Annotated in this window: 30 protein-coding genes and 1 pseudogene; 19 read left to right on the forward strand and 12 right to left on the reverse strand. The window is 57.9% G+C overall.

The window, feature by feature from the left end; all coding sequences use genetic code 11:
- Positions 1–364 (reverse strand): annotated as a pseudogene (locus IVA87_RS26465) (transposase); the annotation flags it as partial.
- A gap of 204 nt (positions 365–568) precedes the next feature.
- On the opposite strand from IVA87_RS26465, the gene IVA87_RS26470 reads away from it, so the two are divergent.
- The gene (locus IVA87_RS26470; RefSeq protein WP_247335743.1) at positions 569–1,687 is read left to right on the forward strand and encodes an acyltransferase; all 1,119 of its coding nucleotides are present in this window, start codon (positions 569–571) and stop codon (positions 1,685–1,687) included.
- 121 nt (positions 1,688–1,808) lie between these two features.
- Here IVA87_RS26470 and IVA87_RS26475 read toward each other — a convergent pair whose 3' ends face one another.
- Both IVA87_RS26475 and rfbC read right to left on the reverse strand, forming a co-directional pair.
- Positions 1,809–3,152 (reverse strand): NAD(P)-dependent oxidoreductase, encoded by a 1,344-nt coding sequence (locus IVA87_RS26475; protein WP_247335745.1) that lies wholly within the window; start codon positions 3,150–3,152, stop codon positions 1,809–1,811.
- Between the two features lie 57 nt (positions 3,153–3,209).
- Complete coding sequence (gene rfbC / locus IVA87_RS26480; RefSeq protein ID WP_247335746.1) at positions 3,210–3,830, reverse strand: dTDP-4-dehydrorhamnose 3,5-epimerase; 621 nt, start codon at positions 3,828–3,830, stop codon at positions 3,210–3,212.
- 195 nt (positions 3,831–4,025) lie between these two features.
- Between rfbC and IVA87_RS26485 the strand changes: the two genes are divergently transcribed.
- The 5 genes from IVA87_RS26485 to IVA87_RS26505 all read left to right on the forward strand — a co-directional run bounded on the left by IVA87_RS26485 (position 4,026) and on the right by IVA87_RS26505 (position 9,369).
- A complete protein-coding gene (locus tag IVA87_RS26485) occupies positions 4,026–4,823 on the forward strand; it encodes a glucose-1-phosphate cytidylyltransferase (protein ID WP_247335747.1) in 798 nt (265 codons plus the stop codon).
- Positions 4,820–5,473 carry a PIG-L deacetylase family protein gene (locus IVA87_RS26490; protein ID WP_247335748.1) on the forward strand — a complete coding sequence of 218 codons (654 nt, stop codon included), beginning with the start codon at positions 4,820–4,822 and terminating at the stop codon, positions 5,471–5,473. The genes IVA87_RS26485 and IVA87_RS26490 overlap by 4 nt, the downstream gene beginning before the upstream one ends.
- A 64-nt stretch (positions 5,474–5,537) precedes the next feature.
- Positions 5,538–7,016: a lipopolysaccharide biosynthesis protein gene (locus tag IVA87_RS26495; protein ID WP_247335749.1), complete on the forward strand. Its 1,479-nt coding sequence runs from the start codon at positions 5,538–5,540 to the stop codon at positions 7,014–7,016.
- 42 nt (positions 7,017–7,058) lie between these two features.
- The gene (locus IVA87_RS26500) at positions 7,059–8,216 is read left to right on the forward strand and encodes a hypothetical protein (RefSeq protein ID WP_247335751.1); all 1,158 of its coding nucleotides are present in this window, start codon (positions 7,059–7,061) and stop codon (positions 8,214–8,216) included.
- Positions 8,217–8,244: 28 nt separating this feature from the next.
- The gene (locus tag IVA87_RS26505; protein WP_247335754.1) at positions 8,245–9,369 is read left to right on the forward strand and encodes a glycosyltransferase family A protein; all 1,125 of its coding nucleotides are present in this window, start codon (positions 8,245–8,247) and stop codon (positions 9,367–9,369) included.
- Positions 9,370–9,385: 16 nt separating this feature from the next.
- On the opposite strand, the gene IVA87_RS26510 is transcribed toward IVA87_RS26505, so the two are convergent.
- Entirely contained in the window at positions 9,386–10,465 is a 1,080-nt protein-coding gene (locus IVA87_RS26510) for a hypothetical protein (RefSeq protein WP_247335756.1), read from the reverse strand.
- A gap of 32 nt (positions 10,466–10,497) precedes the next feature.
- The gene (locus IVA87_RS26515) at positions 10,498–11,718 is read right to left on the reverse strand and encodes a hypothetical protein (protein ID WP_247335758.1); all 1,221 of its coding nucleotides are present in this window, start codon (positions 11,716–11,718) and stop codon (positions 10,498–10,500) included.
- Between the two features lie 284 nt (positions 11,719–12,002).
- Between IVA87_RS26515 and IVA87_RS26520 the strand changes: the two genes are divergently transcribed.
- From IVA87_RS26520 to IVA87_RS26555, 8 genes are all read left to right on the forward strand, one after another.
- The gene (locus tag IVA87_RS26520; RefSeq protein WP_247335760.1) at positions 12,003–12,797 is read left to right on the forward strand and encodes a hypothetical protein; all 795 of its coding nucleotides are present in this window, start codon (positions 12,003–12,005) and stop codon (positions 12,795–12,797) included.
- Positions 12,794–13,849: a hypothetical protein gene (locus tag IVA87_RS26525; protein WP_247335763.1), complete on the forward strand. Its 1,056-nt coding sequence runs from the start codon at positions 12,794–12,796 to the stop codon at positions 13,847–13,849. Before IVA87_RS26520 ends, IVA87_RS26525 begins: the two co-directional genes overlap by 4 nt.
- 111 nt (positions 13,850–13,960) lie before the next feature.
- Entirely contained in the window at positions 13,961–14,929 is a 969-nt protein-coding gene (locus IVA87_RS26530; RefSeq protein WP_247335768.1) for a class I SAM-dependent methyltransferase, read from the forward strand.
- Between the two features lie 105 nt (positions 14,930–15,034).
- Positions 15,035–15,790: a class I SAM-dependent methyltransferase gene (locus IVA87_RS26535; protein ID WP_247335770.1), complete on the forward strand. Its 756-nt coding sequence runs from the start codon at positions 15,035–15,037 to the stop codon at positions 15,788–15,790.
- Between the two features lie 114 nt (positions 15,791–15,904).
- Positions 15,905–16,840, forward strand: coding sequence for a class I SAM-dependent methyltransferase (locus IVA87_RS26540; RefSeq protein WP_247335772.1), 936 nt, complete (start codon positions 15,905–15,907; stop codon positions 16,838–16,840).
- A 64-nt stretch (positions 16,841–16,904) separates the two neighbouring features.
- Positions 16,905–17,720, forward strand: coding sequence for an FkbM family methyltransferase (locus tag IVA87_RS26545; protein WP_247335773.1), 816 nt, complete (start codon positions 16,905–16,907; stop codon positions 17,718–17,720).
- On the forward strand, positions 17,684–18,892 hold the full coding sequence (locus tag IVA87_RS26550; protein ID WP_247335774.1) for a glycosyltransferase family 4 protein: 1,209 nt from the start codon (positions 17,684–17,686) through the stop codon (positions 18,890–18,892). Before IVA87_RS26545 ends, IVA87_RS26550 begins: the two co-directional genes overlap by 37 nt.
- Complete coding sequence (locus IVA87_RS26555) at positions 18,882–19,919, forward strand: glycosyltransferase family 2 protein (RefSeq protein ID WP_247335775.1); 1,038 nt, start codon at positions 18,882–18,884, stop codon at positions 19,917–19,919. Before IVA87_RS26550 ends, IVA87_RS26555 begins: the two co-directional genes overlap by 11 nt.
- 290 nt (positions 19,920–20,209) lie before the next feature.
- Here the strand turns inward: IVA87_RS26555 and IVA87_RS26560 are convergent, their stop codons facing one another.
- Positions 20,210–21,070, reverse strand: a complete 861-nt coding sequence (locus IVA87_RS26560; RefSeq protein ID WP_247335776.1) for a phosphatase PAP2 family protein — start codon at positions 21,068–21,070, stop codon at positions 20,210–20,212.
- An 832-nt stretch (positions 21,071–21,902) separates the two neighbouring features.
- On the opposite strand from IVA87_RS26560, the gene IVA87_RS26565 reads away from it, so the two are divergent.
- From IVA87_RS26565 to IVA87_RS26580, 4 genes are all read left to right on the forward strand, one after another.
- Positions 21,903–22,139: a transposase gene (locus IVA87_RS26565; RefSeq protein ID WP_247335778.1), complete on the forward strand. Its 237-nt coding sequence runs from the start codon at positions 21,903–21,905 to the stop codon at positions 22,137–22,139.
- Positions 22,140–22,772: 633 nt separating this feature from the next.
- The gene (locus IVA87_RS26570) at positions 22,773–25,562 is read left to right on the forward strand and encodes an Ig-like domain-containing protein (protein WP_247335779.1); all 2,790 of its coding nucleotides are present in this window, start codon (positions 22,773–22,775) and stop codon (positions 25,560–25,562) included.
- Positions 25,563–26,703: 1,141 nt separating this feature from the next.
- The gene (locus IVA87_RS26575; RefSeq protein ID WP_247335794.1) at positions 26,704–28,407 is read left to right on the forward strand and encodes a type I secretion system permease/ATPase; all 1,704 of its coding nucleotides are present in this window, start codon (positions 26,704–26,706) and stop codon (positions 28,405–28,407) included.
- Positions 28,404–29,717: an HlyD family type I secretion periplasmic adaptor subunit gene (locus tag IVA87_RS26580; protein ID WP_247335781.1), complete on the forward strand. Its 1,314-nt coding sequence runs from the start codon at positions 28,404–28,406 to the stop codon at positions 29,715–29,717. The genes IVA87_RS26575 and IVA87_RS26580 overlap by 4 nt, the downstream gene beginning before the upstream one ends.
- A 670-nt stretch (positions 29,718–30,387) precedes the next feature.
- Here IVA87_RS26580 and IVA87_RS26585 read toward each other — a convergent pair.
- From IVA87_RS26585 to IVA87_RS26615, 6 genes are all read right to left on the reverse strand, one after another.
- Positions 30,388–30,618, reverse strand: coding sequence for a hypothetical protein (locus IVA87_RS26585; protein WP_247335783.1), 231 nt, complete (start codon positions 30,616–30,618; stop codon positions 30,388–30,390).
- Between the two features lie 643 nt (positions 30,619–31,261).
- The gene (locus tag IVA87_RS26590) at positions 31,262–32,116 is read right to left on the reverse strand and encodes a hypothetical protein (protein ID WP_247335785.1); all 855 of its coding nucleotides are present in this window, start codon (positions 32,114–32,116) and stop codon (positions 31,262–31,264) included.
- Between the two features lie 259 nt (positions 32,117–32,375).
- Positions 32,376–38,072: a LamG-like jellyroll fold domain-containing protein gene (locus IVA87_RS26600; RefSeq protein ID WP_276017353.1), complete on the reverse strand. Its 5,697-nt coding sequence runs from the start codon at positions 38,070–38,072 to the stop codon at positions 32,376–32,378.
- A 163-nt stretch (positions 38,073–38,235) separates the two neighbouring features.
- Positions 38,236–40,254: a preprotein translocase subunit SecA gene (locus IVA87_RS26605; RefSeq protein ID WP_247335787.1), complete on the reverse strand. Its 2,019-nt coding sequence runs from the start codon at positions 40,252–40,254 to the stop codon at positions 38,236–38,238.
- Positions 40,255–40,264: 10 nt separating this feature from the next.
- The gene (locus IVA87_RS26610; RefSeq protein WP_247335789.1) at positions 40,265–42,418 is read right to left on the reverse strand and encodes a peptidase M50; all 2,154 of its coding nucleotides are present in this window, start codon (positions 42,416–42,418) and stop codon (positions 40,265–40,267) included.
- A gap of 10 nt (positions 42,419–42,428) precedes the next feature.
- A complete protein-coding gene (locus IVA87_RS26615; protein ID WP_247335790.1) occupies positions 42,429–44,345 on the reverse strand; it encodes an HlyD family efflux transporter periplasmic adaptor subunit in 1,917 nt (638 codons plus the stop codon).
- A gap of 173 nt (positions 44,346–44,518) precedes the next feature.
- On the opposite strand from IVA87_RS26615, the gene IVA87_RS26620 reads away from it, so the two are divergent.
- Positions 44,519–45,448, forward strand: coding sequence for an efflux RND transporter periplasmic adaptor subunit (locus IVA87_RS26620; protein ID WP_247335792.1), 930 nt, complete (start codon positions 44,519–44,521; stop codon positions 45,446–45,448).
- Positions 45,449–45,986: the final 538 nt, after the last annotated feature.

Below are 45,986 nucleotides of genomic sequence, written 5' to 3' on the forward strand. Positions count from 1 at the left end.
TAGGGCCGCGTCGTCCGCCCGGGTCGTCCGATATCTGATGGTCATGCGGCAACAGCCGATGGCTTTACACGCCCGCCGTTCGCTCATCCCGTGGGCGTCACCACTTCTTTCCCAGGAGGTCCTTTAACGCCGCATTGTCCAGCATGGCGTCGGCCAAAAGCCGCTTCAGCCGCGTGTTCTCATCCTCCAGCGTCCTCAGCCGCTTGGCCTCCGAGACCTCCATCCCGCCAAACTTGGCTTTCCATTTGTAGATGCTGGCATCGCTGACGCCGTGCTTCCGGCACAGATCGACAACCGACACGCCAGCCTCGTGCTCCTTCAAAATCCCGATGATCTGCTCTTCCGTAAAGCGGCTGCGCTTCATGCTCTGGTCCTCATATGGGCCAGAGCGAACTTCAATCTGGATTAAGTCCAGGGGGCAAGGTCAAGCGACCTGACATTTGGGAAGGTGTCGCGATGTCAGTCACGTTATTTAGATCATAGCCTGGGAAAACATACATCCGACAAACGAGAATAACATCTTCCGAACCGCTGCTAGAGACAGCCGCGATAGAGAAGGCGAGCACCGTTGAAGAGATTTCAGGCAATCGAGGGATTGCGAGGCTGGTTGGCGTGGACCGTGGTCTTGGCGCACCTCGCATACTGTTCGGGCTTCAATGCGGGAACGTTGGCGGCACAGTTCAGATCACTAGGCCTACCCGCTGTCCTCGTTTTCCTTATAGTCAGCGGCTTCGTGATCACGCACGTCGTTGTTGAAAAATCGGAGGCATATCCTGTCTATCTCGTCCAGCGTTTCGCACGATTGTTTCCGTTGTTCGCCGCCACCTGCATTGTTGGCTTCTTTACGAACGATCTGCTTGCCATTTCGTTAGCCTCTCCTGGCTTTAACGATTCCGAATTCGCAAAGGTTGTGAATGGTGTCGCCGCAAGCAATCATAAGTACTTCTGGTCACACCTTCTCGCGCATGTCACGATGCTGCACGGTGCCGTTTCCAATGCAGCGTTGCCGTACTCGGAGTACGCATTCAACATGCCAGCCTGGAGCATTTCGCTGGAATTCCAATTCTATCTTGTTGCACCGCTGATCATCTGCATCATCCGAAATGAAATATTCATCCCGGTACTCGCGATTACAGTTGCAGTTTGTGAATTTTGGTTCAAGAGCTTCGTCGGCACTGTTCAGCCCGGAGCGCTGCCGCTCGCAGCGAGCTACTTCGTGGTGGGAATTGTGAGCCGATTGACCTACCCGTATGTGGAAGGTCATAATTGGCTGGTCCCGGCAGTGGCTTTGGCAATCGTCCTTTTTCCGTTGCGCAGTGAACTGCGACCGTTCCTGATCTGGTTTATTGTATTTTTTGGTCTTCCGCAGAAGTGCCATGAGCGGCCGGGACTTGCTGCCAATATATACTCCTGGGCGCTCACGAATCCCGCGGCGCAGTATTTTGGTTCGCGCTCCTACTCGATATTTCTGTGTCACTACCCTGTCATTTCAGCGATCGTTTGGTTCGTCTTCAGCTACTCTGGGGTTGCTCCTGGGATATTGCTGCTTTCGTGCCTGAGCATACCCGCGACGATAATGGTTTCAGAATTCACATATCGATACATTGAACTGCCGGGGATCAAGATGGGAAAACGCGCCGCGGCTTGGATGCAGCCGACGATCGCGTCAGGTGTGGCTTCCCAATGAATGTTCATGCGAAGATTCGCTCGCTCAGGATCAACGAGTAAGGCGGGCGCGCGGAGCCCTTGCGACGCGTACGCAAGCCTGCGTGACATGGCTCGGCAAACCTGGTCATCATCCAGCCCTTTCACGCCGTGAGAGCGAATGAAGCATCCGGGGCAATCCGTTTCTCAAGCCAAGTGTGTCCATTGAAGTGTTTGTATTGTTCTGCACGCAACTTGTCGCCCAGGCGACCGGGCGGCAGATCAACATCCGCATAGGTCAGGACTGCATCCCTTTTGACTGCGTGCCGCAACTTGCAACCCTCGACAAGACCTTCGGGAAGGTATTGCATTTGGCTCATTTCCTCGGAGTTCACGGCTTCGCCATAGGTCATGTACATCCCATAGCCGTCGAGGACCTCGCCCGCCGCCAAATCACGCTTGGCGACGGCACAGACCTCGACAATAGGCCCCGCGATGGGAGGGGCGACCAAATCTTTGAAAAGAAACGCACGGGCAATCGAGTTCGGTACTTCGAAATGAACGAGGTGATATGGTGTGAAGAATGCGTACAAGGGCCCGTCACCCATTTTGTACAAGCTCAAATACTTCTGCTGCTTTGGATCGGTGTGCTCGGCTAGCACGTAGACCTTGGTCAGAGGTGTGCCGACGAGATAATCGATGATTCCGCCGAGGGCGCGGACCTCGTCTATGTCATAGAGTGTGCCGATCTTCATGACGTCGCCGCGATATTCCAGCCCGCGCGACATGCCACGTGATCTGACCCTGAAGCCAGTAGCATTGGCCACGATCGTTTGCTCGAAGCTGATCTTGGACCCGTCGGCGAAGCTGGTGACCATGGCTGGGTTCTGGCCCCATTGCTCGGCAAATCCCTTCTGTGTGGTGGGGTTGCGATACGGGTCCTGAAGTCCCTTGATGTTGCCGACAACGCGTGGGATCAAGCCGAGCCCCTTTACCCATCGAACCAGGTTCATCTGCACCCCCGGTTCGTCGCCATCGCACGCAGACAAGGAGCCGCCGTACCTCTTTGCATAGACCTGCAAGATCGGTCCGATAGTCGCGTCAATCTCCGCGTTCATGAGCACGACGGTTTTCTGGTGTTTGAAGGCTTCCAGCGCGACGTGGGCGCCGAATTCAACCGATCCGGTTACGTCGACGATCACGTCGACCAGGTCCGATCTGGCGAGGAGGAACGCGTCCTCGGTGACCGCCGGAACGCCAGCGGCAATGGCTCTGTCCAGCTGCCCTTGGCTGTCCGCGTAAACCACGTCGGCTAGGCCGGAATAGTTGAATACGTCACGGCCACGCTGTGGCTTTCGGCTGTATATGGCAACCACCCGCATTCCAGGAACACTGTTGTTTATCTGATTGGTAATCCCCTGAACCATGAAGCCTGCGCCGAGGAGGCCGACGCGGATTGGCTTTCCCGCCGCATGACGGGCATTTAGGGCGTGGTCGATGAGTATCATCGTAGATTCTTTCAACTGGAGGGATCGGTAAGCGCCGCGAGCAACGTGCTTTCGGCGTCAACCCGCGACGCCGGCGAGTTCCATCCGCTCTTTCAGTTCGGATTCGACCTCGTTAAGCAACCGAAAGTTCTGATCCTTCTCCGAGATCACGGAAACCGGAAGCGGCCACGTCAGTCCGAGCCGAGGATCGTTATACATCAGCCCGCTCTCCGCCTCGGGGGTATAGAACTGTCCCACCTGGTAACTGGTATCGGTGTTGTCGACGAGAGTCTGATAACCGTGAGCAAAACGTTCCGGCACATAGAGCGACCGATGGCTGCTCTCGTTCAGTTCGACGGCGACATGTTGCAGGTAGGTCGGGCTTTCAGGGCGCAGGTCGACTATAATGTCGAGGATGGCGCCACGTGTGCAACGAACCAGTTTCGTTTCCGATGCCGGCGGAAACTGAAAGTGCATACCGCGCAAGGTTCCCCGCCGGGTATTTGACGCGATATTGGCCTGCGCGATGACCGGATTGAGGCCGAGGGTCCTAAACTCCCTCTGGCAAAAGGCTCGCCCAAAAAAGCCGCGGGAATCTTCGCGGCGTTCAATATCGATAATGTAGGCTCCTTTAAGTTCGGTTTCGGTTATAATCACCCCAATTCCTCCGTAACTGCCCGCGCCGGCATTCAAATGCATCGAAATGCCAACGATGATAATGCTTAAGAACGGAATCTCAAAATAGTTTTCAAAAAATATTGATTAATTCGGTCTGTTATATAAAATGCGACATTCAATAGTGGATTTTATTTTATTTAAATCGAGGCCTGTAGGACCCGCTCTTAGCGATCTGTGGCGACCGAAACGGCCGGCAAAAACTGGGAAGCGCTAGCCATGAAAGTTGTGCTGTTCTGTGGGGGGCTCGGGACCCGTATCCGAGAATATTCTGAAAGCATTCCGAAGCCCATGGTGCCCGTCGGCCAACACCCGATGCTGTGGCATGTTATGCAATACTACAGCCAATATGGTCACCGCGATTTCATATTGTGCCTGGGTTATAAAGCCAATGTGATCAAGGAGTACTTCCTGAACTCGGATCGCTGGGCCCACAGCGATTGCGTTGTTTCCAACTTCGGCAGGAAGGTTGAGGTCATCGGCGAGCAGCCACCGGATTGGCAGGTTTCGTTAGTTGACACCGGCATTTGGCGAAATATCGGTCAGCGCTTGATGGCGGTGCGCTCCCTCGTAGAGAACGAGGAGGTCTTTCTCGCAAACTACAGCGATGGCCTGACCGACGCGCCGTTGCCCGAAATAGTCGAGCGGTTCAAGAAGAGTGGAATGGTTGGATGCTTTGTTGCCGTGCATCCCCCGTTCAATTTCCACCTTGCTGAATTCAACGGCGGAGACACCGTCAAGCGTTTCCGCTCCAGTCAGCAGGCCGAGATCTGGATCAATGGGGGCTACTTCATCTTCCGGAGAGAGATCTTCGACTACATACGCGAGGGCGAGGAGCTTGTGCTCGAACCATTCAATCGCCTGATCGAGGCCGGAAAACTCATGGCCTACAAGTACGAAGGTTTCTGGCGCGCGATGGATACGCTGCGAGACCGGCAGGTTCTCGAGGAGATGATTGAGCGGGGCGAAATGCCCTGGAAGGTTGTTCCGGAAGTGCGCACGCAGGCTGCTTCATGAAGGGGTTTCAGCTTGCCGCGCCCGGAGAGCGTCTCTCGATCCTTTGTCTCGGTGCGCACTCGGATGACATCGAAATAGGGGCCGGTGCGACGATTCTGAATTTGACGGCGCGTGGCGTTCGGCTTGACGTGCATTGGTGTGTACTTAGCGCGCCAGGTGAACGTGAGAGTGAGGCGAGGGCGTCTGCGGCTGAATTCGTGTCCGACGCAGCCCGTTCTCAAATTGAAGCAATGTCCTTTCGAGACGGCTTCTTTCCAGAGCAGGGTGACGAGATCAAGAAGTGGTTCGAGGCGTTGAAACGACGCGTTGAGCCGGATCTGATCCTTACGCACCGCGGAGACGACGCCCATCAGGATCATCGTCAGGTGTCGCGTTTAACGTGGAATACATTCAGAGATCATTCCATTCTCGAGTATGAGATTCCCAAATGGGATGGAGACATCGGTCGACCGAATGTGTATGCGCCCGTTTCAGCGGGAGCGTTGCAACGAAAAATCGACCTGCTGATGTCGCACTTTGGCAGCCAGCGTTCCAAACAATGGTTCGATCCGGAGGTGTTCCGGGGCTTAGCGCGGCTGCGGGGCATGGAATGCCGCGCGCCGGATAGGTACGCTGAAGCATTTGTAGCGAACAAACTCGCACTGTCGTGACAGGGCGTTGGTGAAGCGTGCCCAAAAGCGAGCCGTTGCCGAACTCTCTTCTACAGGAATTGGAATGGACAATCTCAAGGGGATGATAATTCGCGGCAGCGTGGTCCGGCTTGGCGGCCAGGCGGCGAATTTCGCTCTTCGACTTAGTGTCATGGCCGCCCTCGCGCGCTTGCTTGATCCGCAGGATTTCGGATTGGTCGCGATGACAACCGTCGTCACCGGGATTCTTCAACTCTTCACAACGGCAGGTTTGTCCTCGGCCACAGTCCAGCAAGACACAGTGACCAACGAGCAGATGTCGACGTTATTCTGGGTCAATCTAGGGATCGGAATAGTGCTTGCGCTCCTCTGCGCGGCGACTGCGCCTGCTCTCGTGGAATTTTACCATGAGCCTCGTCTGTTCTGGCTGACTATCGTGGCAGGCTTGGGATTTCTTCTGAGCGCCGTAGCGGTGCAACATTCGGCACTACTTCAGCGTCAACTGCGGTACACAACGTTGACAGTTATTGAAGTGCTCTCACAGGTGGTGAGCTTTGCTGCCGGAGTCGCTATGGCCGTTGGCGGCTTGGGATATTGGGCCATCCTAGGAATGACATTGATTTCGACCGTGGTCTATACCGTGTGCGTATGGGTGGCCGCGGCGTGGATTCCCGGCCCACCGCGCCGGACTGTCGGAGTCCGCGGGATGTTGAGCTTTGGCGGGATAGTTACCCTGAATTCTCTTGTGGTGTACGTTGCTTACAACTTCGAGAAGTTGCTCCTTGGCCGATACTGGGGAGCCGATGCTCTTGGGATCTATGAACGGGGATATCGGCTGGTCAACCTGCCGACGGCAGAGCTTAACGCAGCAATTGGAGGCGTTGCGTTTTCGGGATTGTCGCGGATTCAGAAAGATTTACCTCGACTGAGGAACTACTTCCTGAAGGGCTATACGATCGTCCTGTCGATGACGCTACCCATCACGGTCTTCTGCGCGGTCTTCGTGGATGACATCGTCGAGATCGTACTTGGGCCGAAGTGGAGAGATACCGTAATCATCTTCCGCCTGTTGACGCCGACGATTTTAGTATTCGGCATTATCAATCCCCTTGCTTGGTTGTTGTATTCGGCAGGCCTACAAGTACGAAGTCTGAAGATAGCCTTAGTGATCGCCCCGCTGGTCATTGCGGCCTACCTCATAGGATTGCCCTACGGTCCGACGGGGGTCGCATTCGCCTATTCCGCCGCGATGGTATTGTGGCTCATCCCGCACATTTTCTGGTGTTTGCACGGAACGTTGATTTCTCCGCGAGATCTACTTTTCGCAGCAGGCCGGCCGTTGATCGCAGGTGTGGCGGCGGCAGCAGTAGCTCTTGTAGTCCAACTCTGTCTCGGTGATTCAGAGTTGCATTTCTTGAGGCTCCTTCTTGGAGGCTGTATTATCGCGGCAATCTATCTCTGGATGCTGCTGTTTCTTATGGGGCAGAAGACAGTCTACTTCGACCTGTTCAAGGAACTGCAGGGCGCACTGTCCATGAGAACTCATGAAAAACAAGCGGGCTAGGTTCGGAGATTGGACGACCGGCCACCGGATTTGGAGGGCAAGATGACTAAGCTGCGAGCGGGCGACTGGGTAGAAGTGCGGACCAAGGAGGAGATCCTTAGCACGCTCGACAGCAGTGGCCGCTTCGAGGGGCTGCCGTTCATGCCGCAAATGTTCAAGTATTGTGGTAAGCGGTTTAAGGTCTACAAGCGCTCCCACAAGACTTGTGACACCGTCACAAACACGGGTGGCAGATGGCTGCCGAATGGTATCCATCTTGAACTGCGATGTGACGGCGAGGCGTATGGTGGCTGCCAAGCTGCATGCCTCATTTTCTGGAAGGAGGCTTGGCTCAGGCCCATCAACGAACGCGCAAACGCTGTGGTGAGTTCACCAGATCAGCGGAGCGAATGCGTCGGACAATCCGCTGAAAGCCAATGTACAGAGGAAAACGTCCTTCGGGGGACGCGTATCGGCAATAGCGCCGCGGATGCAGAAATCCGCTACTCTTGTCAGGCAACGGAATTGCCCCGCTTTACGACGTTGGCTCGATGGTGGGACGTCAGGCAATACGTGGAGGATTACACCTCGAGGAACGCCAGCTTAGGGCGGATCGCAAGCGGATTCGTATACCTGGCCTATTGGCATCTTGCACTGGCCAAGAGGGCGCGACTGGGTCACGTTTCCCGCTTGGCTTACGATTTTTTCCAGGAGCTGCGGGGCGGTATTCCGTTTCCGAGGTGGAAGGGAAAAATACCTCATCGGCATGACACGCCGACTGTCGCCTTAAACCTCCAGCCTGGTGAATTGGTGAGAGTGAAGTCCTACAAGGACATTCTTGCGACCGTCGACGCCGAAAACATAAATAGAGGCATGGCTTTCGATGCAGAGCTGGTTCCATATTGCGGCGGTGTCTATAGGGTCAAGACACGGATAACGAGATTCATCGATGAGAAGACCGGAAAGATGAGGTCTCTCAAGACGCCGGCGGTGATCTTGGAGGACGTTTGGTGCAGATCTCGATACAGCAATTGTAAAATGTTCTGCCCGAGGAGCATCTATTCGTGGTGGCGTGAAGTGTGGCTTGAAAGGGTTACCGACACAACGCACGAGAAGGGACTCGCGGCTGATGGTCGTTTAAAGGAGAGATCGCCATTGGAGCTAGTTGATGGGCCCCATGCGCCCTCGGATGCCGGAAAAATAAGGGCGATGGAACATTGATCCGTCGTCTCCAATCGCGACCGGTGGAATGACACAGGTTTTCGAGTTCGCCATGCGAGCCTCAAGCGAGATCGAGAATTCAGACCGTCCTGTCAGTCTGCCGCAGCCGGGAGTTGAAGACTTCATGGCGGCATCGGATCCCGCCTCACGACGGACCGACCCACTGGTGACCATTGCCATTCCTACGTTCAATCGAGCTACGTGGTTGCAGGACTGCGTTCGCCTGGCGCTGAGCCAATCGTATCCACGTTTCGAAGTGCTCGTGTCGGACAATGCGTCGACCGATGAAACTGCCCTGGTTCTGAGACAATTCAAGGACGAAAGGCTACGCTGCGTCCGCCAGCCGAAGAACATCGGCGCGATCCCAAACTGGAATGCTTGCCTGGCACAGGCGAGGGGGGACTATATCGTATTTGTTCCAGACGACGACAGAGTAGCGCCCTGGCTGTTGGAGCGATGCATTTCGCTGATCCGAAGAGAGCCCGAAGTGCCGATCGTGATGGCATTGGGTGAGGCCCGGATCGTCGCGTCGGGGCGCACCTTGCCACCACAGGCTAGTCGAAGTCTGAGAACTGGAATCTGGGACGGCGTGGATGTCCTCGATGAATATCTGCAACGGCGCATCATGGTGCAGGGGTGCACCACAATAATTCGTACCGAGAGACTTCGAGCCTGGGGAGGATTCCCGGCAGGATGGCCGTTCGCGAGTGATCTCGCAAGACATCTCCCCCTATTGTTGGAAGGCAAGGCAGGCTTTATCAATGAAAGCTGTGGCGCCTATTCCCTTCACGACGCGACGCAGACTTCTCGTCTTGCGCTCGAGAGCCACCTAGACGATCTCAAGAAGCTGGTAGATCTTATAACGGTCACCGCCGAGCACAGAATCGGGAATGAACGAAGGCGCCATCGGTTGCAACAGCGAGCCAGACATTTCCTGGCCCGCGAGACCATCGGGATCATTACCTCGTATCGCAAACGGGGCGCTCGGTTTCGAGAACTACTTCCAGTGTTGAGGCAATGGGGGAGCCACCTAGTAGCCTTGCGGGCACAAGATACGTTCGCCGCTACGGGGCTGATCTGCTGGCTGCTTCTTCCTGCACCGATTATTGGCGGGCTCCGCCGCCTCAAAAGGAAGCTCACCCTGAAAGCGTAGCCAGCGATGCGGGAAGTCACGGACGTGACGGTTTCGGCTTCGGGCTGGTGGAGTCCTGGACGACCCGCCCGGTTACCATGTTTACGTTGTTTGTGAAAACGGTCTTTGAGTAGCGGTCGTTCGGCCCGGCTGCCGGATAGTTAAAGCCGAAGGCTTTTGTCACATCAAAATAGTTGTCGTGCGTGTAGAATATGCCGGACAGATTGGCGGCGTCGGTCCCCGGACCGGATACGGACATCCAGTAGGTAACGCTGCCGATCAGGGTATTGCAGCCAAACTCGCCTGAATTTGTATTATCGGCAATGAACCCTTGAGTACTGCCGCCATTCTGGACCGCGGTGTTGTAAAGGATCCGGGTGGCTTCCACGGTCGGACCGTAAACCTGCAGATAGTCGCCGTGGGTCCCTGGGCCGCGCATTCCGGCCTGTTCTAGCACATTGTAGCGAATGATGATATTGCCGCCGTCTCGGCCATGGCGGCCAATTAGGTCGGAGTTAGAATTCTTCAGCCACGAGTATTCGATCGTGAGGCCGGGCCCTTCCATTTCGATCAGGAATTCTGCACGTCCGCCCCCGCTCAGACCGTCAATGATGCAATTGATGATGCGCAGATTGGAGGAGGACGGTGTACCGCTGATGACACTATTCTGCGGACCGCCTGGATTCAAACCATTGAATTTCGAGTTGATCAGGCTGGTGTTCGCTGCCGTAGTCACGACCGACCAGCCGCCGAAATCATAACCGTCGAGCGTAACGTTGTCGCCTGCCACCATGATGCTCTTCTGAGCCATGTCGAGCGATACGCCGGCCATCGAGATCGTTACCGGATCCTTGATGGGAGTATTCGTCGAATAGCCAACGCAATAGTCCACACCCGCTACGCTCCACGGCGGACGGAACCTGTACTTGGTCAGGAGAGATGGATACTGAATTGTACAAGTGGGCGCGTGTGAGGAGCCGTCATCGAGGGCGGATTTGTCGATCGCGGCGCGCTCCGGCGGGCGGGTATCTCCGGACGGAACGTTCTGCGCCTGGCTAGCGACTATCGACCAAGGCAGCGTGAACGCGAGAAGAGATTTAATGTAGCGGGCTGTCATGTTGGAAGCAGGAGCCTTGCCGGCGCGGTTCGTTACCTGGACGCATAGAATCCCCGAGTTGCATGCCCGACGGTGAGGTCACGATCGCTAGCCATCCTTCGATCGAGTACGGGGCTCTCGGCTGCTGCGACGGACTCCTCCTTCAGCGATGCGCGGATGCCGATCCATATTCCCCAGAGGATCCAACTGTTGTTCCAATAATGCACTGTCAATCCCACGAACATGAACATTGCGAGGCCCAATGTGAACGCCGTACGCATATTGCTCATGTAAGCATCGTAGTCGTGCCGAATGCTGGCGGTCCGCCTGGACGGAAAGAATGCTGCAATATTCGCTAGCAGAATAAATATGACCAATGGAATACCAAACCGGAGCGCCAAGGTCAGCCAAACGCTGTCGACTGAGGCGTTGCCAAAGAAATCATCGGGGGAGGCGTACGAGCCAAATCCGTACCCCACATAAGGAGAGAGATCGATATAGTAGCCGGCGCTTTCCCAAGTCGCGACGCGGAAATATCCGGTAGCTGGGTCGAGCGTCAGATTTGCGACGATCCAAGAGACTGGCTTGTTGGCGACCAGAAATACGACTCCAAGGAACATGAAAAGGCTTGCCACCAAGGCGTGCCACCTCCAGCGGTGCCCCAGCAGCATCTGATCGTAACAATAGACGGATAGTACAATCCCGAATGCCATCAGCGGTGCCGAAGACATTGATAGGACACATCCAAAAAGGCAAAGCCCGCAATACAAAGTTCGAGCAAGGAAGCTGCGTTCCGAGTACAGAAAAATGGCGCCGGCAACGGCGCAGAACGAGCCGAATAGGATCGCGTGAGGAAACGTTGAGGTCGCTCGCAGCAAGCCGTAACGATATTCATAGCCCGTGCTCTGCAAGCCCATAAGGGCCGCGACGACATTGTGCCGGGTGAGATGCTCCAGTACCGCAACAGCAACGATGGCTGCGGTAACAGGCTTCAGGACTCGGACAAAAGTCTCCAATCCCCGGCGCCCAAAAAAGTAAGCGCGGGCTACGATGTAGCCACCGGAAAATTCGAGGACGAGAGCGGCCGCGGAAGACGACCCTTGATCCGTTTGCAGTACCGCCGCAAACATCCAAGCTGACGCAGCGCATACGAAGAAATCCGATGCGCATAGCCGTCGCCCTCTTTGAAACAACTCGGCCAGGGCAGGAACCAGCAGCAAGGTGATTACAATCCGCGCTGGAATGAACTTGGCACCCCCCACGTACATCGTCATGTACGAGGGCATGGCGCACCCGAGCAATAGCAGCCATGCCACCCATCCATTCGAACCTGTCGCGGTTCTCCGTCCAAGCGCACCGGCCTGGAGTGGCGGTCCACTCTCCACCAGGCCGGATCCATTGAGGCCGTAAGACGACATGAGCCCTTCTCGATCCGAAAACATTATCCTAGCATCGAAATAAAGATATATTATTTAATGTCGGTTGCCAAATAAATGTTGATAATAAATATCTGGGTTAGTATATTTAATTCAGCTGGCCACGCGGCCAAAGGTGGGAAATGACCTGCTCGATAGAGGTCTATTGCGTCGCCAACGAGCAAGCGACACTTGCTCGAAATCTGAAACGATCTCCAGAACTTGCGGACAGCCGTATTAAGGTTTCCGTTCTCTGGGGGGCCACGGCTGCGTCAGCGGCATATCACCAGGCAATCGCGGGGGCCAAGTCGGATATCGTCGTATTCGCCCATCAGGACGTCTATTTTCCCGAGGGCTGGTTTACGGCACTGCGGGCAGCTTGCGAGAGGTTGAATTCGATTGACCCGTCGTGGGCTGTCGCCGGTATCTGCGGCATGACGCCCGACGGAGAATTCGTTGGGCATTTGTGGGATTCCGGCCTGGGCACCGTCTGCGGCGGGCGATTTGATCGACCCCGCCCTGCTGCGAGTCTCGATGAGGTCGTTTTGATCGTGCGCCGAGCAGCGGGCACGCTGTTCGATCCGAGCCTGCCCTCCTTTCACCTGTACGGAACGGACATCGTGCTGGAGGCAAAGAGGGCCGGCATGAAGTCCTACGTGATCGACCTGCCGATTATCCACAATAGCAAGGCAACTCTTCGTCTCGACCACTCCTACCTGACTGCCTACCGCTTCATGATTCGGAAGTGGAGGGCGCAACTTCCTTGGCCGACGGTGATCGTTCAGTTGAGCCGGAATCCCCTACCGCTGCTGCTTCGTCGTCTTCGGCTGAGGTACAGGGCCATACTGAGCGCGCCCACGCTAAACCCCAAGTTCGAGTGTCCTGAAGCGAAAGCGAGGGAGCTTGGATTTGCACAAGCAAGTGAGGATGCCATTTGACCGATTGCCTGACCGGTGCCGTGCAGAAGCGGGACAATGCTGCTGGCAAGCAGCCTTCGATGACGATTGTGGTCTGCATCGAGTCAGGGATGCTGGAGCCACTTACGCTGCGCATGGTGGAGAGCCTTCGGCGCTTTGGCGGCCGGTTTGCAAACCTGGAAGTTATTGCCGTCACGCCTCGGTTTACTCCGGCTCTCACGCGAGAGACGCATCGCCGAATGGAGGAGCTTGGGATTAAGCATCTGCGCGTCTTTCCCGATAATCCGTATGTCTGGCACCATTATATGAACAAGGCGGAGGCGATTGCCGCCGTTGAGAGCAGGGTCACGACAGAGGCGATTGCGTGGATCGACAGTGATATCCTGTTCTTGCGCGAGCCCAACGGCCTTGAACTTCCCCCTGGGGTAGATTTCCTTGCGAGCGCTCCGGATGCCGGGGTGATCGGGTCAAGGGGGGTAACCGATCCAAATGATCCGTTCTGGGAACGCTCCGCTGCACTCATCGGAAGAGTTGCTGACGATCTTCCATGGCTCCAGACGGGCGATGGACACCGGATTAGGTTCTACTGGAATGCGGGCCTCTATGTATATCGGCGCAGCACGCGGTTCGGCAGAGAATTTCTCGCCGACTTCAAGACGTTTCTTGATCAGCAAGTGGCTAGAACACACTCGCAAGTGCACTTCATGGATCAAGTCGTGCTGGGTTTGACGGTGATTCGGCTTGGGCTGGCTTGGCAGCCACTCCCGGATTCAAGCAACTTCCCCCTGTGTAGCTATCTGCCGAGAAACTATGACGGGGCAAAGATAACGGGAGTAAGTGTACTTCACTTTCACGATTCCATGGAGCCGAAGCTCTGGAACAAGCTTCTCGAGACGCTCGTACCCGGACATCCACAAATCCGTGAATGGCTCGAGCCTCAGGGTCCGGTCGCCGTGCCATCTTCGATTCCATCCGCGCTTGCGCGTGAAGGTCTCCGAATGGTTCGAGGCGCACGTAGACGCGTCTACTATGCTCGGTCCGGCTTTATCAAAGCTTGGAGTCCGGCACGATGATGTCGGCCGAATGCACCGATTTGGAGATTGAGAATTGGCAGTGGGCCGCGATAACGACGTGACCTCGCAAGAGGGGCCACGTCATGGTCCGGCGTCCAGAGGGAGAGAGTTGTGGGCATCGATCTGACGGGCCTCCGTGCGCTCAGCTTCGCAAACCGAGTCTATGGATTCGATTTTCGGAATACGGTCACTCTCGGAAGACATGAGATTCATTTCTGGAAGCAGGAATTTCATGCGGTTCAGAAGAGTTCAAACCTCGCGTACGATCAGTCAATTGCAGTTGGGCTCTACTGCGAGCCCCTCCTTCGCAAGCTTGGTGCCAAAAACATCGTCTCGATCGACGCCTCAGCTTTTGAAGGTGCATCGGTTATACATGATTTCAATCTTCCGATACCGAGCGATATGCACGAAAAGTTCGATACGTTCCTCGACTTCGGGTCGATCGAACACATCTTTGATGTCGCGCAGGCGGTCGACAACATAGTGAGCTTGGTCAGGCCGGGCGGACACGTCCTCATAGCGACGAATGCAAACGGCTTTCCTGCGCACGGCCTTTACCAGTACTCGCCCGAATTCTTCTACAGTCTTTTCAGTAAACGAAATGGCTTCGAAGATACCGCTGTCTTCCTGATCAAGCCATCCCGCCCGATGAAGTGGCATCTCATTAAGCCGCCAGTGGCGCTCAACCGCAGGAATCAGATCCCCTTTGAAGAGCAGACGGTGATGATGGTATTCTCGAGAAAGGTCCGCAGCGTTTCCGACTTGCGCGTGCAACAGTCAGACTACGATGCGACGTGGACGAGCTTCGCTACCGGAAGCTGGGCCGCCTGGGATAGACGGAATATTCCGAGGTGGAAGAGCATGCTTCATGAGTTCATAAGTCCATTCCTTTTTCGAAGCCTCTCGTATCACTTCAAATCGTCTCAGGCCCGGCGCAAATACCGGGCCGATCATGTTGTCATTGATCCGGATTCCGTGGACCTAGCCGACTTTGCGAGAATGATAGCGGATGCGGCATTGCCGAAACCGCCCTCAAGGAGCGAGATGAATCAGGCTGAACGGGCAACGCAACTGCATTGATTGGCCGGGCAGGCAGACGCGTTACGCACTGGGCCACCAGCCGGAGTTCTCCGGGCGAAGGTTGGGCCGCTTTGGATGAACACGGCAACTGGAAGGGTTTGGAAGATGCGGAGTCTCGAACATGCGGTTGAAGGCCCCCGTGCTCCTCTGCTGAGCGATCTGAAGAAGCAACGCGCCTTGGCGCCAGAAGCAAACATGAACTGCTACTTTCATCATGTACGTCACGAGATACGGCCGCTGCTGCCGAAGACCGCAACCAACATCCTCGAGATTGGGGCTGCCTCCGGGCAGACGTTGCGCTGGATCAGGACGATCTACCCCGCCGCAGTGACGACAGGCGTCGAGATAAATAACGCGGTCGCAGAGGAACTGGCCCGCAATGCGGATGTGGCGATCTTGGGCGGCATTGATGAATGCCTACCTCGCCTCAAGAAATATGATCTCATACTGTTGCTCGACATCCTCGAGCATCTTGTCGACTCGAGAACTGTTCTGCAGAAGGTTCGAGGACTGCTCGAGCCTGGTGGTCATGTCGTGGTGTCCGTACCAAATGTCGCGCATCTCAGTGTTGCGATTCCGCTTCTGTTCAAGCGCCAGTTTGACTATCAGGATGCGGGCATTCTGGACCGCACACATCTCAGGTTCTTTGTCGAGGATACGGCGATCGGGCTCATGAACGCCGCGGGCCTGAACGTCTCCAAGGGTCTGATTTCCGGAATGCAGGGCTATAAGTCAAAGACGCTCAATCGTCTTTCGTTGGGCCTCTTGCGACACCATTTGGCGAAGCAGTACATCATGCTTGGAGAACCGACTGAGGGCGAAGTTCGTCAACGGCCGGTTAAGTGGACGACTGCCAAGTGAGACGAACCGATGAACTTGCTCGCTGCCAAACACTGCTGGAGAACTCAGCATGTGGCCTGATGGGCCGCGCCAGGTGAGTGTTTTGTACATAACCATCAATACGGAGACTGCATCATGTCTGAGGCTAGCGGCTCCTTTTACGTCAGGCGCTCTCCTACCATCGAATTCGTCAAGAGCCTCTTGAAGCGCAGTAAGCTGGTCGTTGGCCTTACGACGTCTGCGAGGCAGGCGCACGAGAGATTACTGGGAGGCTTCATCACTAACCACGAACTCGTGAACCAGTTGGCGTTATTTGCTCCGAACTCTAGCGGCTCTCCGAAGGCCAAGGCCGATCTCACGATGCTTTCGGCCCAGACAGCATTTCCCTTGATTTGCGAATTGCTGGCACAGCAGGGCAGCCGCCCCGTACAAGCGAGGCGCCTGGAATCGTTTTGCTCCGCAGACGTTCCGAACAGCCAAGCAATTGAACTGGCCGGACTGTTCAATGCATATGGCAGTGATAAAGCGTCCAGTCACAACTACTATCTCGTCTATTGCGAAATTCTCGGCGCCTTGCGTCGGAATCATCTGAGGATTCTCGAGATCGGCCTCGGCTCCAATAACCCTGACGTCGTCTCGTCAATGGGGAAGTTTGGCCGGCCTGGTGCGTCGCTGCGTGCCTTTCGCGACTTCCTTCCGAATTCCGAGATCTTCGGCGCGGACGTCGACCGCAGGGTCCTTTTCGAGGAAGATCGTATAAGAACGTATTTCGTTGATCAGACGAGCTTGAGATCGCTCGACGAGCTTGCGGCTGTCCTGCCAGAGGCGCTGGATCTAATTATCGATGATGGCCTCCATTCACCCAGCGCGAACATTGCCACGCTGATCTTTGCGTTAAAGAAGCTCAAGTGCAACGGCTGGTTTGTCGTCGAGGATGTAGCTGAAAAGAGCGTACCGGTCTGGCAACTTGTCTCGGCAATTCTTCCCCAACAGTACACGTGCAGGATCCTGCAGGGCAGGTCCGGCTTTATGGTCATCGTGAAGAAAACATCGGGCGCGCGTCAACTCTGATTCGGAGCACAGAGGCATTGCTCCGGTTCTTGTTTCCATTCTCGAAGCATAGTGATCTAGCAATATGAACTTGAAGGCGGTGGCTCGCTATTTTTATGCCAACGTCCCCGGCGTTGCGGCGATGAGGTTTGCTGTCAAGGACGTTGTCGCGCCGTTTTTTTTCAAGCGGGAGTTTCTTGGGGTCAAACTGCTCAAGATCGGAAGCGGCTTGATTGTGGACGTGGGCGCGAACCGAGGCCAAAGCACGGCGGCGTTCAAGAAGCTCGCACCGAATTCCCACATCGTGGCCTTTGAGCCCGAGCCGAGGTCGGCGAAGCGGCTCGCGTTTCGTCATCGTCGAGATGACGCTGTGACCGTTTTCGATTGCGCGCTTGGCTGCAGTCCCGGAGCAATTGATTTCTTTCTTCCAAGATACGGTCGATGGGAGTGCGACGGAATGGCTGCGACTTCCTACGAGGCGGCGACCGAGTGGTTGAAGAATCCAGGCAGGATGTACCGTTTTGACGCAAAGAAGCTAACGGTCCGGGAGCACCGGGTCACGTGCAAAGCTCTCGATTCTCTCGGCCTGGCTCCGGCTCTCATCAAGCTTCATGCCCAGGGGGCGGAACTGGATATCCTAAAGGGCGCGCAAGGAACGTTACAACAGCAGAGACCTGCATTGATGTGTGCGTTTGCCTCGCCGGCGGTGACTAAATTCCTGTCTGATCTCGGCTATCGCCCTTATGTCTACGATAGGGGATGCTTTAGGTCGGGAACCGCACCGCTATCCGTAACCTTCACTTGGTACCTGACAGAGGCACACGTGAAAGCATCCAATCGAGCTAGGCGCGGGATGTCTGCATTTTGGAAAACTATGCGCCGGGGATGGTACCCGATCTAGACGGTCAGACTACAGAGGTTGCATTGAGTTTCTCGATGGGCGTTTTGATGCCATTGCCGCTTACAGGCAAAGGAGTGGGGTACACCTGCGGCTCCCTCGCAGAGGCGATGGTCGATCAGAATTTTGGCGTGACGATCGTCACTCCGCGCAGCCGATGTCCTCTGCCCCTGGTGGAGGTGATCGAGGCCTTGCCCGTGTGGAAGCGGTACTTCCCATATGGCTGGGTGAAGAACAGCGCGAGCCGAAGCATAGAGGCTGCGTTCCTCTCATATCTGGATCGCTGTCGATCGCGCAGGTTGGCTGCCTATCTCTGGCCCAGCGCAAGCATGGAGTTGCTCCAGGAATTGAAACGACGTGACGTCACGGTGTTTCGAGAGCAGTTCAATTGCCATACCAAGACCGCCAAGACAATTCTCGACCGAGCGTACGGCAGGATTGGTCTGGCGCCGATGCATGGGATTACCGACGCGGCAGTTGATCGCGAGACCAAAGATCTTGAGGCCGTGGATTACATATTCTGCCCGAATGAACCGGTCGAAAGTTCGTTGCTCGAGAACGGTGTGTCGAAAACCAAATGTTTAGAAGCAGCATACGGCTGGGACCCAGTTCGCCTTTCGGGAAAGAATCGGCTTCTTCCCTCGAACCATGGTTTGACTGCGGTCTTCGTCGGGATCATTGGCATACGAAAAGGAGCCCATTTGATCCTCGATTATTGGGCGAAAAGCGGGGTGACGGGGAGGCTGGTGCTGGCTGGACGAATGGAGCCGGTCATCAAGGAAAGATACAGCGACTTGCTCGCACGGGACGACGTGACGGTGCTTGACTATGTCGAGGATATCGGGTCGCTTTATCGATCGGCGGACATCTTCGTTTTCCCATCCTTGGAGGAGGGCGGACCTCAAGTCACCTACGAGGCGTGCGCTTGCGGTCTACCGGTCATAACGACCAGCATGGGCGCGGGACGCATTGTCCGAAATGAACGTGAGGGCCTTGTGCTGGGTCCGTATGATGCAGTTGGTTGGATTGCGGCTATTCGTCGGCTGGCTGAGGATACTGAACTTCGACAACGGATGTCGAGTGCTGCGCTTGAACATGCGCAGCGTTTTACGTGGACCGCGGTCGCTAGTAGGCGCCGCGAGCAAATGATAAGGCGCCTAGGCTATGGCAACTGATCGCGCCAAACTTGCGGTGCTCATCGTCTCCTATCGCAATCCCGATGATGTTGATCGCTGTCTGAAGTCGTTGGTGCATTCTGATTGGAAGGATTTCGAGGTCTTCGTCTGTGAGAACGGTGGGAAGGAAGCGTTCCAGCGGTTGATGGCGGTAGTTGCCGGTCCGGAGCGAACGCTCCGGCAGCTGCACGGCGGCTCGGATCTTCTAGATCAAGCGAGAGGAAGACTAGCCGTCGTCGAAAAATGTCAATTTCCGAGCAGGACAAATATCGTTCGGCTTGGACTTGCGGTGGATAATCTGGGCTATGGCGGTGGTGTTAACGCTTGGCTCGAGCAATTCCTTGAAAGCCCGGGCTGGGATGCGGTGCTCGTCCTCAATCCCGACACCGAAGTGGACAGTCATTGCTTGTCTGAACTAATGGCGAAGGCTGCCGCAGGATTTGGTATGGTTGGTGCGACCTTGGTGTTCGATCACGTGCCGGATAAGATTATCAACTACGGTCTTCATTGGTCTTCCACGACGGGTCGTGTCGTAGCAGTTGGTCGGAACGCTCCGGCGGGGAGTGCTCCGTCGCACGAGCAGATGTCTGAGATTGACGCGATCAGCGGTGCTTGCGTTCTGGTCACGCGCGACTTCGTTGAAGAGGTCGGTCTGATGACTGAAGACTACTTCCTCTACATGGAGGATCTGGACTGGGGGCGTCGCCGTGGCAAGCATCGGATCGGCTTTGCAGAAAGAGCGATCGTACGGCACATCGGGGGCACGGCTATCGGCTCTGCCGTAGATCCGAGGAAACGCTCCTACTTGTCGGTGTATCTGTCTGCTCGCAATAGCATTGTCTACGCTCGCCGGGAGGCAGGATGGCGATGGGGCCTCCATTTTGCTTTCGGCTTGTTGTACGCGACCAGATACGTCGTCATGGGGTCTCCAACCGCCGCGAAGATCACGGTCAGGGGACTGATAGACGGAGTGCTGGGCAAGACTGGAAAGCCGGACGCTTCCCTGCGATTGCACGTGTTTGGCTAGGCGCTCTTGTGTACCACTGTTTTCTGAAGCGTCGGTGTACCACTGTTTTCTGAAGCGTCGGCCATCGTACCTCTGGGAATCCCGACCGAACAGGGATCGCGCGCGGCATCAGCTGTGAGGGGTCGTTCATGCTTAACGTCTCGCAGATCGCTTCCAGCCGGGCTATGCAAGATGAGAGAAAGGCCAGCGCCGCTGGTTTCCTTGAGGCCGCAGTCGTATTGGCCCGAGGGTACCGATCAGCAGACTCGATATGACTGCGAACAAACTGTCGAATCTCCACACTAGTGCGGCTAGCCCAACAGCCGCACAAGATCTTTTCCGAGTTTCTGTAAACTAACGAACAACATGGACGCGTCACTCAGGAAGATGAACAGAAGTGCATGGACAATATACATGTGATCCCGAAGTCGGATCAGCATGCGCTCGAATAGCGCTCGCGGATATGGAGTTGCGTAGAAGAGTAAGACGCATGCCGGTCCTAACACCAGGGAGCCGGCTACGTCACTCGGATAGTGCCATCCGAAGATGACCCGCGGCACTGCGATAATGACAGCGACCCAGAGAAAGCAAAGTAGTCCGACCAATCGATTTTCTATGAGGATCAGTGTGGCTAGTGCAAAGAATAGTGTCGATGTGTCGCTGGGGAACGAGTCTCTGCGGTCCCAATCCAAGCTCCATCGTGGATCAGCTACATTCAAAGGAAGCGCTGGGTCCAGAAGCGGACGAATGTGAGTGGCAAAATGAAATTGTGTCCAGACGGAAAGAACGGTCGCAAGGCAAACCGCAACAAATCCTGTGAGCATCCGGCTCCGCCGTTCCCGGTCATCGCCAGCGAACCACAACGCGAGTATTGAGAAGAATATCGGAAATCCCCTGAACAAGGAATTGTTCGCAAGTTCCCATACGTATAGCGAGTCAGTTGCAGCGAACGAGTTGAGCCTGAGAAGGAGGTCCCGATCCCATGCGCCGCTTACCGTCTCGCTGAACCTTGCCGCAAAAAGCTGCAATCCGAGGATTGCAGCGACGAGCGCAATCACTGGTGCGGACAATGTGCTTCTCGACAGTTTATCCCAGCAGGAGCGCGCGCCCTCCGTGGGCACGATCGAGATCACAGATGAGCTCGTCTCGTTCTTCGCGAGCTGCCGTTTCATGCGTATAAGCTCCATCTATTCCAAGATTATATTAATCCGTTAGATAAATAAATTGGAAGATATTATTATAATTAAATCTAACGACGGGCCCGCGGCTACGGTGGCTTCAGATGGCTTGGAGCGGCACCACCGAACCTGCTATCCACCCGGCTATCCCAGCGGGCTCCGTTAACCAGTCGTCGCCCGCCCATAAGGCAGTCCCCAAATTGCTAGATGTCGGCGGAGAAGTGGTTAACTGCCCACCCCTGAAACGAGGGAGACGCGGCACTCGCTCTTTTAGGGGGTATCGTTTGGACGTGATCGCCAAGACAGCCCCAATGCAGGCACCGGCGCCGGCTAGGCCGATCGAAAGGGGGCCGACCGAGGTCGACCGTCGCCTAGATCCTGGTCTCCGCGTCCGCCTGCCGCTCTACCGGAGGCGCGAATTGTGCCCATTGAGCTCGGCCCAGCGTAGGCAGACCGAGGCAGGCAGCTTCAACCCCGTCCGTTGCATGAGCGCCTCCTTTTCAAGCATTCGCGGCGACCCAAGCTATCCGCCGACGAGGCGATGATGCCGGTGCTCGAGCCGCCGTGGGGCACCTCAAGACTGGTCAGCTCGGGATTTAGGCGGCGGACGACCGGCCGTGGAGCTAGGCCGATCCACGGGGGCTCGCCTCTGTCTTTCAACTAGCGTTCTGTTAGTGGTGCAGGCGGGGTAACTTCTACGAACTTGCCACAGCGGTCCCGCTCCCGATGTCGGCGAAGCGCTCAAGCCCGTCGAAAAAGGTCGGTGGCCGCAGCGCCGAAGAGTGCTGTTCGTTCGGCAACAGAAGAGCCGGCCGCTTGAGAAAACTTGGAGGGCTGGCTCCGGGCAGAGTTCGCGTTGATCGGCCAAAAGCGCAAGCTGGCCGACACCGGCCGGAACGGTCTGACGCGCTTCACCGAAGATGGCGGCATCGAGTTCGACAACAGCGCGGTCGAGCGCTTCATCCGTCCGATCACGTGTTGGAAAAATGCGCTGTCCGCAGGCTCTAGTGGCGACGCCGAGCACTGGCCATCATCGCCTCCGTGCTTGAAATCTGTAAGCTGAACGATGTCGATCCGCTTGCCTATCAGCCTGACACTCACCTGGATCGTTAACGGCCCAGCAGCGACATCGATGAGCTGCTTCGGTGGGCCTATTGTCGCAAACGCATCAAGCTGTGGTCTGCAGAACGCATAAAGCGCATTGAAACTGTGCCGTGTCGTTACGAAAAAAGTGCGAGCCGCGCACCGCGTGTGATGAAGGTTCAGATCAGCTTTGCCACAATATTTATTGCGGCGTTGAATAAACCAAAGTATTCGAATGAAAATATTAACTGGCGGACTCCAGGCATTGCCGCAAGTGTCGGACCGCAATGCGCAACGGCAACTATTCCACAGAAATCAATCGCGTCGGGCAATAATATTCCTTGTTTTGAACCGCAAACGATTCAGACTGCAGTCGTCTAGGCATTTCCACAATTTGATTTTGTATCCGAGTGAGTGTGGCGGCTGCGAGCCAAACATCACCCCGGCGTAGCCTAGTTGTGGTCCCAAAAAAGCCCGCGGCACCCAGCCAATAGTCGCCTCGGCGATCATCACGTGGTGGTTTGTCCAATAAACAAAGTGAATGGCGTGTTGCTCGGGGAAGGCCCTTCGGGGTCGAGCACATGCGGATGACATCAAATCAGGAGAACAGGTAATGGCAGTTAACGACGGTTCTGCGAACGCGCCAGTTGGATCAGCGCAGCTTTCGAGCTTGCTGGACACCTATGGTGCGAACCGGCCGGCATGGAAAGTCGCGGGGGTGGACTATCACGTCGGCGTACCGACGGGGCTGACGCTCAAGGATCCTGCAACGATCTCGACGGCAGGCGTGTCCGTTGACGCGGCTCAGAAGAGCATCACGGTGACGGGCAGCAACGTCACGCTCGACGGTTATGACTTCGGGGGCTGGGCTGTCGTAACCACGGCAGCGAACACCACCCTGACCAACTCGAACTTCAATGGTTTAAATCCAGGCGGTCCGCAGAGTAGCGTCATCAGCGGTACACAGACCTCCTCCAATCTGCATATCGCCAACTGCACCATCGATGGTCTGAGCGGCGGCGGGCATGCCGAATTCCTCGTCGAAATGGAAGGGCCCGGCCTCACGATCGAATATTCGTGGCTGAAGAATTCCAACTCCGACTTGATCGGCCGCCACGGTCAAGACGGTGGCGACATCACGATTCAATATAACCTGCTGCAGCAGGCTGGCATGGGCGGCTCAGGCACCCACGGCGACTATCTTCAAGTCTATGGTCCGACCATCGATTCGACCCACATTCTTTACAACACGGCGGTCCAGGATGGCGGTACGACCCAGGGCTTCATTGCCGACAACACGAAGTCGGGCGAGTTTGCCGGTAACACTCTGATCGGTAGCGTTAGCTATTGGATGTCCGTCTCCGGTCCGGGGACCGACGTCGCCAATCTGAGCGGGGCATTTTCCACGCACGACAACTATTTTGATGTGACCAAAGCCTTCGGCTTTACCTATCCGGCCGCCGGGCCGGACGACTCTTACTCCCGGACCTCCTTCGTGCACAACGTGAACATGGTGACCGGCCAGGTCGAGCAGGATGCCAATGCGCCTGCTTACACTGGGCCCACCTACACAGCGCCAAGCTCGCCTGCTCCGAGCGCCCCTGCTCCGAGCGCCCCTGCGGCGCCCGTTGTCGCCTCTTTTTCGACCGACAGCGGCGTCGCCGGTGACGGTGTGACGAACGACAACACCATCGAGCTCAAAGGCGCCGCTGCGGCCAACAGTACGGTGACGGTCTATGATGGTTCAACCAAGATCGGTACGACCACTGCGAGCTCAACGGGCAGCTGGGACTACATCACTCAGGTCCTGAGTGACGCCAAGCACACGCTCACGGCGACCGCGACCAACGCGTCGGGCCAGACCAGCGTGGCCTCGGCTGCGGTGGCTGTCACCGTCGACACGAAGGCACCAGCTGCACCGACGATCGCGAAGGATACCGTGAACAGCAGCAATCAGACTGTCGTGTCAGGGAGCGCCGAAGCGAACAGCACGATCAAGGTATATGACGGCACGACGCAGGTCGGTACTGCGACGACCAATTCGAGCGGCGCGTGGAGTGTCACGACTTCCGCTCTGTCGGCCGGTTCGCACGTGCTGACGGCGAAAGCCACGGACCTTGCGGGCAACGTGAGTGCTGCGTCAGCCGGCGTGGATCCGGTGATTGGTTCTGGAACATCGGGCTCAACCGGCTCGGGCACGTCCGGTTCAGGTACCTCGGGTACAGGTACCTCCGGCTCCGGCACGTCGGGCACAGGCACGTCGGGCACCGGCACCACTGCGCCTGCCGCACCGAAAATCGCGTCTTTCTCGACGGACAGCGGTGTCGCCGGTGATCACATCACTAGCGACAAGACGTTGACCCTGGCGGGGACTGCGGCCGCCAACAGCACGGTCAAGGTGTTCGACGGTACGACCCAGCTCGGCATCGCCACGGCGGATGCCAACGGAGCCTGGCACTACTCGACTGCTGCGCTGCTCGACGGCAAGCACAGCCTCACTGCGACGGACACGGTCTCTGGCGTCACCAGCAAGGCATCGACTACGCTGGATGTAACCGTAGATACTGCTGCTCCGGATGCTCCGGTTCTGTTGAGCGATCCGACCACGCATAACCGCGCAACGGTATCCGGAACGGCAGAGGCGGGGAGTTCGATCAAGCTCTATGAGGGTACGACCCTGCTTGGCACGACGACGGTCGGAAGCGACGGCGACTGGAGCGTGACGACCCCGAATCTCAAGCACGGGTCCCACACCTTCACTGCGACAGCCACCGATGCAGCCGGCAACACCAGCGTCTTGTCGCAGCCGATTGATCCGCCAATTGGCTCGCACGGCGGCAACGGCACCTCGACCGTGGAACTCACCAACGTGCGTCCGCACTGGGATCACACCGCGACAATCAAGGGCACTGCCGATCCCAACAGCCAAATCAAGCTGTTTGACGGCACGACGTCGGTCGGTTCGGTCACGGCGAGCGACAACGGCAAGTGGAGCTTCCACACCTCCGATCTGTCAGGCAGGAGCCACGCCTTTACGGCGCAGCAGGTCGACGCGACCGGCCACGTGGCTGGGACCAGCTCGGGCGAGGCGATCATCGGCACGGGCCGCAGCAATACGCTGACCGGCACCACAGGCAATGACATCATGGTCGGAAAAAGGGGGGCGGATACCTTCGAGTTTGCGTCGAACTTCGGCCACGACGTCATCAAGGACTTCGCTGCCCGCGGGCCTGCTCACGACACGATCGCGTTCAGCAAGGGCGTGTTCGACAGTTTTGCGAGCGTTCTCTCCCACGCGGCCCAGTCAGGCCACGACGTCGTCATCGCGACGGGGAGCGACACGCTCACGCTAAAGAACACGCAGCTCGACAAGCTGAACAGCCATGACTTCCATTTCGCGTAGTCACGTGTTCGGCGACACGGTGTAGCCACCAATCTGCGGTGCAGATCATGGAAGGCGGGGAATAGTCCCCGCCTTCTTTTGTTCTGGCTGCCTCTATTGTGATCTACGCGTGAGCGGCTTCGCGGCGTTCGCGGGATCCACGCCCGGAGAGATCGATACGCGCGGCTTTAGCCGGTGACGCTTCGCGCGATGGTCATCCTCGGACCTGCCGCGACAAGCAACCGAGCGCCTCGGGTCGCTACACTTTCTTCGCTCCGATCAGACAGTCTCGTTCGACTCCAATCGCGATAAGGCCACGAATACGCGAAAATAAATAAATTAAATATGGTATAGGAGTCGGCCTCGCACTCAGATGGGCTCGCTGGGCGTTTCAGCAAACGATTTCTGTGGGCTGAGGCGGTGCCGCAATATTTCTGTGGGCTGAGGCGGTGCCGCAATAGAAGCCTGTTGAGACTCGCCGTCCGGCATGACATCAGAGAAACTCGCGACGATTTAATCGAATGAAAATCGCGCGATTATTGCAGTACCGTGCCTTGATGTGCTGGTTAAAAAAACCTCAGCCCGGCCCCCATCTGGTCCCAAAAAAGCCCATGGCGACCGGCACCTGAGACCAAGCTGATTAACCTTGAGGTAGTGGATACAGGTCGCACGACATCGCCCTCCGCGAACGACTTCGTCGTGGAGTACGTGTCGAAGAAGCTGAGAGAGCAGATTAAATGGCGGGATGGCCATCATGTCACGCTGATACCGGCAGGCGACACGCTTAAGTTGGCCAGGGCTCGGTGCGTAAAATCGACCTGACTTCTACTTCGCGTAACAGTAGGTCGACGACAGGGAAATCAAACTCGGGACTGCCTTGGTGATCTTCTTGGGGATCGTCACATAAGGCGCGTTTTCAAGGGCGGGAGTCATGACAAACTTTGAACGGTGGGGGGTAATCCCTCTGCCAGCAAGCCGTTATCGGATCCAACTTTCGCATTTGACGAGGTTTGGGGTAGTCGCAAGACAGTGGGCGGAAGAGGCCAAACTGCGGACGCAAGGGCCGATCGCCTGGGCAAAGCACCTCGTCGAAGTCTTGCGGCTACGACTGTTCTCCGGTTTCCCGCGGCCGACTGGTGACTATGATGAGTCGCAGTCGGAGATGACGGTTTTCCTGCGGTCTTGCCGTCGGATATTCTGGGCTCTCGCGGCCTTCAGCGGCATGAGCAATCTCCTCATGCTCACCGGCTCGTTTTTCATGTTGCAAGTCTACGATCGGGTGCTGCCCGGGCGCAGCATACCGACGTTGATCGCCTTGATGGTTCTGGCTGCGGTGCTTTACCTGTTTCAGGGCGGGCTCGACCTCGTCAGGAACAGGATCAGCGCCCGGGTCGGCCGGTATTTCGATGAAAAGCTCGGCGTTCGCATATTCGACGCGCTCGTTCGCCTGCCCTTGAAGACCAGGGCCGATGGCGATGGCTTGCAGCCGGTGCGGGATCTTGATCAGGTCCGCAGCTTCCTGTCGAGCGGAGGGCCGACGGCGCTGTTCGATCTGCCCTGGATGCCGATTTATCTCGGCGTTTGTTTTCTGTTTCACTTTTGGATCGGAGTCACTGCGCTGGCCGGCGCGCTGGTGCTTGTCGGCATTACGATGCTCACGGAAACCCGGACGCGGGGGCCGGCCAAGGCGTCCTCGCGCCTCGCAGTCTCCCGAACGGCACTGGCGCTCGAGGGCCGACGAAATGCCGAGGTTCTGCAGGCCATGGGCATGCGGCAGCAGGCGGCGCTGCGTTGGCGGGATGTCAATGCGAAGTATCTCGCGGCCCATGAGCGGGCCAGCGATGTCGCAAACGGGCTCGGGGGCGCCTCCAAGATCTTCCGAGCGATCCTGCAATCGCTGGTTCTTGCCGTCGGCGCAGTCCTCGTCATCAACCAGGAATCGACGGCCGGAATCATCATCGCCGGATCGATCCTCACCGCGCGAGCCTTGGCGCCTGTCGAGATGGCCATTGCGAACTGGAAAGGATTCGTCGCTGCACGGCAATCGGGACAACGGCTCGATGCTTTGCTGAAGCTTCTGCCCGGCGAGGAGGAGCGGCTGGCATTGCCTCCTCCTGTTGAAACTCTCACCGTCGAGCATCTCTATGTTGGCGCGCCAAACTCAGAGAGGCCTACCGTCAATGAAGTCTCGTTCCAACTACGGAGCGGGCAGGCGGTTGGAATCATTGGGCCGAGCGGATCTGGCAAATCGACGCTGGCGCGTGCGCTGGTGGGGGTATGGCCCAGCATTCGAGGCCGGATACGGCTGGACAACGCCGCACTCGATCACTGGTCTTCTGACGCCCTCGGCAAGCATATCGGTTACCTGCCTCAGGACGTCGAATTGTTCGACGGCAGCATCGCGATGAACATTGCGCGTTTCGATCCGCAGGCGACAGCCGCCGCTGTTCTGGAGGCCGCGCATGCGGCGGGCGCGCACAATCTCATCCTTTCGCTTCCGGACGGCTACAGCACGAAGATTGGCGAGGGGGGATTGGCGCTGTCCGCCGGACAGCGGCAGCGTATCGGACTCGCGCGTGCCTTCTACGGCAAACCCTTCCTGGTCGTGCTCGATGAGCCTTCCTCCAATCTCGATGCCGAGGGCGAGGAGGCCCTGACCGAGGCGATCCTGAACGTGCGCCGTCGTGGTGGGATTGTCGTCGTTGTCGCGCATCGTCCGAAGGCGCTCGAGGGCGTTGATCATGTCTTGTGCCTCGGGGAAGGCAGGGTTCAGTCCTTCGGCAAGAGAGAGGAAGTCCTGAAGAAAGTGTTGCGAACTCCTGTACCGCTCAAGGTGGTCGCGGAAGCTCAAGGAGGCAGCCGATGAACGGCGAAGTGGCACCGGCGATGCAGTCCATCCAGCGTTACATGATCGTCGGTATGATCATGTTTGGTCTGGTGACATTTGGGATCGGTGGTTGGGCGACCACGAGCCAATTGTCGGGCGCCGTAATCGCCCAAGGGGTGGTCGTGGTGGATTCGAGCGTCAAGAAGGTTCAGCACGCCACTGGCGGGATCGTGGGGGAACTGCGCGTGCGCCAGGGGGATCGGGTCAATGCAGGCGACGTTTTGATTCGTCTCGACGAGACTCAGACGCTGGCGAATGCGACGATCGTCACGAACAGCATCGATGAGCTGCTCGCGCGACAGGCTCGCCTCGAGGCCGAGCGCGATGGTGCCGAGCAGGTCGTGTTTCCTAAGGTGCTGCTCGACCGGGCCAAGGAGAACAACTCCGAGGCGAGCCGAGCAATTACCGCGGAGCGGAAGCTGTTTGACCTGCGTCGCCAGGCGAGGAGCGGCCAAAAGGCACAGCTGCAGGAGAAAAGCGCGCAGCTGGAAAATGAGATCAAGGGCTATACGGGTCAGACTGAAGCCAAGCAGAAGGAGGTCGATTTTATTCGCCAGGAGTTGGAAGGCGTGCGCAGCCTTTGGCAAAAGAATCTGGTGCCGATCACGCGGCTCAATTCCCTTGAGCGCGATGCCGCCCGCCTCGAAGGCGAACGCAGCCAGCTGGCTGGCATGATTGCTCAATCAAAGGGCAAGATCTCCGAAATCGGACTCCAGATCATTCAGATCGATCAGGACCTGCGGACGGAGGTCGGCAAGGACCTGATCGACACGCGCTCGAAACTCTCCGAGCTGGGCGAGCGCAAAACTGCGGCGGTTGACCAGTTGAACCGAATCGATATCAGGGCTCCACAATCCGGACGTGTCCACGAGCTCAGCGTCCACACGGTCGGGGGGGTGATCTCTCCCGGCGAGCAGATCATGCTGATCGTACCTGATGCGGACTCGCTTGCGGTCGAGGTCAAGATCGCACCGAAGGATATCGACCAGGTCTATGTGGGGCAAACCGCGACAATGCGTTTCGCAGCGTTCAACCAGAAGACCACGCCCGAAATCGACGGAGAGGTCAGCATGGTCTCGGCAGATATCACTCAGGATCAACGCGCCGGCACGAGTTACTACACGGGCCGCGTCCTGCTGAAGCCGGAAGAGCTGGCGAAGCTCGGCTCGGCCAAGCTCCTGCCAGGCATGCCAGTGGAGGTCTTCATCAAGACGTCAGGTCGGACCGCGCTGTCCTACCTGCTCAAGCCGCTGCAGGATCAGGCGGGGCGGGCATTCAAGGAGCGCTGAGGCATTGCGGAAGATAGGAGCGCTCGGTTGCACGCAATCGGGGCCGATGCCTCCTATCCGTGGAGTCGGCGCTGGAGCCAGCCTCCGAAGGCACGGCCTGTCCGGATGCGTCCGCATTAGGCGGGCCCGGCCCACGAAAGCTCATCACGAGCCGAGACCAAATCTGCGGCCTGGTTTGAAGACCCAACCGCGGCGTTCCGGTGATGTCAGGTCGCCGCACGAGACTGAGCGGCGCGAACATGGTGAGGTCGCGCCAGCTCCAATCAAACGCAGTAGATCGCGCGATTTTCGACGGATCGATCGTGGCGGATGCCTGCTGCCCTTGAGCGAGACGACCGATTGCTCGACCGATCGTCCCCTCAGGACGTCCATTCGCTTGGCGTACAGGGTCATCGCCGCTATGCTGGCAAGTATTATGGTTTCAGCCCCCAGAATGACGAACAGCTCACCTGGCATTTTAAGTCATTCCTACCTGAGAAATGCCAGTTTGAACGTTTGTTTCGATGGAAAACTAAATTCGTAACCACGATTATACTTTAGATCAAGTTGCCGCGGCTCCGGATAGGCTAAGCGCGTTCCGTGTTGAAATTTAGAGGCGGAAGCTGACCGCCGCTCCCTCGGGCACGCCATGCGCCCCGAGCAGGACTATTGCGCTCCCGATCATGTCGGTTTAGTCGGGTTTACGTCGACGCCTGATTATCCAATAGGCCGCATAGGCAACGGCGGCGATCGATAGCCCCGCGCCCGCGACCGGTCCAGGGGCGCCCTGTGCTGTTCCCTGACCGACGTAGGTGTAGCTTTGGTCAGGAGGAAAGAACAGAGTAGCCGTGAAATAGACGCCCGCCGGCACCGCTGCGGCCATCGTGAGGAAAATCGCAAGGACCCACCCCGGTAACGTCATATCTATTCTCCTTCACTTTCGCAGTTAAATATAAATATTTTCGCGGTATTTAATAATCAAATTTAAATGGCGTCAATATAAATCTTAGATGGATGCTTGTAGATAATACGCGCGCGACGATTTGACGCCGATGCATCAAAGCCCCGATGTCCGAGCCGGAGGGTTGAGTGCCCAGGAGTCCGCTGTCAATCACGCGGGACGATCTTGAAGTTCAGTCCATGGGAGCCGTTCTGCATTGCAGCCCAAGCTCTCCGCCACGTCGATGACGGGGGTGATGTGTCGAACGAATCCAAGTTCGCGAAGAAATCTCGACCACAGATAATAAAACACCGTCCAAGCTATCGGTTGTTGTGTGTACACTTCGCCTCGAAACACGACGAACGAGCGATCGGTTCCTGTTGCCAGATGTCGAACGAGATTTCGGTTCGATCCGTCGGGAGTAAGCTTAGCGACCTGCAATTGACAGGACGCTCTGTTGGCTCGGATAATCAGAGTGCCAGTCGTAATTTCATTGGTCGCCACGACGCTGAAGTGATTTCGTTCGAGGAATCTAACAAGATCCTCCCTTAGCTGGCCTGGATTTTCAAATGGTATTGCAATCTTCCATCCAGTGGCCAGCAACAGGACGGCGGCGATAAACCACTTAAACCGGGCGGAGGAGATCACGCCTTACCCCCAGCATGCAGAAGCCGACCGTCAGGCCCAGAATGGTCGTGTTCGCGACCGCCCCTCCCCACCAACTGTGGAACAGGGCGTAGTGCCATTGGCTCAACCCCATAAAGCTTATACGAGTGACATTCACCGCTACGACGGAGAAGCAAGCCATCAAACACCAGAATAGATCGTAAGCAGATTTCTTGTGGCTGACTAACTGGCTCACAGTTACCCAGCAAAGAAACGCAAGCGATACGTTCGCGAGCGAGGAACAGCCTGGCAGAATGACCAGAACGCCGGAAGCGTCGGCAAATTCGACGACGTCGCCGTTGCGAGGGGTGCGCAATATCCAACCAACGAGTGCGGCGTCGATCCGCAAAATTAGCTCAGCAAAGAAATGAAAGAACAGCCGGCTCCAAAGCATGGGCACGGTAACGGCCAGAAGGATAAGAGCGCCGCGCCGCGACGAGGAGGCATCGGACGTTTTGATGACGTAGAGACTGAGCGCGGTTACAGCCAGCCAGCTGGCTGGACCTACCGGTAGAATGGCGAGCAGCACAAAGGCCGCTCCCAAGACGAGTTCTGAAGAGCGAATCCCAACCGTTCGGTCTTGAAGAACGAAGGAAACTCCAGCGGCACATGATATCCAAACGATTACACTGATCTCGAACGTGCCGAGAAGCGCATCTAGCCATCCAAGTCCATGGACCGATTGAATGACGCGGGATGCGAGGCCACTGGCGCAGCCTAGAGCAAATAGTCCCGCGAAGAATCCACCACGAGTCAGGTCCTTCACCAGCGGCGATGCGCAACTACCAAGTATCGGTTCATCCGAAGCAGTCATAATGCAGTGCCTTGTGTCGCTTCAATCTAGCCGTGAAGGGCTCCGACGCCAACCGGAGTGCCATTGAGAACCCATGAGGTCTCTCCAAGAGCTTTGCGCAAGCCGCCGTCCAGCTCGGTCCGGCACTTCGGTGCGTCAGTTCGACCAACCAGCCGCCAAGCGACTGTGGCGTGGGCGCGTTGGCTATTCAGGGCACTGCTGCACACGAGGCTGCACGCAACGGCATTGCCGCATAAGCCTTGCCGCCGCGACATCCGGACTACCCCACTGCCTTGAAGGTCGCGACCTGCATCACCCATGCCGCAGAGCCCTGGAGAGATGCTGTCGCACTGTAGCTACCCGTCGCGGTTACGAACCGGTCCTGGGCAATATCAAGGTCAGGCGTTGTAATGACACGCGTGGTAAAGCCGCTGCCTGCCGCAGTGAACCCACCCGTCGTCGTTCCGGCGCCAAAAATGAGCTCATGGGCGGTGGAGGTTGTAACGGTCCCGGTGCTGGCTGAACTGGTGGTGCCTGACGCCGAGGTGCCGACATCAAAGGGATTGGTGAGAGCGAGACCGCCGTACTCCAGAGCGCGAATGTCCACGTATTGAGTCGCGGTGTTGAAGGTCACTGTTACAGTGTTGGCGCCGGCGGCGGCTTGCTTGATATTCGGGGCATAGTAGATGGCCTGGCTGATACCGCTGCCTCGCGCTGTCGGGACGGCGAGCTGATAGACATTGCCGGCCGAGTCCGTGACGGACGTGATATTCGATGTCGTGTTATTCCATCCGATCACGAGGATGTTCGTATTCCCTGTCGTCTGCGCGTTCGTGTAGGCGACCGATACCTGGGTCTGGTTGGTTTGCGGGGTGGCGGAAGTCACCTGGACGAATGCTAACGGTGCCGGGGTCGTAACGGCATTATAAATCGCAGTATAGGTCGCACCGCCGACGGGGGCTGTGATGATGTGATCTTGAGTGCCGCTATCCGACCACGATACGAAGTTGTAGGTCGTGCTTCCGAGGGTCGCGTTGCGCGCTTCGATCTCATGATTGAAGCCGATCAACGTGTCATAGGTAAACGGCGTCGTGCGCGCGATGCCGTCCAGATACAGTGTTAATCCGGCAGGCGACGTGTTGAAATTGAGATTGACCTTATCGGGGAAGATCGTGACGGATTGGCTCGACTGCAGCCCGCTGGAATCGGTCACGGTCAGCGTTATTCGATACCGCGTGAATCCGCTGAAATCGTGCCCGGAGGTCGGGATCGTGAACGTGCCGCTGGTCACGCCGATGATAGGAATACCCGGATGAACATGACCTTCGTGGAGGAAGTCGATATTCCAGGTATAGGCACTTGCGGGGAGTGTACCATCTTCGGCATCCGTCGCGGTGCCGCTGAATGTGATCACGTCGCCGGCCCTGAAGGTCGCGCCATCGGTTGGCGCAAGAAGGCTGACAACGGGACTATTGCCGACGCTGATTGCGATCGGAGTCGACAGCGTGGAATTGACTCCGTCGGAGACCGTCAGCCGCGCCTGATACGGACCGGAGACCGTATATGTGTGCGACGGGTTGGCCGCGGTCGAAGTCGCGCCGTCACCGAAGTTCCACGAATAGCTGAGAGGCTTTCCTTCCGGATCAGATGAACCGTTGCTGGAGAAGTTGACGGTGAGCGGGCTGGGCCCTTTCGTTGGTGATGCCGAAGCCGTCGCTACCGGAGGCAGATCCGATTGAATGAATTCGATGCGGCGGATTTTGCTCACGCCGAATGTGCCGCTGATATCGGAATAGCCGAGGTCGACATAGTAAAGCGCACCATCGGGGCCTTCGGTCAAGTAGACAATGTCGCCGTAGGGGCCATCTACCGAGCCGTCGGCTGGCTCGAAGTTGAAGACGCCGGTGACGTTTCCGTTGGCATCGAAGGTGAGGCGCTTGATCCAGTTCTGAGTGTAATCCGCGAAAAAGAAGCTGCCCTGATAGCTGCTTGGGAATTGTGTGCCGTGATAGACAAATCCAGCGACGACTGCGGCGTCGCGTCCATTGTGCGGGTAGTAGTAAGCTGGTGCAGTGTAGGCGGGATTCCCGTTCGGAGTTTCTACGTTCGGCCAGCCGTAATTGGCACCCTTCGCTCCGATGTCGAGTTCCTCGATTGCGGTTGAATAGGCGTTTCCGCCGACATCGCCAATGATCAGCCGCCCCGTGGGCGCGTCGTAGTAGGCGCGGAAGGGATTCCGCAGACCAAGCGCCCATACCGCATCGTAGTTCGGTCCGCTGCCATCATAGAACGGATTATCGGTGGGAACGGTGCCGTCCATGTTATATCGCAGGATCTTGCCGCGCGGCTTCGTGAGGTCCTGCGATTCGCCGGCCTGAAAATGCTCCCCGGTCGTGAGCAGGATCTTGCCGTCGTTGCTGAAGTTGATAGCTCCACCGTGGTGTTCGGCATTGGCAATTTCCGTATCCTGATAGATGACGAACTCACTGCCGGGAACGGTGCCCGTCAGCGCTGCGTTCGCTGTGAAGCGCGAGAAGCGATCCACGTTCGGTGTGCCCAGCGTGTAGAAAATGTAATAGTAATGATTGGTGTTGAAGTTGGGATCGAGTGCAATGTCATAGATGCCTTGCTGTACGCCCGCCGAGCCGATGTTGGTGAGTTGCAGGAAGGGCGTTGGATCTGGCGTGGTATAGGGCGGCGGCAATATCTTCACTGTGCCCGCAAGTTCCACCACCAGCATGCGGCCGTCGGGCAGGAATTTGATCGCGGTAGGTAGATTGAATCCCGTCGCCAGGATTTCGTTCTGGAAAAAGCTGCTGTTAGCGACGTTGACGGTTATCGGTGCTGACAACGTCGCATGTCCGTCTATGTCGGTCGCCATCGCAGCAATAGTGTGCGCGCCGTTGCTTGCCGTCCGCGTGTCCCATACAAGAGCGTATGGATCGGTCGCATCGGGGGAGCCGGTGGCCACATTGTCGATATAGAACTGCACATTGGCGATGCCGGTGTCGTCGGTTGCATCTGCAGTCACATTGACGATGCCGCTAACTTGCGCCCCATTGATTGGGGAATCTATCAAGACCTGCGGTGATCCGGTCGTCGGGTTACCGACGGGCGTCGTCATGTCCGATTGCACTTGGGCCAATGTCAGCGCGCGGTTGTAGATCCGCAGATCGTCGAGCGCTCCCTTGTAGAATTGCGCGGTCGAGGCATCCGCTCCGATGCGCATGGGATTTCCGCGCGCCGTGATCGTTGCCGACAGCGCCTGCGTGTTGACGAGGGTTCCGTTGACGTAGGTCTTGACCTGCGCACCATCGAAGGTGATGGCGAGGTGGGACCACTGGTTGAATGGCAAAGTGGTTCCTCCGGCGGCGACGAGCGCGCCGCTGGACGTCCCAATATAGAAATCGGTCTGATTGCCGCCGCGCAGTTCGAGTCCATATTGGTAGTAAGGCGACGACATAGTCGTATTCCAGAACTTCCCGATCACAACGGAGTCGCCGCTCGCGAGTGCCTGGGGATTGATCCACATCGACAGTGTAAGGGCATTACCGGAGATGTTCGTCGAAGCAGAGTTTGGAATGGAAATGAAGTCGTTGACTCCGTCAAAGCTCGCGGCGCGGCCGTTCTTGCCGGCTATCCAAGCAACGCCGTTGTTGAGTGTCGCTAGGTTCGACTGCCCTGAGGAGTCGCCCGCAGTCGTTCCGGATCCTTCATCGAACGAATAGGCAGCAACCAAACCCGGTGTTTGAGTGTTCGATACCGTGATGCTGACGGGTAGCGAAACGCCGGTGTTTCCGGAGTTATCCCGTGCGCGCGCCGTGATCGTGTGGACGCCATTGGCAAGCGTCGACGAGTCCCAGCTGATGCTGTAGGGCGACGTCGTGTCTTCCCCTCCGCCGACCGCGACATTGTCCACCAGGAAGGTCACGCCAGCCACTCCGACATTATCGGATGCATTGGCACTGATTGTAATCGTACCAGAGACGGTCGCAGATCCCGTCGGCGCGGTGATCGTGGCGGTGGGCAATGTCGTGTCGGGCGTCAGCGTCGTGGCACTGGCCGGCGCGGATTGTCCGGAGAGGTTCGATGCCGCGTCCCTCGCCCGCACGGTATAAGTGTAGGATGTGCCTGGCGACAGGCCGGTATCGCTGAACGTGGTCGTTGTCGGGGTACCAACTTGCGCACCATTGCGGAAGACCTGATAGCCGGTGACCGCAACGTTGTCGGTCGAGGCGTTCCACGAAAGATTGATCTGCGTTGTCGAAGCCGCGGTCGCCACCAGGCCTGTAGGAGTAGATGGCGGCGTAGCGTCCTGGCTGGCAGACGTCGTGAATGTGGCGTTTGAGCCGATCCTTTCGTTTCCGGCAGCGTCGATCGAACGGACGCGGTAATTGTAAGTAGTGTTGGGAGCAAGGCCGGTTAGCGCAACGCTGTGTGCCGTCACCAGGGCCGTATCTAGCGTCGTCGACGATCCGTAACCGGTCGTCAGCCCATACTCGACCCGCGAAGTCGCAGCTTCATTGGTCGTCCATGTGACTCGTGCGGTGCTGCCGGTAATATTCGTTGCCGTCTGCCCGGAGATCGTTGGTGCGGTTGTGTCGAGCACGATGGTATCTGTTGCCGCCGCGGACCAGTTGCCAGCGGCGTCCATGAACTGGACATAGACCGTCTTGGTGCCTCCCGTTGCGTTCGACAACGTCCAAGCCTTAGTCGGGGCGAAAGCTTCCGCCGTCGAATACGAACTCCCGCTGTTCGAGAAGCGCATCTGCTTGACGGAAGTCACTGCATCGGTCGCAGTGAGCGTAAGCGTGACTGAGGTGCTGTTGGTTGCCGCGGCGCCGCCGTTGATTGTCGCCGTACCGGTCGGCGCTTGATTATCGACCGTAACGTTGACCGGCGTCGAAGTGGTTATGTTGTTGGCAGCATCGCGTGCCTGCGCGGTCAGCGCATGCGAGCCGTTCGATGCCGTGGTCGTGGTCCATGAGACGCCGTACGGCGAGGTGGTATCCTCCGTACCGACCAGGGTGTTGCCATCGAGCAAAAACTTGACTCCGGCAACGCCGATGTTGTCCGACGCGCTCGCTGCGAGACTCACGGTGCCGGATACGATCGAGGCGGGAGGCGTGAAGGACACGGTCGGGGCAATCGTGTCTGCCGTTCCGGCGAGGGGAGTTGCCATATCGGTTTGGATCTGATCGGGGGTGAGCGCATGATTGGCGATGCGCACGTCATCGATAAGGCCAGGAAACTCGAATCCTGCACGGCCCGGCCGACTTCCGATATTCACGTTGGCCGTTGAATTCTGCTGGGAACTCGTGACCGTGCCGATCAACTGTCCGTTGTCGAGGACGCCATTGAGATAGACGTTCAAAGTTTGGCCAGCGGCGTCATAGACGCCGGCGACGTGATACCAAGTGTTGGGCTGCAACGCCGTCGCGCCGTAGCGGAACATCTGTCCGCCCGAGCTGTTGGTGAGCTTGAATCCGATCGTGCGAGGTCCAGTGTCCGCGGTGATGTCAAGCTGGTATCCGGATTCGCCCCAGGTTCGCTTGGATACAACGGGCGCATCGTCAGCGGGGAACGAGCGGACGTAAACCCACGCACTGAGAGTCATGCTGCCAGTCAGTTGCAGCGCAGTCGGATTCCCGAGATCGACGAAGTCGTTCACGCCGTCGAGTGCGACCGCATTGCCGTATCTTCCGGCTGTGAAGGTCGCACCGTTCGTGAGCGTGCCGACGATGCCGTGACCGGATGCATCTGCCGTTGTGGTGCCCGAGACCTCGTTGAAGGCGTAGCCTGCGGTGATGCCAAGAGGATCCGCGGCGAGCAGCATGCGCGGCTCGAGCGTCTCGATGATCAGCGGCGAATGACTAGCATCGCGTTTGCCATCGACGATCGTCTTGCGATCGCTCCTCGCGCTGCCGTGAATGCTCCGTCGCGCCAGATGGCCGAAAAAGCCCCAGGAACCCGACATCGTTGTCTCCGAATACCACAACCCGAAATCGTGCTAGATCATTTAATGTCTATTTAATGTCCATTTAAATAGTACCATAATGCACCGCCTTCGCTAGAGATTTATAAACTTTTTACATAAATAAAATAATATTTACGTGTGCTTCGGGTGGATGCGGGGACCATCATTCAGTCCCGGCGAAGCTGAGAATTCTGTTGAAACGAAGATCTTCGGCGAGGGCGGTCCGTCTGGCTCGCCCGTGAAGACGCTCGGCCGCGTGTTGGCCATAGCTGCGTAATACGCGTCCTAATGCTCCTTGAATTGGCTGCGTTCGTTTCGATCGTTTGCCTAATAACCGAAGAAGCTTCGGATTCATAAAGCGTCTGAAAAGCTCATCATCGAGCGCGACAATCGTTTCGTAGCTACCGGGGTCACCCTGGCGGCCAGCGCGCCCAAAGAGTTGGCGGTCGATGCGGCGGGACTCGTGATATTCGGTTAGGATGACATGCAAGCCGCCTCGGGTCCGGACCGCAGGATGTAGTTGTATGTCGGTGCCCCGGCCCGCCATGTTGGTAGCGACGGTAATGCGGCCCGGTTGACCCGCGCCCGCAATGATCTCGGCCTCGGCGTGGTCCTGTCGCGCGTTAAGAACCACGGATTCGAGTCCCGATCTGCTAAGCAACAGCGAAATTTGCTCAGAGGCGTCAACCGAGCGGGTCCCGACGAGCACGGCGCGACCTTTGCGAACGATATCGTGAACTGAATCGACCACGGCGTCCCATTTGAGGTTGGCCGTCGGAAACAAGCGTGTGCCGGCGTTCGCTCGTCGCAATGGCCGGTTTGTTGGAATCCTTACAACGCGGAGGCCATAGACGCCGTATAGTTCCCCTGCCGGCTCGGTCGCCGTCCCGGACATGCCGCAAAGATGCATGTAGCGCCGAAAGAAGCGTTGATAGGTTATTTGCGCAAGGGTGGTGCGTCGCTCCGTGATGGTGCAATGTTCCTTGGCTTCGATGAGCTGGTGAATGCCGCCTTCCCACGACCGGTCCGGCATGATGCGCCCGGTATACTCGTCGACGATCTGCACCTTGCCATCCGCGACGATATACTGGACGTCGCGTCGGTAGAGATGAAGTGCGGCAAGCGCATGCTGCGCGAGTTCTTCGCGCGCGCGCCGGATTGCCCATAGTCCTGGTAGTCCTGCAGCGAGCTGCGCGACCCGGCTCTCGCCGCGGGTGGTAAGCCGCACCGACTTCTCGTTTGCGCGCACATGAAAGTCGTCCCCGGACACCAGGCATCGAGCGAAATCTAGTGCGGTCTCGTGCAGGCCCCCGGCGTTCTCGGGCCCTTCTTGCGTTCCGGAGAGGATCAATGGCACACGGGCCTCATCGATCAGGACGCTGTCAGCCTCGTCTACGATCGCGAAATGCAGACCACGCAAAAGTGGTGATTGATGGTGGCTAGCAAGTCTGCTGTTGAATATTGTGTCGAGAGAAAGCCGAGAACGGGCACGGCGGGGGCCGAGCGCGAGCCGATCGCGGAGATAGTCGAACACAAGCTCCTTGTTGGTACAATAGGTGACGTCACTTGCGTAGGCTCTTTGCCGCTCCTGCTGCGACTGCCCGTGCTCGACGAGCCCGACCGTGAGATCGAGCGCATTGTAGATGGGTGCGAGCTGTTCGGCGTCGCGGCGCGCGAGATAGTCGTTGACCGTGATGATATGAACCGGACGGCCCATGAGTGCGGCGGTGATCGCCGGCAGCAGCGCCGTCAAGGTCTTGCCTTCACCGGTTTCCATTTCGGCGACCGCGCCTCCCATCATGGCAGCGCCGCCGAGCAATTGTACCGGAAAGAGACGCATCCCGACGTGACGACGCGCCGCCTCGCGCGCAAGCGCAAACGAACGCGCCATTTGATGCGAGTAGAGGGGAGTTGACAGCAATGATGCGCGCAGCTCCTCCGCAGTTTCGCGCAAACGCTGGTTCGTCAGAACAGCGAACTGCGGTTCCAGATCGCCGACCAACCGGGCAAAACGGACGAGGCGGTCACGCGCGATGGCCGGCTGCAGGAGGGGCAAGAGCCGGCCCCAAGCGTCGAGCAGGGCAGCATCGAGTCCAATCTCTCGGCGAGCGGCTTTCTCTGCATAGGGTGCGTCCACCGCCACCGAGGCCAGGCCGACGAAGTTTCGGTTGCGCTTGAGCATACGGATGCCCTTAGACCTGCAGCTGGGACAGCAGTAATTGTCGTAGACGGCGCCAGATCTGCTGGCCCGGCGGCTCCCAGTTGAAGTTGAAGCGGACGTAGGCGCGACCGCCGAATGCGGTGGCCGCCCGTGCATTTTCGGGCAGTACAAGATCAATTTGGAAGACGCGTTGCAGCGTCTTTACGCCTTCGGGATCGCCTGGATCGACGGCGAAAGCGCCGCCGCCGGCGCCCCCCAAAGCCCTGCTGGGAAGGACGTCACGGCCTGCCGGTATTTCGCGAATGGACTCAACGGTCACCGTCTCATCAGCGCGCTCTGCGAGTTTAACTTCGGCGCTCTGCAGCCGATGGCGAACGAGGTCGATGTCGTCCTGACGGATTGTTGCACGCACGATGCGTGAACCGGGAGCAAGTACGTAGCCGATCTGTTGCCCCTCGCGCAGGAAGCGTCCCGGCAGATCCTCTGGTTTCATAACGGCAAAGGTGCCCTCGCTGCGGCTGCGCACGATGAGGCGCGCGGCGCGATCGGTCACGCTCGCGAGCTCGGCGCGTACCTGCCCCAGTTCCGTCGTAGTGATCTCCGCGCTCGCGCGGTCAGTAAAGCGCTCGATCGCAAGCCTCGCCTCGAGTTCGGCGACGCGTGCGCGGAGAATTGCGAGTTCGCTCTTGAGTGTTGAGTCTTCGCTTTCGACCAGCGCTTCTCCGGCTGTGACGCTCATGCCCGGATGGACCAGAAGCGCGCGCGCGAAGCCGTCGGTTCTCGCGCGCACGATTGCATTCTCCGGCAACCAGACGACGCCTTCTGTCGTGGTGTAAGAAGGGACCGGAACTAGGAAAAGCATCAACCCGGTGGCCAGAATCATGCCGAAGGTCGCCGCCACGACGCGGCCGCGATTGCGATGAAGGCTCGGGCTCGCTAGCACGAACCACAGGGCCTTGCCGATCGGCAGCGCAACACCTGTTAGCAGGCTCCAGACCGCGATCGAGACGCCGAGGGCGAGATACTGCGAGGCGAGGAACATAGCGATCGCGAGCATCACGACCTGCCGGTAAAGGAAAGCAGTCGGTGCGTATAAAAGGAGCCAGACTCGCTCGCCAGCCGTGGCTACGAAATCCTTAGATCCATCCGCTCGAAACGCGTAGCGATTGACAATGTAGCTCCAGTACCGGGTAGCACGCTGCGCCAGGTTCGGGATTTCCAGCAGATCCGCGAGAATGTAGTAGCCGTCATATCGCAGGAGTGGATTGCCGTTGTATACCACGGTCGAGACACCAGCCACGGCCAGTGCGTCGAATGCGAGCGCGCGGACAAGTCCAGCCTCAACGGTAAGCCATACGTAAAGCGCGAGCGCAGCGAAGAACACTTCGACAATCATTCCGGCCGCGCCGACAAGAGCGCGCCTCCACTTGCTGCGGAATGCCGATGCGGCAGAGGCGTCGACATAGGGCAACGGGGCGAACACCAGGATCATGACTCCGAATTCGGGTACTGTTCCCCCGAACGCCGTGACCGCAAATCCGTGCCCAAATTCATGCAAGGTCTTGAGCAGGAGATACACCAGCGCGAGCGACAGAAGGTTGTCGGTGGCTAGGATTCGGTCGGAGGCGTCGGCTGTTAATTCCTGCCAGTGTTGTGCCGCGAACAGAGGCGCCGGCAACACCACCAGTAGCCACAGCAAGGCACCCGGCAACCCGAATAACCATTCTGCAAGCGGCCGGGTATGCTCGAAAAACCTGACCGGATGCCAGAGCGGAATCCGCAGGGCCAGCGGGTAGATCACGTTGCCGAGCCACCTGGAGCGTTTAGCTTTCGCGGCACGTGCGACCAGCGCACTTGCATCCGGAGTCACTTCGGTTTGTAACAGGTCAAAAGCGCTGAGTTCGGCCAACAATTGGGTGGCGTCGCTCTGGCTCGGCGCCTCCTCCGCAAGAGCGGATCCGACCTCGTGCCAGATTTGGTCAACCGTTCGCACGCCGTCCATCGCAGCCACGATCATGTAGCCGGCGGGCGACAAGCGGTGCATGCGGCCGGTCGCGTGATCCTGCACGACGTACCAAATGCAGCCCCGATACCGATGTCGGTGCACCGAGGTGTGGTCGCGAAGCTTCGGCCTGCGTTGCGCGACGCGATACCAGGACGAGCTTAGAAACGGGGCTGCGGTCATATTGCCCCTCTCACGGCAGGTACTTCCACGCGGCAAGTCGCAGCCAATCGATGATAGGATGCAGCCAGATCCACGCAATCGGGCGTCGTCCGGAATTGATCTTTGCAACGCCTTCCATCCCGGGGCGCAATGCAAGGCCCGCTTCCGAGAGGCGAGCCTCAATCCGAAAAGCGTTACGCCCTTCCTCGGCGAGCGTAACCGGCGTGATCTTGTTCAGGGTCATCGGCACCGGTTCGCCGGGCCTGCCTGCGAGTGCAACGGTGCCGCTCTGCCCGACCGCCACGAAGCGAACGTCACGTTCGTCGACCTGAACGATCAAACGATAGGAATTGAGCGGCGCCACCTCGAACAGCGTTTTTCCCTTCTCGACTGGAGAACCGAGCATCTGGCTGAGGTCGCCCGAGACGACGACACCGTCGAATGGAGCGAGGATCCGGGTGCGCGCGAGCTTCTCTTCCGCGAGTGCCAACTGCGCCTCCGCCTGCCGGATCTGCGGTTCCAGTACCACGAGGCCGTTGCGATTGTGCTTGGCGAGCGCCTCGCGATCGCGTTGAAGCAGCTTGTCGAGTTCGGCGCGCCACTTCAACCGATCGAGAACGAGATCCCGGTCGTCAAGCTGGGCGAGAAGGTCGCCCTGCCGCACCGTGTCGCCAGCTCGTGCCGGGGCCGCTCGAACAAATCCGTCGAACGGAGCCACAGCTGCGCGCTGCACTTCGGCCTCAAGCACCGATTTCGCGGTGACGCGGTGCTCGCCTTTCGCAAAGACCAAGGTTAGCGCAAGCACTATGACGCTGCCGACGCAGAGCTTGAGGGTCGGCCGCCGTGGGCCGAACAGTGCCGCGCATCCGTCGCCGATACCGTCAACCACACGTCCGCCCAAGAGCCGGTTCGCCCGCAGTTGCAAAGCGATCTGAGGTCCCAACAGCGTCGCGATCCCCTCTACCAACTTCAGCGTGTCGTCCGTAAAGGGGTCGGCGCGGTGACGTTCGAAAGTGAGAGCGCCGGCCGGTTCTCCATGGGGGCCGGCCAGTATAGCTGACATCGTCGACGAGCCGGACGCCTTTGCTTCCTCCGCCAGTGCCCGATGGGCGATGGCCACGACGCGTCCCATCGTCGGTAATGGCGGATAAACGACGCATCCACGCTGCTCGATCGCCTCTTCCATTGCGCTCTCGATCGCATTGACGAGGCGGCTCTCGCGTTTGAAGCTAGCCGAGAACGAAATCGCGCGCAGGCAGATTGTGCCATTCCGACCGACAATACCTAGCGATACGCGCTCGCACCGCAGGCGGGTTGTCAGCTCATTGACCACCGCGATTGCCATACCGCTCAGCCGCGGCTGCGCGTTCACTGTGACCAGGAGGTCGAGGCACGATACCGCTCGCGTTACGTCAGACGAGAGATCCTTAGTGTGCCTGGCCCAAGGCAATGCCTCGAGCCAGCCCGCACCCCAGCGCAATTGCTCCGCGACGATCGCCGGGGTGACCAGGGGCTTGGCGGCCGTCGTCGTCAATGCGATGGCTACAGCCGCAATCGGCTCGTTCGTAGTGCCGAGCGGCAGGGCGACTATCAGGGCCACAGGTTGCGCGGGCCTGGAATCAGGACCGACGCGACCCGGAGCAATGACCAAGCGGCGTTCCGCGTAGGCGGTTTCGGCCAGGCGCATGAGATCGCTGGCATCCACATCCCGAGGCGGCCACGTTACCGATAGTAACGGAGCAGTTGAATCCACCCGCCGCAGCAGCAACAGACCCGCTGACACGCCGGCAATACGGCTGCATTGCAGCGCCAACCAGGCCGAAACAAATGTCGCTTCGTTTCCCGCGTTCAGCAATCCTTGCCAGTGCGGCGATGTCGTCGCATCTGCGGGCACCTGCCGCAATTGCGGGGCGGGGCCGCCGCTTGCGCTCAAGTCGGGTTCAGACATGTGTTGTCCACAAGAGCGCCGACCAATGACTTTGGTGGTGTTGTCGGAGGGTGGCAGTCATCTTGTGCCAATCCATCGGCTATATTATTTTTTGAATATGCCATTTTAAGTTAATTAAATCCAATTAATATTATGTACAAATAGGGCAGAAGCGGAATTAGATGGGAACTCGCATGATGCGTCTGATTGAGGGAATTGCCCGCAGAGCTCAGCGGATGAATTACGTCGTTTTGTGCTTGTACCTACCGGTGGGGATCTTGCTTGCCGGTTCCGGTGCAAAGGCAGAGACCCCAGAAATCTCGACGGGGGAGCGAGAATTCAATTGCGTGATCGAGCCGCAACAAACCGTCAAGCTGGCGAGCCCCACAGTCGGCATGATCGCGCGCCTCGATGTTGATCGCGGCGATATCGTTCGGGAGGGCCAGATCATTGGCAAGATCGAAGATGGAGTCGAGGCCGCAACGCTGGCGCTCGCGCGGGCCCGCGCAACCAATGATGCTCCCGTGAAGTCGGCCGAAGCCCGCGCGCAGTTCCTGCGTCAAAAACATGAGCGTTTAAAGGAGCTTCATACAAGGTCCGTCAGTCCACTCGCTTCACTCCAGGAAGCCGAAGCGGAGGTGCAGGTTGCCGAGCAGCAACTCAAGGAGGCGCAACTCAACAGGGAGCTTGCTCGCTTGGAAGTCGCGCACGCCGAAGAGGTTGTGAATCAACGCGCGCTGCGCAGTCCGATCGACGGCGTGGTGGTCGAGCGGCTTCTCGTTCCGGGTGAATATCGAAATGACCAGAGCCCAGTCCTCACCCTCGCACAGATTGATCCGCTGAGGGTCGAAGTGTTCGTGCCCACCGCATATTTTGGTCAGATCCGTGCCGGCAGCAGAGCCAAGGTGCGACCGGAGCTGCCCATCGGGGGCGTCCATATTGCCTCTGTCACCGTTGTCGACCGCGTCCTCGACGCCGCCAGCGGAACGTTCGGGGTGCGTCTGGCCTTGCCAAACCCGCGTTTGGCGCTGCCTGGGGGAATTCGCTGCAAAGTCGGATTCGTGTTGGAGGGCGGCAATCCGGCTCTGATAGCTGGTGACGCGCCATCATCCTTTCAAAAATAGAGTGCGTCGATCATCGCCAGAGCCTGAGCGGTTGATTCTGGTGAGGCCGAAGTGCGGTTTACTAAGTCTCTGCAAGAAAAGGTTCACTTGTATTAATTTAATCGCGCCATTTATTGAATTTGATATTTAATATGACGCTGAGTTCTGTCGGAGACATCGAGTTCGTCGGCGAGATCGAATGCGATGGCAAGCCCATCGTGGTCGGGGCAGGGCCCATTTGGGCACGCGTCCTGTAGAATCCCTCTTGAGACAATCCACGCGCTCCCGATCTACTCGGACGCCCTCGAACGCGAGATCCGATTGGAGCGGCACTTGATTCTGGAACGGCTTGCCCCGCCCTCCGCGCACAGATTTCCCGCTGCGAGCGCATTACCCACTGATCAAGGGACCGCCGGTAGATTGCCGGAGGCGATCGAAAAGGCGCAGCCGTCATGATCGGTGTCGGGCGACGTGGAAAATTGACCCCCTGACGACACGAGGAATTGACCCCCTCGCGACACGGTCAGAACGGGGGTTTTATGCAGCGACTCAGTTCAGG

The organism is Bradyrhizobium sp. 147 (assembly GCF_023073935.1).
Lineage (GTDB): Bacteria > Pseudomonadota > Alphaproteobacteria > Rhizobiales > Xanthobacteraceae > Bradyrhizobium.

What these genes read in the sequence shown, in the direction of transcription:
- IVA87_RS26490 (WP_247335748.1), top strand. Translation starts at nt 4,820, where the DNA reads ATGAAGGGGTTTCAGCTTGCCGCGCCCGGAGAGCGTCTCTCGATCCTT.
- IVA87_RS26535 (WP_247335770.1), top strand. Translation starts at nt 15,035, where the DNA reads ATGCGGAGTCTCGAACATGCGGTTGAAGGCCCCCGTGCTCCTCTGCTG.
- IVA87_RS26540 (WP_247335772.1), top strand. Translation starts at nt 15,905, where the DNA reads ATGTCTGAGGCTAGCGGCTCCTTTTACGTCAGGCGCTCTCCTACCATC.
- IVA87_RS26610 (WP_247335789.1), bottom strand. Translation starts at nt 42,418, where the DNA reads ATGACCGCAGCCCCGTTTCTAAGCTCGTCCTGGTATCGCGTCGCGCAA.
- IVA87_RS26510 (WP_247335756.1), bottom strand. Translation starts at nt 10,465, where the DNA reads ATGACAGCCCGCTACATTAAATCTCTTCTCGCGTTCACGCTGCCTTGG.
- IVA87_RS26570 (WP_247335779.1), top strand. Translation starts at nt 22,773, where the DNA reads ATGGCAGTTAACGACGGTTCTGCGAACGCGCCAGTTGGATCAGCGCAG.
- IVA87_RS26590 (WP_247335785.1), bottom strand. Translation starts at nt 32,116, where the DNA reads ATGACTGCTTCGGATGAACCGATACTTGGTAGTTGCGCATCGCCGCTG.
- IVA87_RS26585 (WP_247335783.1), bottom strand. Translation starts at nt 30,618, where the DNA reads ATGACGTTACCGGGGTGGGTCCTTGCGATTTTCCTCACGATGGCCGCA.
- IVA87_RS26620 (WP_247335792.1), top strand. Translation starts at nt 44,519, where the DNA reads ATGATGCGTCTGATTGAGGGAATTGCCCGCAGAGCTCAGCGGATGAAT.
- rfbC (WP_247335746.1), bottom strand. Translation starts at nt 3,830, where the DNA reads ATGCATTTGAATGCCGGCGCGGGCAGTTACGGAGGAATTGGGGTGATT.
- IVA87_RS26505 (WP_247335754.1), top strand. Translation starts at nt 8,245, where the DNA reads ATGACACAGGTTTTCGAGTTCGCCATGCGAGCCTCAAGCGAGATCGAG.
- IVA87_RS26575 (WP_247335794.1), top strand. Translation starts at nt 26,704, where the DNA reads ATGACGGTTTTCCTGCGGTCTTGCCGTCGGATATTCTGGGCTCTCGCG.
- IVA87_RS26500 (WP_247335751.1), top strand. Translation starts at nt 7,059, where the DNA reads ATGACTAAGCTGCGAGCGGGCGACTGGGTAGAAGTGCGGACCAAGGAG.
- IVA87_RS26580 (WP_247335781.1), top strand. Translation starts at nt 28,404, where the DNA reads ATGAACGGCGAAGTGGCACCGGCGATGCAGTCCATCCAGCGTTACATG.
- IVA87_RS26560 (WP_247335776.1), bottom strand. Translation starts at nt 21,070, where the DNA reads ATGAAACGGCAGCTCGCGAAGAACGAGACGAGCTCATCTGTGATCTCG.
- IVA87_RS26515 (WP_247335758.1), bottom strand. Translation starts at nt 11,718, where the DNA reads ATGACGATGTACGTGGGGGGTGCCAAGTTCATTCCAGCGCGGATTGTA.
- IVA87_RS26475 (WP_247335745.1), bottom strand. Translation starts at nt 3,152, where the DNA reads ATGATACTCATCGACCACGCCCTAAATGCCCGTCATGCGGCGGGAAAG.
- IVA87_RS26545 (WP_247335773.1), top strand. Translation starts at nt 16,905, where the DNA reads ATGAACTTGAAGGCGGTGGCTCGCTATTTTTATGCCAACGTCCCCGGC.
- IVA87_RS26520 (WP_247335760.1), top strand. Translation starts at nt 12,003, where the DNA reads ATGACCTGCTCGATAGAGGTCTATTGCGTCGCCAACGAGCAAGCGACA.
- IVA87_RS26495 (WP_247335749.1), top strand. Translation starts at nt 5,538, where the DNA reads ATGGACAATCTCAAGGGGATGATAATTCGCGGCAGCGTGGTCCGGCTT.
- IVA87_RS26615 (WP_247335790.1), bottom strand. Translation starts at nt 44,345, where the DNA reads ATGTCTGAACCCGACTTGAGCGCAAGCGGCGGCCCCGCCCCGCAATTG.
- IVA87_RS26600 (WP_276017353.1), bottom strand. Translation starts at nt 38,072, where the DNA reads ATGTCGGGTTCCTGGGGCTTTTTCGGCCATCTGGCGCGACGGAGCATT.
- IVA87_RS26555 (WP_247335775.1), top strand. Translation starts at nt 18,882, where the DNA reads ATGGCAACTGATCGCGCCAAACTTGCGGTGCTCATCGTCTCCTATCGC.
- IVA87_RS26485 (WP_247335747.1), top strand. Translation starts at nt 4,026, where the DNA reads ATGAAAGTTGTGCTGTTCTGTGGGGGGCTCGGGACCCGTATCCGAGAA.
- IVA87_RS26605 (WP_247335787.1), bottom strand. Translation starts at nt 40,254, where the DNA reads ATGCTCAAGCGCAACCGAAACTTCGTCGGCCTGGCCTCGGTGGCGGTG.